This is a genomic window from Noviherbaspirillum agri (genome assembly GCF_054780595.1).
The window spans coordinates 115343-172433 of the sequence record NZ_BAAGWA010000008.1 but is presented as its reverse complement, the minus strand read 5'-3'; the positions used below and the strand labels follow the sequence as shown (position 1 = coordinate 172433).

The window sequence follows — 57091 nt, the reverse complement described above, 5'->3', positions numbered from 1 at the left end:
TCGCTGACAGTGGTATTGACCGGTGCCGGTGCCAGTGTGTTTGCTGCGGACTCTGCGGTAACCGCGATGGAATGGCTGCGCACGCTGAAGGCGGGCGCCTTGCCGGATGTGCTGATCTCCGACATCGCGATGCCGGGCGAAGACGGCTACGCCGTGCTGCGCCGGATTCGCGCCTGGAAATCCGCCGATGGCAGCACGCCGCTGCTGCGCATCCCGGCGCTTGCACTGACGGCATTTGCACAGCGCGAGGATCGCATCCGTGCGCTGACCGCCGGCTTCCAGATGCACGTGACCAAGCCGGTCGCTCCCGAAGAGCTGATCGTCGTGATTGATACGATGGTGCCGAAGGAATAAGTCAGGCCAATGGGACGGACAATGTGCTGGGCGATGGTGCCAGGACGCACCTATAGCTTCCGGCGTCCGTGCGATCGCGGCTCACAGTCTCCCGACAAGTCGTTGCGCTACAGGCGCATTTGGGACGTGCGAAGTCGTGCTGAGATGCTTGCAGGGAATGTGGATTCGGTAATGCGTGGCGCCCGCCACCAGCAGCCGCCACGCATTTCTCGTTCTTGACTCATTGAATGGCTTTGCGCTGCATCACGCCGGTGTCCAGCACACAGCAGCAAGCGAAGCCTGCCGCATCAGCAGCGGGATCAATCAGCGGCATCAAATCGGCGGGATCAATGATAGGAATCGCTGCCGTTATGCAGCGGGGTTTCATCCTTCTTCTGCCCGCCTTCATACGGCCCGTACTCCTCCAGCCGGTTATACAGTGTCTTCAGACTGATGCCGAGGATGTCTGCCGCCCGCTTCTTCACGCCGCCACACAGTTCCAGCGTCGCATAAATCAGCTTGCGATCCACATCGGCGAGCGAGGTGCCAACCGGTATGGCCAGCGTCAGGCCGACAGGCGACTGCGTCGTGATGACCGGTGCCAGTGCCGCAGCGTCGATCGTATGGTCGGAAAGAATGAAGGCGCGCTGCATGTAGTTGCGCAGCTCACGCACATTGCCCGGCCAATGGTAGTTGGAAAGGCAGGCCAGGCCGTCCGGTGACAACACCTTGTTGGTGCCATGCGCGGCATTGAGCTGCTCGAGGAAATGCTGTGCAAGCAGTTCGATATCGGAGCCCCGCTCGCGCAGCGGTGGAATGCGCAATGGGAACACATTGAGCCGATGGTAAAGATCGAGGCGCAGCTTGCCCTCTGCGACCGCTGCTTCCGGGTCACGGTTGCTTGCCGCAATCACGCGCACGTCGGTTTCGATTTCCTGGTTGCTGCCGATGCGCATGAAGGAGCCGGTCTCCAGCACGCGTAACAGCTTGACCTGCAGCTCCACCGGCATTTCGGTGATTTCATCGAGGAAGAGCGTGCCGCCGTTGGCGCGCTCGAAATAGCCCTTGTGCTGGCGATCTGCGCCGGTAAAGCTGCCCTTCTCGTGACCGAAGATTTCGCTTTCGATGAGCTGCGGCGAAATCGCACCGCAGTTCACCGGGAGGAAAGGATGCTTCTGCCGCAGGCTCAGGTCATGAATGGTCTGCGCCGCCAGTTCCTTGCCGGTGCCGCTTTCGCCCAACAGCAAGACCGTTGCCTCGGTCGGCGCGACACGGGCGATGTGGTTGTACAGCTTCTGCATGGCAGGTGCGGCGCCGAGCATCTGCCCGAAATGGCCGAGCCTGCGCAACTCGCTGCGCAGCACGCCGATTTCTTCCTTCAGGTCCACGGTACGCGGGATACGCGACAGCAGCGCCTTCAGGCGCTTGAAATTGATTGGCTTGGTCAGATAGTCGGCCGCGCCGAGGCGCAAGGCTTCGACCGCGGTCTCGACGCTTGCATGGCCGGTGATGAGAACAATTTCGGTCGTGGCACGTGACTCGATGTCGTTGAACAAATCCATGCCGCTGCCATCAGGCAGCTTCAGGTCGATCAGCACGACATCAGGCCGCTGGCGCATGATCTGTGTCTGCGCCTCGCGGATGTTGCCCGCCACCGCGGTGGTAAATCCTTCGGCCGCAGTGATTTCGACCAGCGCTTCGCGCGTGTTGACGTCGTCGTCAACGATAAGTACATGCGGCATATAAAAACTTCTCTATTGACGAAGTGTGGAAATCCGATGCGCTGCTGCCAGATACTGAGGTAACACGGTACAGCGTCTGCAACTGCTTGCCTGCCCATGCCTCATGGGCATCGGCAGGTGATTCAAATCCATACATTGAAAAACGATACTGGAAAGTCCGACCGGCCCGTCCCCGGCTCAATCAGATAGTCAGCATATGTCCTGACCGGTTATTGTCCAGTCCACGTGCATGTTCTTATTGAGCCAAAACAGGGAACGCTACTCTTGCGTCCGTCCATACAACAAACTGCCGGCGCACCAATGCGTGCACACATTGCGCAGCGAATTGGTGCACCAGCCTGCATTGCCGGGAGTACGCGGAAATAGCAGCGCCCGCACCTGAGGCACGGGCGAGGGACAAACATACGGGCTTGCGGATGAATAACTACCGTCTGACGCCATCATTTCGCTATGCGGGAAAAGATAAAACCACTGCAGGAGAGACAGTCGTTTCATCCATTGTTCCCGCCATGCACATGATGTGCGAGGCACGTTGCCGGTCAGCCCGGGTCGCCGTCAACGCCATCTGCAGCAGCGGCGCGTCGGAGGTGCCTGCAGCGCCAGCCGGTCCGGCGCTTCATGATCGCATCACGCCGACATCTATCCAACCGATGTCAAGAAGAGTGCAGCCGTCATGCGTGGCGATCATTACTCCCATGCTGCTGACTCTCCGGGCTTAACGAGAGCCTGAGCCGCCGGAGCTGGAGCCCGAACTGCCGGAGCTACCCGAGCTGCCGGAGGTACCACCGGTTGCGCCGCCCGACGATCCGGACGAACCCATTCCCGAGCTGCCGGAGGAACCGGAGCTGCCGGAGGTAGCGCCACCACCGGACTGATCTCCAGGACGATCGCAACCGACGACAGTCAGTCCAAGTGCAGCAACAACCAGCAAGACTTTCGATGCGCTCTTGATTGAAGTCATTCTTGTTCCTTTCAATTAAAAGAAGGTGATGTCTCGTACTTGACCATGGCACTTGCGATAAGTTCTTGGCTTTTTCACAAACCCGGTCACGGCCGTATCGCAGCTTCCATGCCAGAATCGCGCGCTTCCGCTGTAAAAGCGCTCTGATTGGCGGGCCTGTTTCATAAACTTGCATAGTGCACGCAGCAGCAAGGAAAAATTTTCAGGTGCGCTGTAAGCATTACAGCGGATCTTTGATGAGCGTTATCTCTCAAAGGAAACGGTGTACGTCGCGCCGATTTCCCGCGAGCACTGACAAGCATGGATGTGCAGGCCAATCGAAACCGCTGATAAACGGCATATCGATACAGCTCGGAAAGAATGCGCGGCAGCGCGCTGATACTCTCGGTTATACGCTCAGTGAACGAACACTTCGTGATCGATATCGTGTATTGTTGACCGCATGCGTCGCCATCGTTTTTGATTTACTTTCTGCGGCCCTGTGCATCCATCGCAGCTGCGCTTTCTCTTCCGACTGGCAATGCAAAAAGGCATCTCCCCCCGTGTGGCGCGACGATGCTCGTGATGTACCAAGGTTGTTTGCGTGCCGGAACTGAATTAGCGCAATAGCGTTTTCAAGCATTGATGTAACAATCATGACACCGAATCAGATTCTTCCTGCAGAACGCAATGATTGCCCGCCTCCCCCAGAAAGGGGCGACTCCCCAATGACCGTCGACAAGTTCCTCAAGCAATCCGACATCATGTATGGCACATCGCCGGTGATGGAGCGGCTCTACCAGCAGGTGGAGAAAGTCGCAGGGACGGAGGCGACCGTATTGCTTGTGGGCGAAAGCGGTACAGGCAAGGAAGTCATTGCCCATGCAATCCATCAAGCAAGTCCTCGCAGTGAGGCGCCCTTTGTGGCAGTCAACTGCGGGGCGATCCCGGCGCACCTGATCGAAGCGGCGCTGTTCGGCCATGAGAAAGGAAGCTTTACCGGAGCGGTACGACAGCACATCGGCTACTTCGAGCATGCGTCGGGCGGGACCTTGTTTCTCGATGAAATCACCGAGATGCCTGTCGAAATGCAGGTCAAGTTGCTGCGCGTGCTCGAGTCGGGAAGCTTCCTGCGCGTCGGCGGGGATGAAGAGGTAATGGTCGACGTGCGGCTGATTGCCGCGACCAACCGTGACCTCGACACGGCGGTCAAGCAAGGCAACCTGCGTGAAGACCTGATGTATCGCCTTGCCGTCTTTCCGGTGCGGATACCGCCGCTGCGCGAACGCGGTGGGGATATCGAATTGCTTGCACAACATTTCCTTCAGCTGCTCAACGAGAAGGACAAGACCAGCAAGAACTTTTCCCGCGCGTCGCTGGACGTGATCCGTTCCTATTCCTGGCCGGGCAACGTACGTGAACTCAAGAACGTCGTGCAGCGCGCATTCATCCTCGGAACGGACACGCTCAACATCGAGGACTGCATTTCCGACCTGTCTACCAAGAAGCCGACCTTGCATGAAGGCTATCTGAACTTCTTTGTCGGCACGCCGCTTGCGGATGCGCAGAAGGAAATCATCCTGGCCACGCTGAAGCATTACAGCGGCAACAAGCGCCTGACCGCGGAAGCGCTGGGCATCAGCCTGAAGACGCTCTACAACCGGTTGAAGGAATATTGAAGACGCTCTACAACCGGCTGTAGGAATGCTGAAGAAATACTGAGGGCATCAGCACTCGGGCAATGAAGATGGTGAAGGCATGCGTCGCACGATGGTGTCGCATGCCTTCGCATCAGTTGCACGTCATTGCGTCTCCACGCACTGCTTACGCGTTCACCACCTCACCACCGTTCGGATGCAGCACCTGTCCGCTCATGACCGCCGAATCGTCGGAAGCCAGGAAAATGTAGGACGGTGCAATCTCATCCGGCTGCGCCGGCCGCCCTATCGGCGCCTTTTCACCGAAATGCTCCACCTGTTCCGGCTTGAAGCTCGATGGAATCAAGGGCGTCCACACTGGCCCCGGAGCAACCGCATTCACGAGGATGCCGCGTGTAATCAACTGCTGTGACAAGGAGCGGGTGAAGGCCACGATCGCTCCCTTGGTGCTGGAATAGTCAAGCAGATGCGGACTGCCACGGTAGGCAGTGACCGACGTGCTGTTGATGATGCGCGCACCTTCCTTCAGATGGGGCAAGGCGGCTTTCACGGCAAAGAACATCGAAAAGATATTGACGCGAAAAGTCTTCAGCAGCTGCTCCTCGGTAATGTCCTCAATGCTCTCCTGCGGATACTGTTGTGCCGCATTGTTGACGAGGATATCGAGCTTGCCGAAGGAAGAGATCGTCGTCTCCACCATCTTGCTGCAGAACGCCGCGTCCCCCACGTCGCCCGCCAGGATCACGCATTCCCGCCCTTCCGCCTCGATGCAGCGTTGCGTTTCCTTCGCATCCGCATGCTCGTCGAGGTAGGCGATGACGACGTTGGCGCCTTCCTTGGCGAATCCGATTGCGGTTGCGCGGCCGATGCCGCTATCGCCGCCCGTGACCAGCGCGACCTTGCCCTTGAGCTTGCCGCTGCCCTTGTAGTTTTTCATTTCGGCCAGTGGCCTGGGCTGCATCTCTGCTTCCGAGCCGGGCTGGTGGTCCTGGTGTTGCGGGGGAATGCCGGGTTTCTGGTTTTCACCTGCCATGATTGCCCTCTCCTTTCAATACGTCCGGAAAAGTGCAGAGGGATTGCATGTTCCATGCCACCGGCACGGAGGGCAGCAAGGAAATTTGGGGGGTTAAGCAGCAAGCGGCTGCATATGCGACAGCGCTTCGAGCAGCAGGTCGGGATTGCCGGCAGCAAGTTTTCTCGAGTCCGACAAGGTCTGGCGGAATGCACGCGCACCCGGCAGGCCGGCCACCAGGCCGAGCATGTGGCGCGTGATGCTGTTCAGGCGCAAGCCGCCGCCCGGCGCGTCCTTCCTGCCATAGCGTTCGAGCTGGGCACGAACATAGGGCAGCATGGCCTGCAATACTTCGGCGCGCGATTTTACCGGCGTATCGTCGCCGTAATATCGCGCGTCGAACGACGCCATCAGGTAAGGATTGTGATACGCCTCACGTCCGATCATCACGCCATCGACCTGCGCGAGGTGCGCATCGATTTCTTCCAGTGTCTTGATGCCGCCGTTGATGATGATCTCCAGCTGCGGGAAGTCGCGCTTGAGCTGGTAGGCATACTCCGGCTTCAGCGGAGGAATCTCGCGGTTTTCCTTGGGACTCAGGCCCTTGAGGATGGCATTGCGTGCATGCACGATAAACGTCACACAACCGGCCTCCGCAATCGTGCCAACAAAGTCGCGTACAAACGCGTAGGACTCCACATTGTCGATGCCGATGCGGTGCTTCACGGTGACATCGATGCTCACTGCATCCCGCATCGCCTTCACACAGTCGGCGACCAGTTGCGGCTCCGCCATCAGGCAGGCGCCGAATGCGCCTTTCTGCACACGCTCCGACGGGCATCCGCAATTCAGATTGATCTCGTCATAGCCCCACTGTTCGCCGAGCTTCGCCGCCTTCGCAAGATCAGCCGGTTCGCTTCCGCCGAGCTGCAATGCAACGGGATGTTCTTCTTGACTGAAGTCAAGGTGACGCGGAACGTCGCCATAGAGCAATGCCCCGGTCGTGACCATTTCGGTATATAACCATGTGTGGCGCGTAATCTGCCGATGAAACATGCGGCAGTGGCGGTCCGTCCAATCCAGCATGGGTGCCACCGAAATGCGGCGTGATGGCAGGTTTGACAACGTTGCGGTGTTTTGTGTGTGACTCATGATAGGCCGGTATTTTACCGGCACGACTTCCGCTGCGGTGAGCGGACTGTATCGCGCCTTTTGACAACGGGAGACACTTGTCAACATCCCAACCATTTCTCCACAAGGGAAAAAGAACAGATGCCTAACACCATGGACACTTCGCATTTCTGGATGCCGTTTACGGCAAACCGCCAATACAAGGCCAGGCCGCGCCTGCTCGCATCGGCATCAGGCATGTACTACACCACCGACGACGGCCGCCAGGTGCTCGACGGCACCGCAGGACTGTGGTGCGTCAATGCCGGCCACTGCCACCCGAAGATCACCGCCGCGATCCAGCAGCAGGCGGCGACGATGGATTTCGCGCCGACCTTCCAGATGGGCCATCCCAAGGTTTTCGAAGCCGCAACTGCACTGGCGTCGATTGCGCCCGAAGGCCTGAACCGCGTGTTCTTCTGCAATGACGGTTCCGAGTCCGTGGACACGGCGCTGAAGATCGCCCTCGCCTACCACCGCATGCGCAAGGATGACAATGGCGGCCTGCGCACCCGCCTGATCGGCCGCGAGCGCGGTTACCATGGCGTCGGCTTCGGCGGCATCGCGGTCGGCGGCATTGCCGGCAACCGCAAGCATTTCGGCCCGACGCTTGCCGGCGTCGACCACTTGCGCCATCCGCTCGACATCGCGAAGAATGCCTTCTCGCGCGGCCTGCCGGAGCATGGCGCGGAGATCGCCGATGAACTCGAACAGCGCCTGATCGCACTGCATGACCCGGCCACCGTTGCCGCCGTCATCGTCGAGCCGCTCCAGGGCTCGACCGGCGTGATCCTGCCGCCGAAGGGCTACCTGCAAAAGCTGCGCGCCATCTGCGACAAGTACGGCATCCTGCTGATCTTCGACGAGGTCATCACCGGCTTCGGCCGCCTCGGTACCACGTTTGCCGCCGATTACTTCGGCGTCATGCCCGACATGATCACCTGCGCGAAAGGCCTGACCAACGCGGCCGTACCAATGGGTGCCGTCATCGTCCGCCAGGACATCCACGACACGTTCATGAATGCGGCGCCGGAAAACGCGATCGAGTTCTTCCACGGCTACACCTACACCGGTCATCCGCTGGCTGCTGCCGCCTGCGTCGCAACCATCGATGTGTTCAAGGAAGAAGGCCTGTGCGACCGTGCGGCCGCAATGGCACCCTATTTCGAGGAAGCCGCGCACAGTCTCAAGGGACTGCCGTTCGTGAAGGACATCCGCAACCTCGGCCTGGTCTGCGGCATCGAGCTGGAAGGCGTGCCCGGCAAGCCGACGGCACGTGCCTACGACGTGTTCCAGCGCTGCTTCTGGGAGAAAGGCGTGCTGATCCGCACCACCGGCGACATCATCGCGCTGTCGCCGCCACTGATCATCGACAAGGCACAGGTGGACCAATTGTTCGGCGCCATCGCCGACGTGTTGAAGACGCAGAAATCAACGCCACAAACGGAATCTGCAGTCGCCTGAGCGACGTCATCCCCGTCGAGCATCATCAAAATAGCCGCCGGATTGTCCCGGCGGCTTTTCTATTGCGATTGACTGAGGTTCCTGAGTGTAGCCGTACGCATTGCGGCCAGTTCATTGAATATGAGCGCTGCCATCACGATCGCACCGCCAATCAGGGTTTCACGTGCCGGCACCTCGCCTGCACCCAGCCAGGTCCACAAGGGGCCGAGCAGCACTTCCAGCAGCGCCAGCAAGGACACTTCCGGAGCACTCAAGCTCTTTGTGGCATGGACCATCAGCATGCACGGCAAGCCGAGTTGAAAGAAGCCGAGGACAGCGAGAATACCGATGTCGTGCAGCGACGACTGCAAGGGCCACGCAAACGGCAGCATCAGCACGGCAGCGAACACACTGCCGAGAAACACCGCGGGGATCAAATCGACGCCATGGCCGGCGCGCTTGATGGCAATCAGGTTGATGGCCGCGGCTACCGGTACTGCGCCGGCAATCAGCATCCCGAGCAGGTGTTGTCCGCCCAGTGCGCTCATGCTGTTGATGAACATCCACAGGATGCCGAAAACCGCAGCAATAATCGCCAGCCAAGTACGCCGCGCAACCTGCTGCTTCAGGAACAGCCACGCCAGGAATGCGGTCAGCAACGGCGATACACTCATCACGATCAAGGTGTTCGCGACCGTCGTCTTCGTCAGCGCAATCATGAAACTGACAAACATCACGCACCACATCATGCCGCTCAGGACACCGAGGCCGCCGACGGCCCGCACTGTGCCCGCAGCGGCGCGCAAACCCTGCTGCACAATCAACGCACCTGCAACAAACACTGCAGAGAAAAACCCGCGCCAGAAAGTGATCTCAAATCCGCGCGCTTCATCAAGGTGGCGTGTAAGCACCCCGGCAATGCTCCACAGTGTCGGCGCGATGATCATCAACAGAAGAGCCCGCTGATGCGTGGTTAGTAATGGCATACGTTCAATAAGCAATAAAAAACCCGGTAACCCTTGCGGGCGACCGGGCCTTGGACTCAAGGTCAGTATTGTTGCTGGCCGCCGTCGGCCGCCGCCGACGTCAGGTCCGGATGCCGCTTATGCAGCCTCGCGCGACGCCTTCTTGCGCTCGTGCTCCTTCAGGAAGCGCTTGCGCAGGCGAATGCTCTTCGGCGTGATTTCGACCAGCTCGTCATCCTCGATGAATTCCACCGCGTACTCCAGCGTCAGCTGGATCGGCGGAACCAGGCGCACTGCCTCATCGGTACCGGATGCGCGCACGTTGGTCAGCTGCTTGCCCTTGATCGGGTTCACAACGAGATCGTTGTCGCGCGAGTGGATACCGATGATCATGCCTTCGTACACCGGATCGTTGTGGCTGACGAACATGCGGCCGCGGTCCTGCAGCTTCCACAGGGCATACGCAACAGCCGCACCGTCATCCTGGGAAATCAGCACGCCGTTACGACGACCGGCGAGCTCCGGCTTGTTCATGTCGACTGGCGAATACTCGTCAAAAATATGGCTCATCAAGCCGGTACCGCGAGTCAGCGTCATGAACTCTGACTGGAAGCCAATCAGGCCACGCGCCGGGATGCGGTATTCCAGACGTACACGTCCCTTGCCGTCCGGTTCCATGTTCTGCAGGTCGCCACGGCGGCGTCCCAGCTCTTCCATTACACCGCCCTGGTGCGAATCTTCCACATCGACCGTCAGCAATTCATACGGCTCGCACTTGACGCCATCAATCTCCTTGAACACCACACGCGGACGCGACACGGCCAGTTCGTAGCCTTCGCGGCGCATGTTCTCGAGGAGAATCGTCAGATGCAGTTCACCACGGCCGGACACTTCAAACGTCGTATCGTCACCGGTGTCGGTTACGCGCAGCGCGACGTTCGACTTCAGTTCGCGATCCAGACGGTCGCGAATCTGACGGCTGGTCACAAACTTGCCTTCACGGCCAGCCAGCGGCGAATTGTTCACGAGGAAGTTCATCGTCAGCGTCGGCTCATCCACCTTCAGCATGGGCAGAGCATCCGGCGTGTCTGTGGCACAAACGGTGCTGCCGATACCGATTTCCTCGATACCGTTGATCAGTACAATGTCACCAGCCTGCGCTTCATCAACCAGCTGGCGCTCCAGGCCTTTGAACTTCAATACCTGGTTGATGCGGGCCTTGATCGGCGTCGAATCCGGACCGTTCATCACGATCACATCCTGCAATGCGCGCGCACGGCCGCGCTTGATACGGCCGATACCAATTTTGCCGACATACGAGGAATAATCGAGTGAGGAAATCTGCAGTTGCAGCGGGCCGTCCGGATCATCATCACGCACCGGGACGTTTTCCAGCACGGCATCAAACAGCGGTTTCATCGTGCCTTCGCGCACGTTCGGATCGAGGCTGGCATAACCATTCAGTGCCGATGCATACACAACCGGGAAATCCAGCTGTTCTTCGGTCGCACCCAGTTTATCGAACAGTTCGAACGTCGCATTGATCACCCAGTCAGGCCGGGCGCCCGGGCGGTCGATCTTGTTGACCACCACGATAGGCTTCAGGCCAAGACCAAGCGCCTTGCGTGTCACGAATCGCGTCTGCGGCATCGGACCTTCGACCGCATCGACCAGCAGCAGCACTGAGTCAACCATCGACAGCACGCGCTCCACCTCACCGCCGAAGTCGGCGTGGCCAGGCGTATCAACGATGTTGATATGCGTGCCCTCATATTCGACCGCGCAATTCTTCGCCAGAATCGTGATGCCGCGCTCCTTCTCCAGGTCGTTGGAGTCCATCACGCGGTTATCAACTTGCTGATTCTCGCGGAAGGTGCCGGATTGACGGAGTAATTGGTCGACCAGCGTTGTCTTGCCGTGGTCAACGTGGGCGATGATGGCGATATTGCGCAAAGCGCGTTTAGTGTTTGACATGAGCTTTCAAGCCGTGTTTCGAAGAACCGAAAATTATAGCATGCTGCGCTGCGATCAAATCCAGAAAATTCTTGTATTTCAAGGAGTTGCAGGCATGCATGGTGAGGATCGCATTACTGATCGGCCGGCGAATACCGCGCATGAACCACTTTGGATGAACGGTGTCGGCCTTGGCAACCGTATTGACCACGCTGACGTCGCTAACGGGAAAGCTCTATTGGGCCGCGCCGATGACAACCAGCCTCTCTGGCGCGAGGATATCGTACGGCATCATATGCGCGGTGCCGAGCAATTGACCATCTTCGAGGCGGTACACCCTTACCCGCCCCTCTCGACAAGGAAGGGAGACATTTTCCTTGCCTAGCGCAAGGCGTTGCCCGTGCAGGAAGCGCTTCGCAAGGGGATCCGGAAGCCGGATCGGCGGGAAGGTGCTGAGCAGAGCATCCACCGGAGCAAGCAAACGCGTGCGATCCTCGTCAGGCGTTTGCTCAAGCTCACTCAGTGTCAACGCGTGCTCAAGGGTGAGCATGCCAACTTGCGTACGTCGCAATGCCTGCAGGTGCGCACCGCATCCAAGGGCCGCACCGATGTCTTCACCCAGTACGCGAATGTAGGTGCCCTTGCTGCACGTCACGCGCAGCCGCACGTATGGTGCCGAATAGTCCAGGAGTTCCAGCGCATGGATGCAAACCTTGCGTGCTTCTCGCTCCAGCGTGATGCCTGCACGCGCATACTCGTACAGCGGCTTGCCATCGCGCTTGAGTGCCGAATGCATGGGAGGCACCTGCTCGATCTCGCCCCGGAACCGCACCAGGACTGATTCGAGCTGCGCAGAGCCGATATCGACTTCCTTTTGGCCAAGGATCTCCCCTTCGGTATCACCGGTCGAGGTAACTATGCCAAGGCGCACTACCGTTTCATACGTTTTGTCGGCATCCAGCAGGTCTTGGGAAAACTTCGTTGCCTCGCCAAAACACAGCGGCAGCAAGCCGGTGGCAAAGGGATCGAGCGTCCCTGTATGTCCGGCCTTCTGCGCGTTCAACAGGCGCTTTGCCTTGATCAGTGCGTCATTGCTGGAGTGTCCGGCAGCCTTGTCGAGCAGAAGAACACCATGAACCGGGACGCGGGGTTTCTTGGGCGGTAATTGCGCCATGTTGAATCAATGGAAAAGCCTGCGCGAAATCGCGCAGCAAGAAGGTCAGTCGTCCGAATCCTGCGCTCTTGTCGCGTTCGCTTCATCGATCAGCTTCGACAGCTGCATGCCGCGCGCAGTCGACGTATCGTGAACAAAATGCAGTTCCGGTATCGTATGAATGGTCAATCGACGGCCAAGCTGGCCCCGAACGAATCCGGCTGCCTTGCGCAAACCGGTCAAGGTATTCTGCACCGCATCCTCATTGTCGGCCAGCGTGGTAAAGAACACCTTTGCATGCGCATAATCCGGTGTCACCTGCACTTCCGTGATCGTGATCATGCCCACGCGGGGATCTTTCAGCTCATACGCGATGATCTCCGCCAGATCACGCTGAATCTGGTCGGCAACGCGTACGCCGCGCCCGGGAATGGATTTGCTGTGTTTTGCCATGATGAGAATCGGCGCTGTTCCTGTTGAAGTTTAGCGGGCGACGGCAACTTTGCAATCGCCCGCTAGACGTTCATTACAGGGTACGCGCGACTTCCTGTACCTCGAAGACTTCCAATTGATCGCCTTCCTTGATGTCGTTGAAGTTTTTCAAGGTCAAGCCGCATTCGAAGCCTGACTTTACTTCCTTCACGTCATCCTTGAAGCGCTTGAGCGAATCGAGCTCGCCAGTCCAGACGACAACATTGTTGCGCAGCAGACGCACGGAGGCGCCACGCTTGACCAAGCCGTCGAGTACATAGCAGCCTGCAATTGCGCCAACCTTGCTGACGGTAATAACCTGGCGAATCTCCACCAAGCCAAGCGCGTGCTCGCGCTTCTCCGGCGCCAACATGCCCGACATCGCTGCCTTGATCTCGTCCACCGCATCGTAAATGATGTTGTAGTAGCGAATGTCGATACCGTTAGCTTCCGCCAGCTTGCGTGCCGACGCATCCGCACGCGTGTTGAAGCCGATAATGACGGCTTTCGATGCCACTGCGAGGTTGACGTCCGATTCGCTGATACCGCCGACTGCTGCATGCACGATCTGCACGCGCACTTCTTCAGTCGACAGCTTCTGCATTGCATGCACGATCGCTTCCTGCGAACCCTGAACGTCAGTCTTGATGATCAACGGCAGGTTCTTCACTTCGCCCTCGGCCATCTGCTCGAACATATTCTCCAGCTTCGCCGCCTGCTGCTTGGCCAGCTTGACGTCGCGGAACTTACCCTGGCGGAACAACGCAATCTCACGTGCCTTGCGCTCGTCAGCCATGACCATGACTTCTTCGCCAGCAGCCGGCACTTCGGTCAAGCCTTGGATCTCGACCGGGATGGAAGGACCAGCTTCGGCCACATTCTTGCCGTTCTCGTCGAGCATCGCGCGAACACGGCCGTACGAAGAACCGGCAAGCACGATATCGCCGCGCTTGAGGGTGCCGGTCTGGACCAGCACTGTCGCCACCGGGCCGCGGCCCTTGTCGAGCTTGGCTTCGATGACGAGACCCTTTGCATGCGCGTCGACAGGCGCCTTGAGTTCCAGCACTTCAGCTTGCAGCAATACGTTTTCGAGCAAGTCGTCGATGCCTTGGCCCGTCTTTGCAGACACCGGGCAGAACGGCGCTTCACCGCCGTAGGCTTCCGGCACGACACCTTCGGCAATCAGTTCCTGCGTAACACGTTCGGGATTGGCACCCTGCTTGTCGATCTTGTTGATTGCGACAACGATCGGCACACCTGCCGCCTTCGCATGTGCAATTGCTTCCTTGGTCTGGGGCATCACGCCGTCGTCGGAGGCAACCACCAGAATCACGATGTCCGTCGCTTTGGCACCACGCGCACGCATTGCAGTGAATGCCTCGTGGCCCGGCGTGTCGAGGAAGGTAATGATGCCGCGCGGTGTTTCGACGTGGTACGCACCGATATGCTGGGTAATACCGCCGGCTTCACCAGCCGCAACCTTGGCGCGACGGATATAGTCGAGTAGCGAGGTCTTGCCATGGTCGACGTGACCCATGACGGTAACCACAGGAGCACGCGGATGCAGTTCGGCGTCCGCATGAGCGCCACCAGTTTCCTCCAGCATCGCTTCGGGGTCGTCGAGTTTGGCGGCAAACGCCTTGTGCCCCATTTCCTCGACAAGGATCATTGCAGTTTCCTGATCAAGCACCTGGTTGATGGTAACCATCTGGCCAAGCTTCATCATGTGCTTGATCACTTCGGATGCCTTCACGGCCATCTTGTGTGCGAGTTCGCCAACGGTAATCGTTTCCGGAACATGCACATCCTTGACCACGGCTTCAGTCGGCACCTGGAAGTTCGATTCGCGCTGATCGTCATGCCCATGCGAGCGTCGGCCCTTGGGCCCGCTGCGCCATGCATCGCGGCCGCCCGGTGTTGCTGGTGCGCCGCTCCCGCGCGTCTTGAGACCACCACGCTTCTTCGCAGCGTCGTCCTGCCAGGTCGAGGACACATTCGCCGACTTGATCGACTTCTTGTCGCCGCCAGCAGGTTTCTTGTCGTCCTTTTTCTCGACACCCTTCTTTTCGGCCGGCTTGTGCAGCGTTCCTTCGGCAGCTTTCGCAACTGGTGCGACTGGTGCCGGCTCCGGTGCCTTCATGACCTTGCGCGGCGCGCTCATCATGGCCTTGATCTGGGCAACTTCGTCGGCGACGGCCTTACGGGCGCGCTCGGTGGCAGCAGCACGCTCTGCAGCTTCTTTCGCTCCCTGCTCGGCAGCTTTCTTGCGTGCCTCCTCATCGGTAGCGCGCTTTTTCTCTTCTGCCGCGGACAATGCTTCCGCTTGTGCCTCTTGCGCCTTCGCCGCCGCTTTGGCCGCTTCTTCGCGCTCTGCCTGCTCCGCCGCTTCGCGCATTGCCTTTGCTTGCGCTTCTTTCTCGGCTTCCAGTTTGGCCAGGTGCTCCTGCTTTTCGCGCAGCTCCGCTTCCTGGCGCGCGATCAACTCTGCCTGACGGCGAGCCTCTTCCGCTCTGCGAGCCTGTTCCGCCTCGTCGATGATGGGCGTAGCAGCCTTCTCCGGGCTTGCCTCAATGACCGGTTCGTCGCGCTTGATGAAAGTGCGTTTCTTGCGCACTTCAACCTGGATCGTGCGGGATTTGCCCGTTGCATCCGCCTGCTTGATTTCAGTCGTTTCCTTGCGCGTCAGGGTGATCTTTTTCTTTTCTCCTTCCGCTGTGCCACCATGTGAGCGACGCAGGTGATTCAACAACTTGTCCTTGTCTTCCTTCGACAAAGGATCGGACGTCGAACTCTTTTCGACGCCGGCAGCGCGCAGTTGTGTCAGCAGCAGGTCTGCGGGCATCTTCAGTTCAGTGGCAAATTGGGCTACGTTGTTACTCGCCATTCAGTCCTCTTTTCTATGTGGCACGACGGATGTTTTTTGGGCACTGCGGGTCATTGAGCCTCGACCAGCTCGCGCGCTTTGGCTTGCAACGCCCTGGCACGATCATCGTACTTGGCGTCGATAAGCCGCATTTCCTCGTCGGTCACATCTTCAAATTCATTCTCAATCAACTGACGTGCGCGGTCGGTCGGCAATGCCAATACCGCGCCAAACTCGTCATATGCCATGCCTGCAAACTGTTCCAGCGTCTTGATGCCGCTCAGGCCCAATTTGCCTGCGGTGATGCGGTCGATGCCATCCAGGCTGACTAGAGCTTCTTCCATGCCCTCCAGGCCCTCTTCGGAAGCAATCGCTTCCGTCACCAAGGCATCCCGTGCACGGTTACGCAGCTCGTTCACCGTCTCTTCGTCGAATGCTTCGATATCGAGCATCTCCGTAATCGGCACGTAAGCGATCTCTTCGAGGCTGGCAAAGCCTTCATCCACGAGGATGTTGGCGACCTCCTCGTCCACATCCAGTTTTTCCATGAAGAGCTTGCGAGTCGCAGCCGTTTCAGCCGCTGCCTTGTCCGCCGACTCTTCCGCCGTCATGATATTGATCTGCCAGCCGGTCAGCTCGGATGCCAGGCGCACGTTCTGGCCGCCACGACCGATAGCGATAGCCAGGTTTTCCTCGTCTACCACAACGTCCATCGCGTGTTTTTCTTCATCCACAACGATCGAGGATACGTTTGCAGGTGCCAGCGCGCCGATGACGAATTGCGCCGGGTCTTCTGACCACAACACGATGTCCACGCGTTCACCACCGAGTTCGCCCGTTACCGCCTGCACACGCGAACCGCGCATGCCCACGCAAGTACCGATCGGATCGATGCGCTTGTCATTGGTGAATACGGCAATCTTTGCACGCACGCCTGGGTCGCGTGCAGCTGATTTGATTTCAAGCAGGCCCTGCTCGATCTCCGGCACCTCCAGCTCGAACAGCTTCATGATGAATTCCGGCGCCGTGCGCGACAGGATCACCTGCGGGCCGCGTGCATTGCGGTCAATGCGCAAGATGTACGCACGGACACGGTCTCCGATGCGAAGGTTCTCCTTCGGGATCATCTGGTCGCGCGGCAGGCGTGCTTCGATCTTTCCTGATTCGACAATTGCATCACCGCGCTCCATGCGCTTGATGGTGCCAGTTACGAGCGCATCCCCGCGCTCGAGGAAGTCGGCAAGGATCTGCTCGCGCTCAGCGTCGCGGATGCGTTGCAGTACAACCTGCTTGGTGTCCTGTGCAAAACGGCGACCGAAGTCCACCGATTCGATAGGCTCTTCGATGTAGTCGTCGACTTCAATATCGGCAATCTGTTCCTTTGCCTCGAAATGCAGTACTTCCTGGTCGGGCAACTGCAGGCCCGCCTCATCCGGAACCACGTGCCAACGGCGGAACGACTCAAACTCGCCGGTTTCCCTGTCAATAGAAACACGGACGTCCACATCACCTTCGTAGCGTTTCTTGGTTGCCTGCGCAAGCGCATGCTCGAGCGCCCCGAATACGATTTCTTTATCGACGTTTTTTTCTCGTGCTAGCGCATCGACCAACAACAATACTTCGCGACTCATGCTTTGCGACTCCTAAAGTCCACTTTTGGCACCAAACGTGCCTTGTCCACATCAGCGAGCGTAAATTCCAGCATCGCCGGCCCTTCTTTTCCTTCAAATTCCAGCTTCAGCGCGTCACCGACCGGCGCATGCAGCACTCCCTGGTAGGATTTGCGATTTGATGTACCAGGCAGTGGCACACGCAGCTTCACCACCGCCTCATGCCCGACAAACCTCCCATAGTCGGAGAGCTTCTTCAGCGGCCTATCCAATCCTGGCGATGAGATTTCAAGTCGCTCGTAATTGACGTTTTCGACCATCAAGACATGCGACAGCTGGTGGCTCACCTTCTCGCAATCGTCTACGGTGATACTTCCTTTTTCCGCTTCTTCAGGCAGGAAGTCGATATACACGCGCAGCAAACCATGAGCCGCCTGCTCGAGATCGACCAGTTCGTAACCCATGCCGACAACCGTTTTTTCAATCAGATCCAGCAACCGCAAAACCATTCTCCGAATGACGACCTGCGCATAAAGCGTTTAAGAAAAAAAAAATGGGCATCTGCCCATCTCTTTTTATCGCTCCGGCCCACGCACAGTGGCTCCCAACAAAATACTTTCTTGCCGGTCGATTTGTTAACTCTCTAATTATAGACAAATATTTGACCGACCGCAATGGTATCCCCCCCTCAAGCGAAGAATGAGGGGTGATGTATTCCGTAAGGAAATTTTGCGAAGTCAGCAATAAAACATCACATCCGGGAACGACGGCGCCCCAAGCCGGTAAGCGCCACGGCCGCTCCGTTACGCGGCCGCCCGCTATTGCGACGTGACTGCCCCATGTCCGGGAATCCAAGCGCAGTTTGCAAGGGATCAGGCTGGCGTGAACGCGACTGCCCCTGCCCAGCCCCTCGCCCTTGACCGCGCTTTTGCCCCTGCGCCTTTTCAAAAGGCACGCTGCCGGCGACATTGCCGTTACGCTCGACACCTTGGCGCTCGCCGCGTCCCTTGCCCTGAGCGGCAGCAGGCTTCTCCAATCCACTCAGCGTCATCAATGAGCGCACGGCATTTTCATCGAGCTCTTCCCAGCGACCCCGCTTCAGGCTACTGGGCAACGTCAGCGCTCCATACCGGGTGCGGATGAGGCGAGAAACTGTCAGACCAACAGCCTCAAACATTCGTCGCACTTCACGGTTACGCCCTTCGCCGATTGTCACGCGATACCAACGATTGACCCCCTCACCGCCGCCATCTGAAATCTTGGAGAATTGTGCCATCCCGTCTTCAAGCTCAACGCCGCTCAATAGCTTCTGGCGCATTCCCTCCTCGAGTTCACCCAGCGTCCGCACCGCATACTCCCGCTCGATTCCGTAACGCGGGTGCATCAACCGATTGGCAAGATCACCGGAGGTCGTGAACAGCAACAAGCCTTCGGTATTGAAGTCGAGCCGACCCACCGCCAGCCATTTACCCGCTTTCATGGTCGGCAGACGATCAAAAACGCAGGGACGCCCTTCCGGGTCACTATGGCTGACGATTTCACCTGCGGGCTTATGGTAAATCAGGACACGCGGAGGACGTTTTGCAACTTTGCGCTGAATCAGTTTTCCATTAATGCGAACCTGGTCTGTCGAGAGTATGCGCTGCCCGATATGCGCCGGCTCACCATTTACCGAAACACGCCCAGCGATAATCAATTCTTCCATGTCACGCCGCGAACCAAGACCGGCATCCGCCAGGACTTTATGCAACTTCGGCGCATCGTCCTCAGCCGTCAGATCACGTCGCACATTCCTGTTTTGACCACGGCGTCCGCCAGAGGCAGCATCGTCTCCAGAGTCACTATCAAAGACACCGGATGTAACAAGCGAAAAGATCTCATCCGCGTCCGCAACCTTGGCCTGCGGCTGTCGCGACTTGCTCGCAGGCTGCTTTCCGCGCGCCCTTTGCGCAGTAGCCTTTGCATTTTGCGGTTCGCCACGTTTGCGATTGCGCTGAGGCTTGTCAGCACCAGCGGTCGAACGATCTCCAACATCCCCCGCAGGGACCGACACAGTTTGCGCCACTGGGTCTGTCGCATTCGCCTGGCGCGGCGATCGGGTGCGCCGAAGGCTACGGGGGCCGCGCACACCACGCTTGCCGGACTTCTTCTGCGATGAATCATTACCACCTTCCGCGGACGCGTCGATCTGCGTCGATTCCTGATTCTCTTTGGGTTCGGAGCGGCTGGCGGACTCGGAGCTGTCGATCACGGGCGCGTCATTATGGGTTGGAAGGTTCATCATTCAATTCTGGATTGTGCTGACTTGGCTCAGCTTCTGCCGCCACCGCTGGCGCAGGCACAGCATCGGGCAAGGAAACGTTTGCTTCAGACGGTGAAGAGACAACTTGCGCGGTCTCGGGTTCGGAATTAATTTCTTGAGTCGGGGATTGGGCAATGGCACTTGACTCAACCGCTGCGGTATCCGGCAACAGTTCGACCTGTGCCGTCTGCGCTTGCAGATCTTCGGCGGCCACTGGCTCGTGAAGATTAGCTTGGATATTACTGGCGAGGGCCTCAATTTCCGGGAGCATGCTACCCGGCATCTCTTCCTTTGCCACTTGCTGAAGTGGCGGCAACTGCTCCAACGAGGTCAAGCCGAGATCGTCCAGGAACTGCTTGGTTGTAGCAAACAGCGCCGGACGCCCCGGAACATCTCGATGACCAATTGCTTCGATCCAGCCTCGATCTTCAAGGAGCTTGATAGTTTGAGAATTCACGGTCACACCGCGGATCTCTTCAATATCACCCCGAGTCACTGGCTGCCGGTAAGCGATGATCGCCAGGGTTTCCAACGTCGCACGGGAATACTTGGGAGGCTTTTCAGGATTGAGCCGATCGAGATACTTCTTCATTTCCGGACGACTCTGGAAACGCCACCCCGTTGACAGACAGACGATCTCGATACCCTTACCCGACCAGTCGTTACGCAATTCTTCGAGAAGTGACTTGATGGTATCAGCGCCGACTTCCTCAAAGCCTTCGCCACTCTCAACGTAAAGCTTCTTGAGATCGTTGATGGACAACGGCTCATGCGCACAAAGCAACGCAGTTTCGAGGACTTTTTTCGCCTCAGTCGTATTCATTTTTGCGCGTCTTGTTTTCTACTAACAATGTGCAGATTTGTTGTCAACGACAGGCACTTCGAATGCCGCCCGGTTTAGAGAACCCGTTGATGCCATTCCGGCGCCCGATTTATAGGAGGTGTAGGGAGGGCGGGAATTTGATAAGACTTAAAGACTTGGTTGCGGGGGCAGGATTTGAACCTGCGACCTTCGGGTTATGAGCCCGACGAGCTGCCAGACTGCTCCACCCCGCGTCTGAAGAATGAAAGTATATCCGGTATTGCCGAATAACGCAAACGCAATTGCCAGCCTGCCGTGCAGTGATACACTTCCATTCATTATCCTCTTAATAAGATGACCGGTGAGCGGGCACCTTTACGGCTACCTTTTCTTCGAAAAGGCTTTCTCCACTCACCCCATATTTCTATGAAATTCTGCTCTGAATGCGCGCATCCGGTGTCGCTCCTGGTCCCGCCTGACGACAACCGCCCTCGCTATGTCTGCGAACAGTGCGGCACGGTTCACTATCAGAATCCCAAGATGGTGATCGGTTCGATCCCCGTCTGGGAACGCAACGGTGAGACGCTGGTTCTCCTGTGCAGGCGTGCGATCGAGCCGCGTTATGGGTACTGGACACTGCCGGCCGGGTTCATGGAAAACGATGAAACCACCAGCGAGGCAGCTCTTCGCGAGACCCATGAAGAAGCAGGCGCGCGCATCGAACTCCACGAAATCTTCTCGCTGCTTAACGTGCCGCACGTGCATCAGGTCCACGTGTTCTACCGTGCCACGTTGCTTGACCTCGACTATCAGGCGGGGACTGAAAGCCTGGAAGTCCAGCTGTTCGCCGAGTCGGAAATTCCCTGGAACGACATCGCCTTCCCGACGGTAAACCATACCTTGAAGCTCTTTTTCTCTGACGTTGCACGCATCAAGAACGAAGGCGGCCCCTTCAAGCTTCATACAAGGGATTTCAGAAAGCCGATGCCAGCCACCGATTAAAGTCGGCGAGCGGTTCCGGCGATGGGCTTATCGGCTCAGGCTCCGGCATAGCTGGTTCGGGTGGGGGCATTATGGGTTCTGGTGGCAACCTCACCGGTTCCGGTGGCGGCAAAACCGGCTCGGGAGGTTTCTGTTCTCGCTGCACTCGCAAGAGTTTTCCGATCTGCATGACTAAATCTCCTGTACGGTATCCCGCTAGCCCCGCTCATGGAAGGCTTCAATTACATGGCATCCCGTGAAAAGTGTAGAGCCTAGATATGCCAGTGCTTCCGCAACAAATGCTCTCTTTTGCTCCTGTGAAAGGGAGATCACCCTGGATGCGTTCTCCAAAGCTCCGCTGATATTGCACAGGGGCCAACTTGCTGTACCCTTGGCCACAAACGCACAAGGCTGTCAGACTTTTGCCGCCAGGTACTCCACCAAGTCATCCAAGGTGCGCAATCGCGCGTAGTCGGCTTCGGGAATGTCCACGTTAAGCTTGCGATGCAAGCCGATCAGGAAATTGAGCCAATCCATCGAATCCAGATCGACCTGCTCGCGCAGCGCCTGGCTGGCGACGAGTTCGTTCTCATCAACCTCAGGTGCAATCGACCTGAGGGCGGAAACCACCGTAGCTGTCAGTTCCTGTCGTTCCATCGTCTGCCCTTCAGAGTTGTTCTGGGCGCTGCAGCCATTCCCGCACTTCAGACAGGAATAGCGCCCCGTAGTGCCCGTCCGACACGCGATGGTCGCCAGACAGGCTGGCAGTCGTTGCCGGCATCGCGCACAAGCCACCGTCTGCGGTGACCCACGCGACATCCCTTATCCTCCCAAAACCCACCAGGGCAACCTGTGGCGGATAGATCACGCCGAACACGCTCTCCACACCCTGCTCGCCGAGATTGGTCACGGCAATTGTCGGGTCCGACATTTCGGAGCTGCGCAGCGACCCCGCGCGCGAACGCTGCACGAGATCGGTGAGGTCACGCATCAATTGGTCCAGCGACTTCTCGGCGGCGTCGTGGATCGCCGGCGCAATGAGCCCGCCCTGGCGCAGGGAAATCGCGACGCCGACATGAATCGCCTGCGACCGCCGGCGTTCGCCGTCCTGATAGAAGCCGTTCATGTCCGGGTATTTCTCCAGGGCGAGCGCCACGGCCTTGATCTGCAGCGTCGCCATCAACAGGCGTTCGGTGATGCTGCGTCTTTCATTCGACGCAGCCAGCCACTGTTGGGCCTTGCGCATCGGGATGGACTCGCTCAGATAGTAGTGCGGGATTTCCTTCTTCGATCGGCTCATCGCCGCCGCAATTGCCTTGCGCATGCTGGCCTGTTTGTCGGCTGGCGATGCCTGTGGCGGTTGCAACTGAGGTTCGAGCCGTTGCACGTCCTGCAAGGTGACCGCGCCGTCCGGGCCGGTGCCGACGACGCTGTCGATGTCGATGCCGTGATCCTCCGCATGCTTGCGTGCGGCAGGCGAGATCCTGCGCCGTGTTGCCGATGGCGCCGGCGTCTTGGCAAGCGCGGCGACCGGCTCGAGCCTGGGTGGAGCAGGCTCCTCAATGGGAGCGGCGGGAGTGGAACGGCGCTGCGCGGTCTCGGCCGATTCGCCCGCTTCAAGCAATGTCGCCAGCACGGCGCCGACGGGCACCGTCTCGCCGGGCCGGGCCAGCAATTCGAACAGGGTGCCTTCCTGCCAGCACTCCACATCGACCGCCGCCTTGGAGGTGTCGACCACTGCCACCACCTGCCCGCGCCGGATGACGTCGCCCGGCTTGGCCTGCCACTGGAGCAGTTTTCCCTCGTCCACGTCGGCGCCGAGGAAGGGCAGCTTGAATTCAATCATCGCTTGCCCACTGTTTGTCTTGCTGCGGCGGCAATCGACTCGGCCTGCGGCAGCGCCGCTTCTTCCAGGTGCCGCGGATACGGGATCGGGACTTCGGCGCTGCACACACGCACTGGCGCCGCATCCAGGTCATAAAAGGCGTTTTCCGTAATACAGGAAACGACCTCTGCTGCAAGACTGCCGGTCTTCCAGCCCTCGTCGACCACGACTGCATGATGCGTCTTGCGCACCGACGCGAGAATCGTGGCGATATCGAGCGGACGCAGCACCCGCAGGTCGATCACCTCGGCGTCGATGCCCTCGGCGGCCAGCAGATCGGCTGCCGCCAGGGCCTTGGGCAGGCAGCCGCCATACGCATACAGGCTGACGTCGGCGCCGGCGCGCCGTACAGCCGCCGAGCGGATGTCGCAGGCACGCGGAACGATGTCGGCTTCCATGTTGTAGAGCTGCGCATGCTCGAAGATGATGACCGGGTCCGGGTCGGCCAGTGCCGGGCCCAGCATACCGCGCGCATCGACCACGGTGCCCGGCGCCAGCACCTTGATGCCGGGGATGTGGGCATACCATCCCTCAAGGCTGTGCGAATGCTGGGCCGCGACTTGACGCCCGGCGCCAGTCGCCATCCGGATGACAATCGGTACATTGAACTGGCCGCCGGACATATGGCGCAGCGTGGCTGCCGTGTTGACGATCTGGTCCAGCGCCAGCAGGCTGAAGTTCACCGTCATGACTTCCACGATCGGGCGCATGCCGCCGAGCGCCGCGCCGATGCCGGCGCCGACGAAGCCGAGTTCAGAGAGCGGCGTGTCGCGGATGCGCTCGGGGCCGAACTCCTCGAGAAATCCTTTCGACACCGCGTACGTCCCGCCGTATCGTCCGACATCCTCGCCCATCAGGAACACGCGCGGGTCGGTAGTCAGCGCTTCGCGCATGGCCTGGCGCAGTGCCTCGCGATAGCTCATCTTCATGGTCGTGGCTCCGGCGAATAGACCTCCTGCGTCAGCTGTTCGACCGGTTCCCATTGCGCGCCATCGGCAAATGCGACCGCTTCCTGCACTTCCCGCCCGGCCTGTTCGTCGAGCGCAAGAAACTCGGCTTCGGTGAGCTTGTCCTCGGCCTTCAGCCGCGCCGAGAAAGTGTGGATGGGCCCGCGCTTTTTCCATTCTTCGATTTCGGCCTTGTCGCGGTATAACTCGGGATCGAACATCGAGTGGGCACGAAAGCGGTAGGTCTGAAACTCGACGAAGACCGGCCCGTCGGCGGCGCGCACCCGCTGCGCGGCCTCGTGCGTCGTATCGTGTACCGCAATCACGTCCATGCCGTCGGCCTTCATCGTTGCCACGTTGTAGCTGGCCGCCTTGGCGCAGAGATCGGTCTGCGACTCGGAGCGCGCCAACGCGGTGCCCATCGCATAGAAGTTGTTCTCGCAGAGGAACAGTACGGGCAGCTTCCACAAGGCGGCCAGGTTCATCGATTCGTGGAACGCGCCTTCGGCCATTGCCCCTTCGCCGAAGAAGCAGGCACTCACGCGCCGGATGCCTTGCATCTTGTCCGCCAACGCGAGGCCGACCGTGAGCGGCAGGCCGCCGCCGACGATCGCATTGCCGCCAAAGAAGCGTCTGGTGCGGTCGAACAGATGCATGGAGCCGCCGCGCCCCCGCGAACAGCCGTCACGCTTGCCGAACATTTCCGCCATGATGGCCGTCATCGGCACCCCGCGCACGAGGGCATGGCCATGTTCGCGGTAGGTGGCGACGATATTGTCTTCCGGCGCAAGTGCATGTAGCGCACCGACGGCGACCGCTTCCTCGCCGATGTACAGGTGCAGGAAGCCGCGGATTTTTCCGGCCCCGTACAGCTCCGCCGACTTTTCCTCCATGCGGCGTATGCGCAGCATGTCGGCCAGCAGTGCGATGCAGGTCGCCTTGTCGTACGGCACGCTCATGACTGTCCCTCCAGCGTCGAGGTGTCGCCTTCCGGAAGCCCGAGTTCGCGCGCTTTCAACAGGCGGCGCATGATCTTGCCGCTGCGGGTTCTTGGCAGCGTAGTCAGGAAATCGATCTCCTTCGGTGCTACCGCGGCGCCCAGCCGCTTGCGCGCATGGCCCAGGAGCTCCATGCGCAGTTCCTCCGACGCCTCGACTCCGCGCTTGAGCGAGACGAAGGCCTTGACCACTTCGCCCACAGTCTCGTCCGGCTTGCCGATCACGCCGGCCTCAGCCACCGCCGGATGCTCCATCAGCGCGCTTTCGACCTCGAACGGCCCGATCAGGTGCCCTGCCGACTTGATCACGTCGTCCGCACGGCCCACGAACCAGAAATAGCCGTCCGCATCGCGCTTTGCGAGATCCCCGGTCAGGTACAGGTCGCCGAAAAAGCACTTGCGGTAGCGTTCCTCGTTGTTCAGGTAACCGCGGAACATCGACGGCCAGCCGCGCCTGAGCGCCAGTTCGCCTTCGGTGTCGGGGGTATCGACGACCTGAACCTGCCCTTGCTCATTGCGGGAAACAATGAACGCTTCGACGCCCGGCAAGGGCCGTCCCATCGAGCCGGGCTTGATATCGAAGGCCGGCGTGTTGGCGATCATGATGCCGCCGGTCTCGGTCTGCCACCAGTTGTCGTGGATCGGCAGGCCCAGCACTTCCTTGCCCCACCACACCGCTTCCGGGTTGAGCGGCTCGCCGACGCTCGCAATGAAGCGCAGCTTCGGAAACCGGTACTTCCTGGCGATGTCCTCGCCAGCTTTCATCAACATCCGGATCGCCGTCGGCGCGGTGTACCAGACGCTGACCTGCTGCTCCTGCAGGATGCGGTACCAGCGCTCGGCGTCGAACTCGGCTTCATCGACGATCGAGGTCACACCGTGCAGCAGCGGCGCGATGATGCCGTACGACGTACCGGTGACCCAGCCCGGGTCGGCCGTGCACCAGTAGATGTCGTCGGGATGCAGGTCGAGCGCATAGGTGCCGGTAGCCCGATGCGTGACTGCGGCTTCATGCACGTGTACCGCCCCTTTCGGCGTGCCGGTCGTACCGCTGGTGAAATGCAGCAAGGCCATGTCCCCGGCCTGCGTCGCCACCGTATCGAAATCATCGCTTGCTTCGCGCATCATCCGGTCCATGTCGATGGTGCCGGGAATGCCGCTCGCCGGTTCACCGTTGTCGCGAACCAGCAGCACATACTGCAGCTGCGGCAGGCGGTCGCGGATCTTTTCAATCTTGCGGCGGTAGAGCGGCGCGGTCGTCACGAGCACTTTCGCATTTCCCAGGCTCAGGCGCGTGGCGATCGGTTCCGGGCCGAAGGCAGAGAAAAGCGGGCAGGCGACGGTGCCGTTCTTCAGGCTGCCTAGCACGGAAATGTAGAGCTCCGGTATGCGACCGGCGAGGACGAACAGCCGGTCGCCCTTGTCCACGCCCAGCTTGTCCAGCACATTCGCAAAGCGGTTGGTAAGGCTGGAGAGTTCACGGTAGCTGATGGTGTGCTCCCCGTCCATGCCCAGGAAACGGAAGGCGACACGTTCCCGAGCGGTGTCCTGCAAATGCCGTTCGACCGCTTCATAGGCGATGTTGACACCACCGCCGGGCAGATCCGCCAGCTCCTTCTTTGCCTTTTCCCAAGAGAATTCGGCCCTGGTTTCCTCGTAGTCGACCCAGTTCGGTGGCACAAGGAAATCCGTTGCGGCCTTGCGGATGATCGAAGAGCGCGGCATGGCGGTCCTTTCTCTTCAGCGTGTTACCGAACCATTGTGAGCCGCGCTGGCCGGGTCCTCTCTTGATCCCCATCAAATGCTGTATCACCGCGCACGCAGGAGATGCGTCGCTGTTACGGCTGAAATGTTTCCATCCAGGCATTCGTCGAAGCGGCAAAATCGACTAAGATTTTGACCAATAGGCGGACGTGGTTTTCCTTGTCCACAGTGCCATGCGCGAGAAACGCAAAGCCGGCGCACATGGCAAGGATCAGGATGGCGTCGAGCAACGCAAAAATGCATCGGCAACCTCTTTGATTCGTCGCTGAAACACCTCCCGCAATATGCGGAGCTTTATTGAGGCGCTACAAGAGAGCAAAATCGTTCTGCTCCGGAACATTTCGCCAACATGTTGATGTCGACACAGAAAATGCAGGAAAGATGAACAACTGGATGTCCCTTCCACGGCTGGCATGTATCCGCTCGAACGACGTTGAGGAGCGCCGATGATCTCGTGGCTCGGGCCGGAGACGCCCTTCCCCGATCTTTCGAAGGCTCTGAAGGAGGAAGATGGTGCGCCCGGATTGCTGGCAGCAGGCGGAGATTTATCCGCAGCACGCCTGCTGGAGGCGTACCGACAGGGCATCTTCCCATGGTTTTCCGAAGGCCAGCCGATCCTGTGGTGGAGCACCGATCCACGCATGGTCCTGTTTACTGAACGCTTTACCATCTCTCACAGTCTGAAAAAGACATTGAAGAAGGTTCATCGCAGCATGCATGGTGACGGTCATTGGCAAGTCCGTTTCGATACGGCGTTCGAGGAAGTCATGCGTGCCTGCGCTGCACCGCGCAAGAGCGGTGCGGGGACCTGGATATCGGAGGACATCGTTCGTGGTTATACCGACTTGCATCGTCAGGGATATGCGCATTCCAGTGAAGTGTGGCTTGACGGCCACCTCGTTGGCGGAGCCTATGGCGTTTGCATAGGTCGCATGTTTTACGGGGAGTCGATGTTTGCACGTGTGAGCGATGCATCGAAGATTGCACTGGCCTACCTCGTGCAATTCCTTCGCCAAAACGGCGTCGCATTAATCGACTGTCAACAGGAGACCTCCCACCTGGCGTCGCTGGGCGCAACGCCGATTTCGCGCCAGGAGTTTATTGCCCATCTTCAGATTGCAATCAATCAGCCGAAAATCGAACTATGGAAGCCAGTAGACATCTTCTGACCATGCGCCGGTCGCCTTCGAGCCACTTTGTGCGCCCCCTGTAAAGTATCATTGTCAGCACCGCAGCCAGCAGGACGACCATGACGCATCTAAAGGAACTGCCTTTTTCCACCCTGCAGTTTTATGCCACCGCTCCCTATCCATGCAGTTACCTGGAAGGGAAGCAGGCTCGATCGCAGGTTGCGACACCTTCGCACCTGATCAACGCCGACGTCTACTCCGAACTGGTCAAGAACGGTTTTCGCCGCAGCGGCATTTTCACCTACCGCCCCTATTGCGACGGCTGCCATGCGTGCATCCCCGTCCGCGTGAAAGTCGGTGACTTTTCGCCAAACCGCAGCCAGCGCCGTGCGTGGGCCCGGCACCAAGAACTCGGTACCTGGGTAACGACCCTTGCGTATGCGCCCGAACACTATGAACTGTACTTGCGGTACCAGGCGGCGCGGCATTCCGGTGGCGGGATGGACCAGGACAGCCGGGACCAGTACGCCCAGTTTCTGCTTCAAAGCAGAGTAAACACCCGCCTGGTGGAATTTCGCGAAAGCGACGGAACACTTCGCATGATCAGCATTATCGACGTGCTCAACGACGGCCTCTCCTCCGTCTATACGTTCTACGATCCCGACGTGCCGGCAGCCTCGTTCGGCACCTACAATGTTCTCTGGCAGATCGAGCAGGCGCGACGCCTGGATATGCCGTACGTTTATCTCGGATACTGGATCAAGGATAGCCCGAAGATGGCGTACAAAATCAATTTCAAGCCGCTGGAAGCACTCCAGCTCGGCAAATGGGAAGAGTGGCGGCCAAGCGACTGATGCAGCCGCATTGACATACTGCAAGAGTAAAATAGCGCCTTCGCGTGCCGCACCGTGCGCCAGACGGTGTACTCCAGACGGTTTAACTCTTGCCTCTTATGTCCGAAAAGATCCTCTTCTCCCTTGCCCGCCCGTTTCTCTTCTCGCTTGACCCGGAAACCGCGCACAACCTGACTCTTCCATCACTCAAACGCGCAGCGGCATGCGGCCTGACCAAGCTGATTGCCCGCCCTGCAGCGGATCCCCGCCAGGTAATGGGTTTAACCTTCCCCAATCCGGTAGGATTGGCGGCTGGCCTCGACAAAGACGGCGCCTATATTGATGGACTTGCGGCACTTGGCTTCGGCTTTATCGAAGTCGGCACTGTCACTCCCCGCCCGCAGCCCGGCAATCCGTTGCCGCGCATTTTCCGGCTTCCTCAGGCAAATGCAGTCATCAACCGGATGGGATTCAACAATGGTGGCGTCGATGCTTTCGTCGCCAATGTACAAGCATCCCGTTTCTACCAGAACAAGGAAGGCGTCCTGGGCCTGAACATCGGCAAGAATGCGGATACGCCGATTGAGCGTGCGGCCGACGACTATTTGCATTGTCTGGAGAAGGTATACCCCTACGCCAGCTACGTAACCGTCAACATCTCCTCGCCAAATACCAAGAACCTCCGCCAGCTACAAGGCGCATCGGAACTCGATGGGCTGCTGTCAAGCTTGAAAGACGCACAGCAACGCCTCGCCGACAAGTACAAGCGATATGTACCGATTGCATTAAAGATCGCGCCGGATATCGACAGCGAACAGATCAAGAGCATCGCGTCAGCGCTTGTCCGCCACAAGATGGATGCAGTGATCGCAACGAACACGACGATCACGCGGGATGCAGTGAAAGGTCTTCCGCATGCCGAGGAAACCGGCGGATTGTCAGGCGCCCCTGTATTTGAACTCTCCAACACAGTCATCCGCGCATTAAAGGCCGAAGTAGGAGAGGCACTCCCGATCATCGGGGTTGGCGGCATCCTGTCCGGGAAAGACGCGAAGACAAAAATTGAGGCCGGGGCATCGCTGGTCCAGCTTTATACAGGCCTGATTTATCGCGGGCCGGGTCTGATCAAGGAATGTACTGCGGCACTGCGAAAGTAAGATTTTCACTGCAAGGCCACCAAAATAAAAAGCCCGAATCGCTTTCGACGATTCGGGCTTTTTCGCTTTTAACGTATTGCTTACGTTGCTTACTCGACTTCCAGCGTCTCCTCAGGCGCAGGCGGTGGCGATGTATCCCCTTCAGGGAATTCGAGCTTGATTTGCTCTTTCTCGTCCAGGTCCACCGTCACCCGACCACCGGAAACAAGCCGACCAAACAACAGCTCGTCCGCCAGCGCCTTGCGGATCATGTCCTGGATCAGGCGAGACATCGGCCGGGCCCCCATGAGTGGATCGAAGCCCTTCTTCGCCAGGAACTTGCGCAAGTTCTCGCTAAAGATCGCATCGACCTTCTTCTCGTGCAGCTGCTCTTCCAGTTGCATCAGGAACTTGTCGACCACGCGCAGGATGATCTCCTCGTCCAGCGCCTTGAAGCTGATGATGGCATCAAGTCGATTGCGGAATTCCGGCGTAAACATACGCTTGATATCCGCCATCTCGTCGCCCGCTTCCTTCTTGTCGGTGAAGCCGATCGAACGTTTCTGCAAGCTCTCTGCCCCGGCATTCGTGGTCATGATGATGATCACGTTGCGGAAGTCCGCCTTGCGACCGTTGTTGTCGGTCAGCGTGCCGTGATCCATCACCTGCAGCAGGATATTGAAGATATCCGGATGCGCCTTCTCGATTTCATCGAGCAGCAATACCGCGTGCGGCTTCTTGGTGATCGCCTCGGTCAACAGACCGCCCTGGTCAAATCCGACATAGCCCGGAGGCGCGCCGATCAAGCGGCTTACTGCATGGCGCTCCATGTACTCCGACATGTCGAACCGGATAAGCTCGATGCCAAGAATGAAGGCCAGCTGCTTCGCCACCTCGGTCTTGCCCACACCGGTCGGGCCGGAGAACAGGAACGAGCCAATCGGCTTATCTGTCTTGCCCAAGCCGGCACGCGCCATCTTGATGGCGGCGCCCAATGCCTCGATTGCAGGATCCTGGCCAAACACGACGTTCTTCAAATCGCGGTCGATCGTCTGCAGTTTTGCACGATCGTCCTGGTTGACGGACTGCGGTGGGATACGTGCAATCTTCGAGATGATGTCTTCGATCTCGGATTTGCCGATGGTTTTCTTCTGCTTCGACTTCGGCAGGATACGTTGGGCTGCACCCGCCTCGTCGATAACGTCGATCGCCTTGTCAGGCAAGTGGCGGTCATTGATGAACCGCGCAGCAAGCTCTGCTGCAGACGTCAATGCCGATGCCGAGTACTTCACGCCGTGATGCTCTTCAAAACGCGACTTGAGGCCACGCAGGATCTGCACAGTTTGCTCAACCGTCGGCTCGTTGACGTCGATCTTCTGGAAGCGGCGTGACAATGCATGGTCTTTCTCGAAAACGCCACGGAATTCCGTATACGTCGTCGCACCAATGCACTTCAACTGACCGCTCGAGAGCGCCGGCTTCAACAGATTCGACGCGTCCAGCGTTCCGCCGGAGGCCGAACCCGCGCCGATAATCGTGTGGATCTCGTCGATGAACAGGATACCGTGTGGGTTGTCGCGCAGCTGCTTCAGCACTGCCTTCAGGCGTTGCTCAAAGTCACCTCGATATTTGGTTCCGGCCAGAAGCGCTCCCATGTCGAGGGAATAGACGACGGCGTTCTGCAGCACCTCCGGTACATCGCCCTGCGTCACGCGCCATGCCAATCCTTCGGCAATTGCCGTCTTGCCGACACCTGCCTCACCAACCAGCAACGGGTTGTTCTTGCGACGGCGGCATAAAGTCTGAATCACCCGCTCGACCTCGGCTTCGCGACCGATCAGCGGGTCAATCTTGCCTTCCGCGGCCAGCTTGTTCAGGTTTTGTGTGAACTGATCAAGCGGGCTCTCCTTCTGCTGGCCTTCCGCCTGGGCTTCCTCAGCTCCCTCGGAGGTCTTCTGCGAATCGATTTGCTGATCCTTGCGTACACCGTGCGAGATGAAGTTCACCACGTCGAGCCGGGTAACACCCTGCTGATGCAGGTAATACACGGCGTGTGAATCCTTTTCACCAAATATCGCGACAAGGACATTAGCGCCGGTAACTTCTTTCTTTCCATTCGATGCGGACTGTACGTGCATGATTGCACGCTGGATCACACGTTGGAATCCAAGCGTCGGTTGCGTATCGACTTCGCTTGTCCCGGGAACGGTCGGCGTATTGTCGCTGATGAAATTCGTCAGCGTCTTGCGCAGATCCTCGATATTGACTGCGCATGCGCGCAGCACTTCGGCTGCTGACGGATTGTCCAGCAGCGCGAGCAAAAGATGCTCGACTGTGATGAACTCATGACGAGCCTGGCGGGCTTCGACAAAAGCCATGTGCAAACTTACTTCCAGTTCCTGCGCAATCATGCTTCCTCCATCACGCATTGCAGGGGATGTCCTGCTTTTCGAGCGTGGGTTAAAACTAATTCTACTTTAGTCGACGCGATGTCTTTCGGATAGACGCCGCACATACCTTTTCCGTCCCGATGTACCTTGAGCATAATCGCGGTCGCGGTTTCTCGGTCTTTGTTAAAGTACTCCTGAATAATCGCAACGACAAACTCCATAGGAGTGTAGTCGTCATTTAAAAGCAGAACCTGATACATCGGCGGCGGTTTGAGCTTCTGCTCTTGTCTAGCAATTACCGTACCGTTTTCATGCTGAGTTGCCATGCGTCTATTCTAGAGCGTTCAATTTCCGCATGATGCGAAAAAGTAAAGGATATTCCGTCGGTATATTTGATATTACGCCCTTTCTGCGTAATTCGCAGGTGTAGCTCAAACCGGATAATTCAAGAATTCCGATGCGCAATTAGGTTGTAAAAAGTCAAAACACGCAGGGAAACCGCCTTGACTTTTATAATTTTTGCAGGAACAATGGAATCGATTGACAACTACGGGGTTGTGGTATTGTCAATACGGAGTGAGCAGGTGATAAGAGGGGGCAGCGTGTCGCGAGGCTTCTTGCTTTTACGGCTCGTGTGATTAGTTATTATTTGAAAGACGCTTTTATGGCAACAGGTACCGTCAAGTGGTTCAACGATTCCAAAGGCTTCGGATTTATCACTCCGGATGACGGCGGTGAAGATTTGTTCGCCCACTTTTCCGCAATTCAGATGCAAGGCTTTAAGACCCTGAAAGAAGGTCAAAAAGTGCAATTCGAAGTCACGCAAGGCCCGAAAGGCAAGCAAGCTTCCAATATTCAAGCCCCCTAATCACATCGATTAGCAAGAGCAAAAGAGCCCCGCCCTCGCGGGGTTTTTTTTGCTCTTGCGATGCGTAGGAACTCTTTACACACTTCGTGTATTACTCTCACTACCGTCGCTGTACACATCGGTGCAGCGACGCGTGCCGCCACCCAAGCGACATCATGAGACGGAAACAAAAAAGGCCGGACATGAGTCCGGCCTTTTCGTAGCTCGTAGCAAAGCAATCGCGTTACATATTTGCGATCATTACCTCGCCGAAGCCGGAGCAAGAAACCTGCGTTGCCCCCTCCATCAGGCGCGCGAAGTCGTACGTCACCTTCTTCGACGTAATGGATTTCTCCATCGAGCTGATAATCAGGTCGGCCGCTTCAGTCCAGCCCATGTGGCGCAGCATCATTTCTGCGGACAGGATGAGCGAACCCGGATTCACGTAGTCCTTGCCAGCATATTTCGGTGCAGTGCCGTGGGTTGCTTCGAACATGGCAACTGAATCGGACAGGTTGGCACCTGGGGCGATACCGATACCGCCGACTTGCGCTGCCAGCGCGTCGGAGATGTAGTCGCCGTTCAGGTTCAGCGTTGCAATGACGCTGTACTCGTTCGGGCGCAGAAGAATCTGCTGCAGGAATGCATCGGCGATCGAATCTTTGATGGTGATTTCCTTACCCGTCTTCGGATTCTTGAACTTGCACCACGGGCCGCCGTCGATCAGCTCGGCGCCGAATTCACGTTGAGCCAGTGCATAGCCCCAGTCACGGAAGCCACCTTCCGTGTACTTCATGATGTTGCCCTTGTGAACCAAGGTTACCGACGGCTTGTCATTGTCGATCGCATACTGGATTGCCTTACGCACAAGACGCTCAGTACCTTCACGCGAAACCGGCTTGATACCGATGCCCGAGGACTCCGGGAAGCGGATCTTCTTGACCCCCATCTCCTTGATCAGGAAATCGATAACTTTCTTCGCCCCATCGGAACCCTCGGCCCATTCGATACCGGCATAGATGTCTTCGGAGTTTTCACGGAAGATGACCATGTCGGTCTTCTCCGGCTCACGCACCGGCGAAGGCACACCCTTGAAGTAACGCACCGGACGGAGGCAGACGTACAGGTCGAGTTCCTGACGCAATGCGACGTTCAGGGAACGGATGCCGCCACCGACCGGAGTGGTCAACGGTCCCTTGATGGACACAACATAGTCTTTCAGTACCTGCAAGGTTTCTTCCGGCAGCCAAACATCCGGGCCGTAGACCTTGGTCGACTTTTCGCCAGCGTAGATTTCCATCCAGCTGATCTTGCGCTTGCCACCGTAGGCCTTCGCAACAGCAGCATCAACCACCTTGATCATCACCGGGCTGATATCCACGCCGGTACCATCGCCTTCAAGGTAAGGAATGATCGGGTTGTCAGGTACATTCAACGAGAAGTCGGCATTGACGGTTATTTTTTTGCCGTCGGCAGGCACTTTGATATGTTGATACATCATATGCTCCGGGGGGTTGAGGAGGAAAAGAGAGGACCGTTATTTACTTCAAATTTTTGTTTTAAAGCGAACTCGGTCTTATATAAGACATAAGACTGCGTTTCGTATTATGCACGAGTATTTTACTGTATGCCATATTTTTTAAATCTACTTCTGGCCCGCCAACTCATCGACGGCGAAGTCTTACTTCGGAAGCAACCAGACCTCTTACAGAGTTAACAGACTAGTCACTAAAGTCCGACATTCAAAGCGTAAAATTGCGCCCTTGGGCGCGCTTGTATGAAGTACATATATCTATAGCGCATATCACCGTTGCCGTAAGCCCCATACCGGGTCAGTTATCCCAGCCCTTGCCATCATTCATCGCATGTCACTCATACTTCTTAACAAGCCATTCCAAGTGATGTGCCAGTTCTCTCCGCATCCGACGCGCCCGACACTTGCCGACTTTGTCCCTGTTCCCGACATCTATCCGGCCGGCCGGCTCGATGCGGACAGCGAGGGATTGGTACTTCTCACGGATGATGGCAAGCTCCAGCACAAGATAAGCCACCCCGCGAGTAAGCAGTCCAAGACCTACCTGGTACAGGTGGAAGGTGTACCGGATGCGAATGCGCTGCAAAAACTGCAGCAGCCGATTGATCTTGGGGACTTTGTGACACAAGGATGCGAGGCGAAACTGGTACAGACGCCGGAATGGCTCTGGGAAAGGAACCCACCAATTCGAAGCAGGGCAAATTCTCCCACCAGCTGGCTGTCGATTATCCTGTCGGAAGGGAAGAACCGTCAGGTTCGCCGGATGACAGCGGCAGTCGGGCTGCCGACATTACGCTTGATCAGGATTGCGATTGGCCCTTTTTCGTTAGCGAAGTATCCTCTTTGGCCGGGGGAGTGGCGCGAAGTGTCAGTCCGTAAACTTGGCTGACCTCATTGAACATATATCGGTTAAGCTCTTCGCCAAATTCTTTTAACCAAAGCTCACATGACCAACCTTACATGACCAACCATTCAGTTTTTTCCACTTCTGCTTTCTTTGCACTGGCGTTAGCACTTGTTGCAACACCAGCCAGCAGTCAACAGACTGCAAGGTTCCCGATTATGTCCTTGACCGCCGGAATTCACGTCATCAAGGCTGAAGTTGCGGCGCGGGAGGCTGAACGTCAGCAAGGACTGATGTATCGAGAAAAAATGGGACCCAATGAGGGAATGCTGTTTCTTTTTCCTGCCCCGGCAAGTGTCTGCATGTGGATGAAGAACACTTTCATCCCTTTATCAGTGGCTTTTATCGACGACAGCGGAAAGATCGTCAATATTGAAGACATGGAGCCGCAAACGACCGATTCTCACTGCGCGAAGAAACCAGTCCGTTATGCACTGGAGATGAACCGCGGATGGTTCAAGCAGAAAAACATCAAGCCGGGAAGTGCAATTGAAGGCTTACCACGGTAGGAAGCATCAGAGCAGGAAATGACGGGGGTCTAACAGCGAATCTTTTCCCCCTTCTACCAGCCGCACTGCACCACAAGACCAAACGACAAAACCCGCACGACATGATATCGCGCGGGTCTTTTGTTTTTTACCATCTCCTGAGGACAACATCCTGCAGGAGATGAAGCAATATGATTAGGCCAGTGCTTTCAGGGCTGCTGCCAGACGGCTCTTATGACGTGCAGCCTTGTTCTTGTGGATGATCTTCTTGTCCGCGATACGGTCGATCGTCGAAATGGAAGATTGGAACACTTGCGATGCTGCAGCCTTGTCGCCCGCCTCAATCGCTTTGCGCACAGCCTTGATTGCCGTACGCAGCGTGGAACGCTGGCTGGAATTATGAGCGTTTTGCTTGACTGCTTGACGAGCACGTTTGCGCGCTTGTGCGGTATTTGCCATGAATATTTCCTAAGACGAAATCGGTTTGCGTTCGCAGTTGCGAGGCAGAATTCTGTAAAGCTGCGGATTATAACGTTTTTTTGGGAAATGAGCAATCCGCTATAATCGCCCTCCATGAATCTGCATAAAACCCTTCTCACTGTCTCGGGGATGACCATGCTCTCCCGCGTGACGGGACTGCTGCGCGAACTGCTGATTGCGCGTGCATTCGGAGCATCTGCCTTTACGGATGCCTTCTTCGTGGCCTTCCGTATCCCGAACTTGTTGCGTCGGCTTTTCGCCGAAGGGGCATTTTCCCAAGCCTTCGTCCCCATTCTCGCCGAGTACAAGAACCAGAAAGGCGAAGCTGCTACCAAGGATCTTGTCGATCATGTTGCAACGGCTTTGGTCTGGGCGGTCCTGCTGACGTGCGTAATTGGCGTGGCGGCCGCACCGATGGTCGTCTATTTCATCGCGACAGGCTTGAAGTCCGAGCCAGAAGCATTCGCCGCGTCGGTGCTGATGACCCGCATCATGTTCCCTTATATTGCTTTCATGGCGTTTGTTGCCTTGGCGGGGGGCATCCTCAACACTTGGCGGCAATTTCGCGTTCCCGCCTTTACTCCTGTTTTGCTCAATTTGTCGTTCATCGCTGCATCACTGCTGGTGGCGCCCTACATGAAACAGCCTGTCTATGCGCTTGCATTGGCTGTAGTTGTGGGCGGAATTCTGCAGATGGCAATCCAGGTTCCGGCGTTATACAAGATTGGCATGTTGCCGCGCATTGGCCTCAATCCCACGTCCCCACTGCACGATCCGGGCGTGCGTCGCGTATTAAAGCAGATGGGTCCCGCGATCTTTGCAGTGTCCGTTGCTCAGATCAGCCTGATCATCAACACCAATATTGCGTCACGATTGGAAAACGGCAGCGTTTCCTGGCTGTCTTACGCCGATCGGCTGATGGAATTCCCGACCGCGTTGTTGGGTGTTGCTCTTGGGACGATTCTTCTGCCCAGTCTCTCGAAGGCGCATGCTACCGGCGACCAGGCTGAGTATTCCTCGTTACTGGACTGGGGGCTACGCCTTACCTTCCTCATCGCGTTACCTTCTGCAGTCGGCTTGGCGACGCTCTCCGAGCCGCTGACGACAACCTTGTTTCACTATGGGAAGTTCGACACGCAGGCAGTGGCAATGACGGGACGTGCGTTGATAGCGTATGGCGTCGGGCTGATCGGGCTGATCCTGGTGAAGATTCTGGCGCCGGGTTTTTACGCAAAGCAGGACATTCGAACTCCGGTCAAGATCGCTGTCGGGGTACTCATCGCCACACAGCTAATGAATCTGGTATTCGTCCCCTGGATCGCCCATGCCGGCCTTGCGCTCTCCATTGGTTTAGGCGCCTGCCTGAATGCTGCATTCCTCTATTGGGGCTTGCGGCGACGTGGGATCTACAGCGCACACCGCGGCTGGGGACTGTTCCTGCTCAAGATAACCGGTGCACTCTTCCTTTTGGCTGGCGTGGCGCTCTGGACTGCAGGGCACTTTAACTGGATTACCTTGCAGGCACACCCCCTCCAGCGCGTTGGCGCGTTGGCCGTCGTCATGCTTGCGTGCGGCATTACGTATTTCGGCGCTCTGTTCGCCATGGGATTTCGCTTTCAGGACTTCAAGCGTGTATCCGTTTAATTGATCTCCATGTAGCCGACCTTGCCGTGCCGCCCTTTATTTGGTGCGGCCATGGTTTATGATGGTTACTGTATGGAGATCACCGCCCTCGATTACTTCGCTTCACTGGTTCAACAGGATGACTCCATCCCGCTGTTTGAAGCCGCGTTGGCAATTGCGCAAGACGTCGACCCGCAACTTGACTTGGCCGCAACGCAACTGGAAGTCGATCTGCTTGCAGCGAAACTGCAGCGACGGCTTGCGCCCGATGCATCCAATGTGCAGAAACTGCGCCTGCTGAATCACTTCTTCTACCGCGAGCTCGGCTTCGCCGGCAATGTGAATGACTATTACGACCCGGACAATAGCTATCTGCACCGGGTCATCAGCACGCGACGGGGCATCCCGATTTCGCTAGCGGTGCTTTATATGGAACTGGCCCAGCAAATTGGTCTCAACGTGAAAGGAATTTCCTTTCCCGGCCATTTCCTGATGAAGCTGTCCATCCAGTCCGGCGATATCGTCCTGGATCCGTTCAATGGCGCGAGTCTGTCACGTGAAGAGCTAGAAGAGCGTCTTGAGCCGTATTTCGAGCAGCACAGCTACCCCGGCGCGATCCCGCTCTCGTATTACCTCCACGCCGCTCATCCGCGCGAAATCCTGGTGCGGATGCTGCGGAACCTGAAGACCCTATTCCTGGAACATACGCGGTGGCAACGTGTGCTGGGCGTGCAACAGCGCCTTCTCATTCTTCTGCCGGATGAAATCACCGAGCGCCGTGATCGCGGACTCGTCTTTGCAAATCTCGAATGCCCGCAGGCCGCTCTCGAGGATCTTGAGGCCTATCTTGCGGAACGCCCCTACGCGCCGGATGCAGAGGTATTGCGCAGCAAGTTGCCAGAACTGCGCGCAGCGACGCGACGGCTGAACTGAAGCCGGTCTACTCTGAGGCTCAGCCCTTGACCTTGGCCTCGATGGCTTCCCACTTTTCCAGGTTTTCCATCAGGAGTTCATCGATTTCCGCGAAGCGCTGATTCAGCCGCTGCACTTCATCAGGCTGCTGGCGATACAAGTCCGGGTCAGCCAGGCGCTCGGAAATCGCGTTCTGCTCCTCTTCCAGCTGCGCAATCAGCCCGGGCAGGCTTTCAAGTTCCCGCTGATCCTTGTAACTGAGTTTCTTGGTCTTGGCCGGCGCTGTGCCGGCATCCTTGGGCGCTGGCTTGTTTTCACTTTTTGGCGCTGGTTTTGCAACGGGCTGCGATGTGGTGTCACGCACGCGCTCCCAATCGGAATAGCCGCCGATATATTCGCGCCACAACCCATTGCCTTCAGCAACGATGACCTGGGTAACGACGTTGTCGAGAAACATGCGATCGTGGCTGACAAGGAACACGGTGCCGGCGTAGTCCTCGAGCAGCTCTTCCAGCAACTCCAGCGTGTCGATATCGAGGTCGTTGGTTGGCTCGTCCAGTACCAGCACATTCGCCGGTTTGGCAAACAGACGGGCGAGCAACAGGCGGTTACGTTCCCCCCCGGAGAGCGATTTGACGGGCGAACGTGCCCGCTCAGGTGCGAACAGGAAGTCAGCAAGATAAGTCATCACATGCTTGCGCTGCCCGTTGATTTCCACCCAGTCGCTGCCGGGAGAAATGGTATCGGCCAGGCTCGCCTCCTCGTTCAACTGGGCGCGCATCTGGTCAAAGTAGGCGACCTGCAGCCGAGCGCCCTGCTTCACACTACCAGCGTCCGGCGTTTCTTCGCCGAGGATCAGTTTCAGCAGTGTCGTCTTGCCGGCGCCGTTCGGCCCGATCAGGCCAACCTTGTCGCCGCGCATGATCGTAGCGCTGAAGTCGCGCACAATCACCTTGTCGCCAAATCGTTTTTCGACATGGAGCAACTCGGCGACGATCTTGCCGGAGCGCTCGCCGGCCGATACCTCAAGCTTGACCTGACCCTGTTGGTCGCGCCGTGCACTGCGCGCCCGCCTCAATTCCTCCAGACGACGGACCCGGCCCTCATTGCGTGTGCGTCGCGCCTCGACGCCTTTGCGGATCCACACTTCTTCCTGCGCGAGGAACTTGTCAAACTTTGCATTCTCGATTGCTTCGATTTCCAGCTGCTCGGCCTTGCGCGTCTGGTAGGCGCTGAAATTTCCGGGGAAAGACAGCAGGCGACCACGGTCGAGCTCGACAATACGCGTCGCAACGTTATCGAGAAACGAGCGGTCATGCGTAATGAACAGGATGCTTCCCTTAAAGTCGCGCAGGAGCGCTTCAAGCCAGAGGATCGACGTAAAGTCGAGATGATTGGTCGGCTCGTCCAGAAGCAGCACGTCGGGAGCCCCAACGAGTGCGCGCGCCAATGCAACACGTTTTTGCGTGCCGCCGGAAAGCGTGCTGATCAATGCACTCTTATCCAGGTTCAGGCGAGCAAGAATCGTCTCAACACGATTCGTCAGGTTCCATGCATCTGCCGCGTCAAGCTTGGCCTGGATTGTGTGCATGCGCTCCATGATTGCCTCGTCGTCGCCGCTACCCAATCGGGCGGTGAGCGACTCGTACTCCGACAGTAGTTCTTTTGTCTCACCAATGCCGGAAGCAACTGCGTCAAAAACCGTCATGCCACCGCCGAATTGCGGCTCCTGCTCGACATAAGCGATCTTGATACCTTGCTGCATCACGAGCAGTCCGTCGTCGAGCTTGGCAATCCCGGCAATAATCTTCAGCAAGGAAGACTTCCCGGTACCGTTGCGGCCGATCAGGCCGACGCGCTCTCCCGGGTCCAGGGAAAATTCGGCATGATCGAGCAGCGCGACATGCCCGAACGCGAGCTGTGCATTAGTGAGGGAGATGAGTGCCATAGCTGGAAAAGCTGCCCGTTCTACGCCGGCAGCGTGCAGGAAGATGAAGACGAAGCACGCATTGTACCGACAGTGTTCTGAAGACAGTGAATTCCCGCCATTGTCTCGGCTATAATCTCGGGCGTGACGCGGTATTACCGCGTTCACTCCAGCGTCTCGCCGTAGTTCAATGGATAGAACGAGTGCCTCCTAAGCGCTAGATACAGGTTCGATTCCTGTCGGCGGGACCAATTCCCATCGTCCTTGCATGAAACCGACTTGGCTCGACAGCCCTCCTCGAGCTTCCGCCTCTCATGCTTCCACACCCCCTTCCGCCAGCTTAAGCCGTGGATGAGCAATCTCAATGGTTACAGGCGACGTCGTAGTACGATGGGGTCTTACTATTACCGAAAGAGTGACAGATGTCGACAATGGGTAATGAGTCTGCCAAGCCACTTGATCAGGATGCCTCCGCATCGCTGCCAATTGATGAGTCCTTGATCGACCCGGATCCGGACTCCGCGGAGATAAGCGCGGATCTTCCGCCGCCTTCGGAAGTTAAACAACGAATCGAGCTTTTGGGCAAGCTCATCATTCCTCGTTCTGCACCATGATCGCCACGCTTGGGAATGTGTGAACCGTCACTTCACGTTTCCACAATTGCCCACATAAACTGTGGCCAAGTCTGTGGATAACCGGCCTATACCACGCATAGGTGCATGATCCGTAAGGAAGTTTTTCCACTGATCAAAATCAAGGCGAGAAGTACCTATCGTCGATTACGGTCAGCAGTTGAAGACCTTCCTGCAGCAAACGGTGTCGCGGAATGCGCGAAGAAGGATTGTGACGAATCTCCGGCGGAAACCAAAACGGAGGAGCGTTTCGCTTTTCGTACTGCAAAGATTCTGAACCGTCGTTTCTGGCTGACGCATACCATTTATTCCGCATCCGGCTGGTTAGCAGGCGACGCCTTGGCAAAGGCGTCCAGTGCGAGGCACGCGTCGCTGATCCGCAGGAGCGTCGGCATCGCTGACAAGTCACAATTAAAGCGCTGCGCATTCGCAATTTGCGGAATGAGGCAGCAATCGGCCAGCGTGGGCGAATCGCCAAAACAGAAAATCCCAACCCGCCGATCCTTTGCCAGCACCGCTTCAAGCGATGCCAGTCCCTGTTCGCACCAGTGCCGATACCAGGCAGTCTTGGCGTCTTCGTCGATACGGAGCGCACGAACCAGGTAGCGAAGGACGCGCAGGTTGTTCAAGGGATGAATGTCGCATGCGATGGACAAAGCAATGCTGCGTACGTATGCCCTGTCCACGGCGCCCCGGGGCAACAAAGGCGGGGTCGGATGCGCCTCTTCAAGATATTCGATGATGGCGAGCGACTGAGTCAGTACAGCGGCCACGCCTTCGACATCGTCGACGAGTGCGGGCACCAGTGCATCCGGATTCAATGTTTTGTATTCAGAGCTGAATTGCTGCCCGCCATCCTTCAACAAATGCACGGGCACGGTCTCATATGGCAGCCCTTTGAGATTGAGTGCAATGCGCACCCGATAAGACGCTGAACTCCGGAAATAGCTGTAGAGCTTCATGCCGCCCCCCTTCGCAAAAGAACAGTCGCCGTCAGTGACACGAACTGCCTGAACCCGAAATTGATGCCTTTACTGGCTAAACAATCTTGACGCGCAGTGCGCCGAGCCCATCGATGGCACCTTCCAGCAGATCGCCTTGCTTGACCGCACCCACGCCTTCCGGCGTACCGGTGAAGATGAGGTCGCCAGGCTGGAGCGCGTAGTATTTGGAGAGATGCTCGATGGTTTCCGACACGTTCCAGATCAGTTTGTCGATCGTGCTTTTCTGCCGTGGCGACCCATTGACGTTCAAGCGGATTTCGCCGCTGCTAATGATGCTGGTCTCCGCAAGCGGGTGAATCGGACCAATAGGAGCCGAATGATCGAAAGCCTTGCCGGTGCACCACGGACGGCCCAGCTTCTTGGCCTCGCCCTGCAAGTCACGACGCGTCATATCAAGCCCGATGGCATAGCCCCAGACATGTTGCATCGCCTCAGATGCCGGAATGTCCTTTCCGCCCTTGCCTATCGCAACGACCAACTCGATTTCATGATGCAGGTCGCTGGTCAGGCTGGGATAAGGCATCTGGCCCGTGGTTCCGTGTGGAACAGGCAATACCGCATCGGCCGGCTTCATGAAGAAGAATGGCGCTTCCCTACCGGTGCCACCCATTTCCTTTGCATGCTCGACATAGTTGCGGCCGACGCAGTAAATCCGATGCACCGGAAACAAGGCGTCGCTACCGGCGACGGGCACGGCGGCAACGGCCTGCGGGGGGAAAACAAATTGCATGACGAAGCTCCTTTGTTCAACAGATTATGACATCGCCGCCTTGTGCATGAAGTGGACGACAGCCGGCCCAAAAAACAAAAACCGCCTTGTCGAACAAGCGAACAAGGCGGTTCTGCATACAGGGCCGCAGCCGGTGATCAGCCTTCGCCGAGATAAGCTGCCTTCACCTTCGGATCGTCCAGCATGTCTTTGGCGTTGCCGCTCATCGTGATCAGGCCGGAATCCATCACATAGCCGCGATGTGCCGCCTGCAGCGCCAGCTTGGCGTTCTGCTCGACAAGCAGGATCGTCACGCCTTGTGCGGACACGTTGCGCACGACTTCGAAGATCTTTTCCACCATGATCGGCGACAGGCCCATCGACGGCTCATCCAGCAGCAGCAGCTTCGGATGGCTCATCAGCGCGCGTGCCATGGCCAGCATCTGCTGTTCGCCACCGGACAAGGTGCCGGCAAGCTGCGCGGAGCGTTCCTTCAAACGCGGGAATACGCTAAACCACTTGTCGACATCCGCGTTGACGCCGCCCTTGTCGTTGCGGATGTATGCCCCCATCAAGAGGTTTTCCAGGATCGTCATGCGGGTAAAGACGCCGCGGCCTTCCGGCACCATCGCCAGATTGCGCTTGACCAGCTCGAACGAGTTGATGCTCCGGATGGATTGGCCGACGTACTGGATGTCGCCTTCCACCTTGCAGCCTGGCAGCGTGCTGGTGATCGCCTTGAGCGTCGTGGTCTTGCCCGCACCGTTGGCACCGATCAGCGTGACCAGCTCACCCTTGTTCACCTCGAGGTCGATACCCTTGACGGCCTGGATGCCGCCGTACGCGATTTTCAGGCCGCTAATCTTCAGAATGTTTTCGCTCATTAGTGGCCACCTCCCAAGTACGCCTCAATCACAGCCGGGTTGCTTTGCACTTCGGCCGGCACGCCTTCCGCAATCGGCTTGCCGTAGTCCAGAACCGTCAGGCGGTCGCACAGGCCCATCATCAGTTTCACGTCATGTTCGATCAGCAGGATGGTCTTGCCTTCCGCCTTGATCTTGACCAGCAGTTCGCGCAGGGCGAGCTTTTCGGTGGCATTCATGCCGGCTGCCGGCTCGTCGAGCGCCAGCAGTTGCGGCTCGGTCGCGAGCGCACGCGCGATCTCGAGGCGACGCTGGTCGCCGTAGGACAGGTGACGGGAGGTACGGTGCGCGAACTGTGCAATGCCGACGAAGTCGAGCAATTCCATCGCGCGGCGGCGGATTGCCGCCTCTTCCTCGCGCGCGGCCTTGTGGTGGAAAACCGCACCTAACACACCCTGCTTGGTACGCACATGGCGGCCGACCATCACATTCTCCAATGCAGACATCTCGCCGAACAGGCGGATGTTCTGGAAGGTACGGGCAATGCCTGCCTTCGCGACTTCATGCGGTGCAGACGGCGAATACGGTTTGCCCGCCAGTTCGAAGTTGCCGGTATCCGGCTGGTACAGCCCGGTGATGACGTTAAAGAACGTGGTCTTGCCGGCACCGTTCGGACCGATCAGGCCATAAATCTGGCCGCGCAGGATCTTGATGCTGACATCCGACAAAGCCTGCAGGCCGCCGAAGCGCTTGTTGACCCCTGAGATATTGAGAATGACTTGTTCGCTCATGGATTTTCCTTATGCAGCCAGCGCAGTGGGCTCTTTTTCATCGTGACGCTTCTTGGCGTTTGCATCCATCCGATCTTCATGCTTGGGCGACGGCCACAAGCCGGCAGGACGGTACAGCATGATCATCACCATCGCCAGGCCGTACAGCAATTGACGCAGGACTTCAGCATCGATCAGGACGGTACCGAACAGGCTGCGCTGCACTGGTTCAACCACATGACGCAGAACTTCCGGCAACGCTGCAAGAATGACGCCGCCAAGGATCACACCAGGAATATGGCCGATACCACCGAGTACCACCATGGCAAGGACAGCGATCGACTCCATCAGCGAGAACGACTCCGGCGAGACAAAGCCCTGGAACGATGCAAACATTGCACCGGCCACTCCGCCGAAAGATGCGCCCATGGCAAATGCAAGCAACTTGATGTTGCGCGTATTGATGCCCATTGCCTTTGCCGCGATTTCGTCTTCACGAATCGCTACCCAGGCACGACCGAGGCGGGAATGTTGCAGGCGTACGGAAATGACAATAATCGCGGCGCACAGTGACAGGAACAGGAAGTAGTAGGCATTCACCGAGGGCATCGAAAAACCCAGGAACTGCACGGTCGCATTCGAGCCCGGCTCACCGGCGAGTGATACGCCGAAGATCCGGATTGGATCGATCATGTTGATGCCTTGCGGGCCGTTGGTGATATTGACCGGCGCGTTCAGGTTGTTCATGAAGATGCGGATGATCTCGCCGAAGCCGAGCGTCACGATCGCCAGATAGTCACCACGCAGTTTAAGTGTCGGCGCGCCCAGCAATGCGCCAAAAAAGGCGGCTAGCGCAGCACCCAGCGGCACGATGAGCCAGACGGACAGGTGGATGCCGTCCCGCGCCGCTTCTTCTCCCACTATCCAGATGAGGGCTTCACCGACGGCCGGATAGGTGTTGACGAAGGACTCGAGGACCGCTGCAAATTGCGGCGACGCCAGCAGGCCAGCCATATAGGCACCGACAGCATAGAACGCGATATAGCCAAGGTCCAACAGACCGGCCATGCCGACCACGATGTTCAGGCCCAGCGCCAGCATGATGTACAGCAGCGCCAGATCCATGATGCGCACCCAGGAGTTGCCGTAATTGGATGCGATGAACGGGAAGGCGATCAGGATGATGCCGAGGATCGCAAAGCTGATGTAGGCCTTGCGCGGATTGTGTTTAACGTCGAATAGTGTAGACATGAAGCTCTCCTCTTCCGCTTAGGCACGATCCGCAACACGCTCACCCATGATGCCGGATGGACGCAGTGTGAGTACGATGATAAGCACGACAAATGCAAAAATGTCCTGGTAATGGCTGCCAAGGAAGCCGCCCGTCAGGTCGCCGATATAGCCGGCGCCAAGACTCTCAATGAGGCCGAGCAGAATGCCGCCGACCATCGCACCGTAAATATTGCCGATACCACCCAATACTGCGGCGGAGAACGCCTTCAGGCCGGGCACGAACCCCATCGCGAACTGCGCAGACGAGTAGTTTGCCCCCCACATTACGCCGGCCACTGCGGCAAGCGCAGCACCGATCGCAAAAGTCAGCACGATCACTTTGTTAGAGTCCACGCCCATCAGGCCGGCCACGCGCGGATTCTCTGCGGTGGCACGCATCGCGCGTCCCATCTTTGTTTTTTCAACCAGCAGGACCAAGGCGACCATCGCCAACGTGGCAAGCACCAGCAGCATGATCTGGGTCTGGGAAATCAGTGCGCCCATGAACTCGATCGGCTCCGTCGGCATCACTTGCGGGAAGGGAATCGGACTACGGCCCCAGATCATCATCGCAAAAGTCTGCAGCAGGATCGACACGCCGATCGCAGTAATCAACGGTGCCAGGCGCGGCGCATTGCGCAGGCGACGGTATGCGACACGCTCGATGATGATATTGACGAGCACGCACACCGGGATTGCGCCAAGAATGGCAATCGCGAGCTTGACGATGCCGGGAAGGTCGGGTGCGACGTTTTGCACGATCTTGAGGATGGTGACGCCGACCATGGCTCCGATCATCAGCACATCGCCATGGGCGAAGTTGATGAGATTCAGAACGCCGTACACCATCGTGTAGCCAAGCGCGACCAGCGCATACATGCTGCCCAGCACCAGTCCATTGATGATTTGTTGGATAAATGTATCCATATTTGCCTACTCTCTAAAAAGATCGTTCAAATCGTTTCACTACTTCGCTGCGATCTCTCATGTGCGACTGCAGCAAAATCAGTTCAGATAACAAAAACGGCACCCGGGTGCATTGCCACGGGGTGCCGTCTGACTTAAACGCTAGTTATCTGAAAAAACTGGGTGCTGCCATGCAAACTGCGGGGGCGAAAATGATGCACATGATCGTGTCTCCTGTTGCCGTTTTTGGTAAAAAACTTTTGTGTTGTTTGGTATTGCCTTTTGGGCCCCCGGAACCGCGCGGCATTATACCGAACCTGTTCCCTTATGAAACCATTTTGCGGTTGTGCACATGCAGATTTTCATGCCTGCATGGGGCGCCTTTCAGCCCTGCTACCTGCATTGCATACCCGATTTCCATGTCCGATTGCAGACCTGTGGAAACCACTTACCTGATTGGCAGTGAAACAATCGCTTTCACGGATGGAGCACGACTATTTACTTTATATTCAAAATAGAAAAAATCACTTGAATATTTTTCCGCTTTTTCGCCGCGAACCGCTGTGTCGATTGCCGTTCCGCACACAATCTTTGCAGGGTGCAATCATAACGATTTAAGCGAAAAACAATTAATGGAATATCGCAGCATGACCAGAATTAAATTCTGGATATTGCAGTTTTGCTTTGATCTTCAGGCTGTACGAGGCGCTAAGCCCTTCGGCATGGGGAATGTGACGTTTTCTTCAACGCCCGGCAACGGCCGCACGCTTCTTGCACCGAGCTCCTTGAGGCGGTCGATGACCGCTTGCACCAGCACTTCGGGTGCCGACGCTCCGGCGGTCACACCGATGCGCTCCTTGCCTACGAGCCATGCGGGATCGATCAGTGATGCGTTATCCACCATATAGGCGGTCGTGCCCTTCTTCTCGGCGACTTCGCGCAGGCGGTTGGAATTGGAGCTGTTCGGGCTGCCGACCACCACGACGAGGTCAACTTGCGGCGCCATGAACTTGACGGCTTCCTGGCGATTTGTCGTCGCGTAGCAGATATCACCCTTTTTCGGCTCTGAGATCTCGGGATACTTGCGCTTCAGTGCAGCGATGATATCGGCCGTATCGTCAACCGACAGCGTGGTCTGCGAGACATACGCAAGCATGTCCGGATTGCGAACTTGCAGTGCGTCGACATCCTCCACAGTCTCGACCAGGTACATGCCTTCATCCGACTGCCCCATCGTGCCTTCCACCTCCGGATGGCCCTGATGCCCGATCATGATGATCTCGCGTCCCTCGCGACGCATCTTGGCGACCTCGACGTGCACCTTGGTGACCAACGGGCATGTGGCATCGAAAACGCGCAAACCACGCGCCGCCGCCTCAGCTTGGACCGCCCTGGATACGCCATGTGCGGAGAAGATGACGGTATTACCCGCGGGCACGTCATCGAGCTCTTCGATGAATACGGCACCCTTGCTGCGCAAATCGTTCACAACGTAGGCGTTATGCACGATTTCGTGCCGAACATAGATTGGCGCGCCGAATTCCTCCAGTGCGCGCTCAACGATCTCGATCGCCCGATCCACACCGGCACAAAAACCGCGCGGTTGCGCGAGAAGAATTTCCTTGTCCATCCTTGATCCTTAATCGGCGAGCCGCAGCGTCAGAGAATACCGATGATCTTGACTTCGAACTTCACCTGCTGTCCGGCCAAGGGATGATTAAAGTCGAACAATGCGCTTTCAGTGTCGATTGCGCGCAGGATGCCCGCAAATCGACCGCCGCTGGGTGCCGCAAATTCGACCAGGTCGCCAATGACATATTCCTGCCCCTTCTTCGAATTCTGATCGAGCGTGGCACGCGAAACCCACTGCACCAGATCCGGATTGCGCGGACCGAAGGCCTGTTCGGGCTGGAGCTCAAAAGTTGTATGCGTACCTTCCGACAGCCCCATCAGGCAAGCCTCCAGTGACGGAGAAAGCTGACCGGTGCCAAGCTGAAGTGTGGCAGGTCCTTCCTGAAACGTGCTGACAATATCAGTGCCGTCCATCGCAGCGAGGCGGTAATGCAAAGTCAGGTAAGCCGAAGGAGTAACAACAGGTGCGGTGGAGGTCGACATGAGATTTCAGCGTAATGCTAAGAAAAGAAATAAGGCGATATTGTAAGTCACGTTGAAGACCGGAACGTGCATGTAATACGGGTGAAGCCACATGCCGGGCGACACCGCTTCATTACATTTATAACAATATTGTTCCTTTATAATTACCGCCCCAGCCCTTCCATCGCTCTTTCAACGACGCACATCCACCATATGGCAATCAATGAATGGCCCGAAGATCAACGACCGCGCGAGCGCCTCATCAAGCACGGCGCGCAGGTTCTGTCCGATGCCGAACTGTTAGCAGTCTTCCTGCGCGTTGGTGTCAGCGGAAAGAGTGCAGTCGACCTCGGTCGGGACATGATCGGCCATTTCGGTTCGCTTAACGGGCTGTTTTGCGCCTCCCTCTCGGAGTTCGCCAAGATCAATGGCTTGGGTCCGGCGAAGTATGCGCAATTGCAGGCCGTGATTGAACTGGCTCGGCGCTCTCTGTCGGAAGAACTGAAAGCCCGCGAGGCACTCAGCTCGCCGCTCGCGGTTAAGCAATATCTGCAATTGTTATTGGCGAAGAAACCGTATGAGTCTTTCGCCGTCCTGTTTCTCGACGTAAAAAACCGTCTGATCACCGCGGAAGAGCTCTTTCGCGGAACGCTGACGCACGCCAGCGTCTATCCACGTGAAGTGGTCAAAGCAGCGCTGGCCCATAACGCAGCGAGCATCATCCTTGCGCATAACCACCCGTCCGGCACGACGGAACCCAGCAACGCCGACCGGACACTTACCAGCGCACTGCAGCACGCACTGGCATTGGTGGACATCCGGGTTCTTGATCATTTCATCGTCGCGGGACGTGAAGTCTACTCATTTGCAGAGCACGGCGAACTGTAAACAGGGCGCATCGCAGATTGTTAAATCTAGACATATTTTGAAGACACACTAATTATTCGCAAGTCGTTGAAATGCTTGGCTTTTTTAGATATACTCTCGGTTTTTCCAAATTCCGAATCTTTTTAAGGAGTTAACCATGGCACGTGTTTGCCAAGTCACCGGGAAGGGGCCGATGGTCGGCAACAACGTTTCCCATGCCAACAACAAGACCAAGCGTCGCTTTTTGCCGAACCTGCAAAACCGCCGCATCTTCGTTGAATCCGAAAACCGCTGGGTCTCCCTGCGCATCTCCAACGCTGGCCTGCGCGTGATCGACAAGATCGGCATCGACGCAGTGCTCGCCGACATGCGCGCACGTGGCGAGAAAATCTAAGCGGAATCTTTTAGGAAAATATCATGGCGAAATCTAACCGCGACAAAATCAAGCTGGAATCGACCGCCGGTACCGGTCACTTCTACACCACCACGAAGAACAAGCGCACCATGCCGGAAAAAATGTCGATCATGAAGTTCGACCCGAAGGCACGCAAGCACGTGGAATACAAGGAAACGAAGATCAAGTAATGGTTTTCGCATTCTTTGCTTAGTGAAAAGCCGTTCCAACTGGAGCGGCTTTTTTTATTGTTCAACACTTAGCACATGTCAAAATCCATCATCATCGTCGAAGATGAAGTCGCGATCGCAGACAACCTGACGTATGCGCTGCGCACGGAAGGTTTCGTGCCGCACCATTTTCAGCTTGGCGAAGGCGCATTGAACGCACTGCGCACGCAAAGCATCACACCCGCACCGTCGCTGATGGTATTGGACGTCGGTCTGCCGGATATCAATGGCTTTGAAGTCTGTCGCCGAGCGCGTCAGTTTTCCGACTTGCCGATCATCTTTCTGACCGCGCGCAGCGATGAGATCGATCGTGTAGTGGGCCTCGAGATTGGTGCCGACGACTATGTGACCAAACCGTTTTCTCCGCGTGAGTTAGTGGCACGCATCCGGGTCATTCTGCGTCGCCTTCCTCCGGCGACGACGGACAAAGCCATAACCCAACCATGCTTTCAATTGCGTGCGCAGGAAGCCCGGATTCTGTTCGGTGGCCAAGCCCTGGATTTGACGCGTTACGAGTATCTTTTGTTGAAAACCCTGCTCGAACATCCGGGCCATGTACTGTCGCGCGCCCAACTGATGGACTATGTTTGGCATGACGCTCCGGATACACTGGAACGTACCGTCGATGCCCATATCAAGTCACTGCGGGCCAAGCTGCGCCTGATCGACGACAGCAGCGATCCAATCCAAACGCATCGCGGCATGGGCTACAGTATCTCCACCTCATGAAAATCGGCCTGCGTATCCTGCTGGGTTACTTCCTTGTGATCGGTCTTGCGGCGTGGTTCGTGCTGAATGTCTTCATGGAAGAGGTAAAGCCTGGCGTCCGCGCCACACAGGAAGACACGCTGGTCGCTACCGCGCAATTGCTGGCTGAATTGGTCGCCGACGACATGAATGCGGGGAGTTTAAAGGACTCCGCCCTGTTGCGGCGGATGCAAACATTTGCACAGCGCAACGTCCGTGCGACCATTAGCGGCATAGCGAAGGAAACTCTCGATTATCGCGTCTACATCACAGACAACCGCGGGATTGTGGTCTTCGACTCCACCGGCAAGGACGTCGGCAAGGATTATTCGCGATGGAACGATGTATACCTTACCTTGCGCGGCAAGTACGGTGCGCGCAGTACGCGGGACAATCCCGCCAACGATGCGTCCTCAGTCATGTATGTCGCCGCCCCGATTCTGGACGGGGACCACATCGTCGGTGTGCTGACCGTAGCCAAACCGAATGCTTCCGTTCAACCCTTTATCGAACGCAGTCAGGACAAAATCTTGCAGCGTAGCGCCATTCTCCTGGCCGGCTCGCTTCTGATAGGTTTGGCATTCACGTTCTGGCTGACGCGCGCACTGCACGCCTTGCAGCGGTATGCGGTCGACGTCGAATCAGGCAAGAAGGCAAGGCTGCCCCAGTTCGGCGACAACGAGATCGGCACCTTGAGCCGCGCCCTGGAAGCGATGCGGATCAAGCTCGAAGGAAAGGAATATGCCGAGGAATTGATGCATACACTGGCGCATGAAATGAAAAGCCCGATCGCCGCGATCCAGGGCTCCGCCGAACTGCTGCAGGAGGACATGCCATCGGCAGACCGCCAGCAATTCCTTGCCAACATCCTCGAGCAAAACCAACGGCAAAAGCGGCTCATTGACAGGTTGCTCGCCCTCGTCAAGCTAGAAAAGCAGCAGCAACTGACAAGCTCGGAATCCATCCATGCCGCCGCATTGATCGGCCAGGTGGAATCCGACTGCGCCACTAGACTTGCATCGCGCCGGATCAGACTCCACGTTCACTGCGAGAACATCACCATGCAAGGCGATATGCTGCTGCTCAGACAGGCGGTAGGCAACTTGGTGGACAATGCAATCGACTTCACTCCGGTTGGCGGCGAAATCGTCCTTGCCGCCGAACAGCGCGCTCACATAACATCAATCTCTGTCCTGGATAATGGTCCCGGCATGCCCGAATATGCGCTTGACAGGATATTCGACCGCTTCTATTCGCTGCCGCGCCCCGACGGCGTGAAGAGCACCGGGCTAGGCCTGCCCTTCGTGAAGGAAGTCGCATTACTGCATGGCGGCTCGGTCTCCGTAGTCAACCAGCCGAAAGGCGGCGCCCGCGCGTGCATTGAAATTCCGGTTCGCTGAATTCACACAGAACGCATCAAGGTTTCACAGTCGGTTTCTACACTGGCGGCTCCAAAACAAAGGGAGCCACCATGCAAAGAACCTTGCTTACCAAAACGCTGATAGTGATCGGGCTTACGCTCGTCATCTATCTACCGCTGCAAATGATCCAGTCCGTCATTTCGGAACGCATGCACTTTCGATACGAAGCCGTACGCAGCATTGCAACTGATTCGGTCAATGAGCAGAGTGTCATCGGCCCGATCCTGATCATTCCGTATACCGATGAGTTCGAGGAAACGGAAAGCACTCCAGACAAGCCGCCCAAAACGCGCATCATGCCGCACAAGCTGTCCAAGCGCCTGATTATTTACCCGAATGATCTGTCCATCAAAAGCAATATCAACACCGACCATCGTTACCGAGGCATTCACAAGGTACTGACCTATAGCGGGCAGCACACGATATCCGGAGACTTCACGTTGCCGGACCATACCGTACTGGCAGCGGAGAAACCGGAATCGAAACTGACCCTGGGCACACCGTATATTGCTTTGTCGATCGATGATGTAAGGGGCATTCGTAACATCCCGGCAATCACATCGAACGGCAAACAAACTGAGTTCCGCCAAGGCAGTCGCCTGAGCGCTTTCCCCAACGGCTTGCATGCACTCCTCGATCCGGTCGATCTGAAGCAACCGGCAACGGTCAAATTCTCATTTGAACTCGGCCTGGACGGCATCGAACGCATACGCTTTGCCCCGATTGGCAAGAACAATCGCGTCACCCTCACTTCAGAATGGCCGCATCCACAGTTCGGCGGGCGCTTCCTGCCGTCGCCAAAAAACAGGACGATAACCGCAAACGGATTCTCCGCGAGCTGGGACATATCGGCACTTGCGAGCAACGCACAACAGCAGCTGACAGCACTTGAAAACAGGCATCTTGAAAATGCAAGTTTGGCATCGCCGGAAGCGCTTGACTACTTCAGCGTCAGCTTCATCGAACCAGTCAACATCTATTCCCAGGCTGACCGTGCGATCAAGTATGGCCTGCTCTTCGTCACGCTGACGTTTGCTGCGTTCTTCCTGTTCGAACTCTTGAAACGCCTGCCGATTCATCCGGTGCAATACACGCTGGTCGGTCTGGCGCTCGCATTGTTCTTCCTGCTGCTGGTCAGTTTGTCCGAACACCTGAGCTTCATCATCGCGTATCTACTGGCCAGTGGAGCATGCATTCTCCTGCTCGGCTTCTATCTGACCTACGTCCTGAGAAGTTTCAAGCGCGGGCTCGGCTTCGGCTGCGCGCTCACCCTTTTGTATAGCGTGCTGTACGGCCTGCTGCGCTCCGAAAATAATGCGCTGGTGATGGGAAGCGTCCTCCTGTTCGCTGTGCTGTCGGCTGTCATGGTGGCGACCCGGAAGATCGACTGGTACCAGATCGGCAAATCCGAACCTCACTTGGAATGATGTCGCTGTCGGCGGACGCATAAACAAAAACGCGGCCGGGAAACCCGTGCCGCGTTTTGTTTCCTTTGCGCCGGCGATGATTGGTAAGGCCGGGCTGCCAGTCGTTAGGCATAGCTGCGCAAGCGCAGCGAAAACTCCTGCAGTGCCTTGATGCCCGATGTCTCTGCACGAGCACACCAGTCCTGCAATTGCTGCAGCAACTGTTCGCGGCTCGCGGTCGAGCGCTCCCAGATGGCACCAAGTTCGACGCGCATTTCATGCATGGTCTTCAGTGCCTTGCTATGCGCGAACAACTCCATCAGCTGCTGCCGTTGCGGCGCCTCGAGCTTTGCCGGTTCGCGCTGCAACAGCTTGCGAGACGACTTCAGGAATTGGGCTTCAAGCTTGGCCTTCCCTGCCAAATGCTCGATCTCGTCACGCCATGCGCGTTTGACCGACTTGGCGTACTTTGCCATTACGTCATAGCGGTTCGCAATCACTGACTGCAGCGTGTCGAAGTCCGCCACGCTCTTTTCGGGGTTGAACTTTGGCGCAGGCGCAACCTTCTTCACTTTCGCGAGACCGAGGATCTCCATGATGCGGATATAGCCCCAGCCGATATCGAACTCATACCACTTGGTTGAGAATTTGGCGGAGGTACCGAAAGTATGGTGATTATTGTGAAGCTCTTCGCCGCCGATCCAGATACCGATCGGGAAAACGTTAGTGGAAGCATCGGCGCAATCAAAGTTGCGATATCCCCAATAGTGGCCAATACCATTGATGATGCCGGCAGCGTGAATCGGAATCCAGAGCATTTGCACCGCCCACACCGTCAGCCCGATCACGCCAAACAGCAGCACGTTGATAATCAACATCAACGCAACACCCTGCCAACTATACCTGGTGTAGAGATTACGTTCGATCCAGTCATCCGGCGTGCCGTGCCCGTACTTCTGCATCGTCTCGCGATTCTTCGATTCGGCGCGATACAGCTCCGCCCCTTCAAGCAGCACCTTGCGTATGCCGCGGGTTACCGGGCTGTGCGGGTCTTCCTCGGTTTCACATTTTGCGTGGTGCTTGCGATGAATCGCAGCCCATTCCTTGGTTACCATGCCAGTCGTCAGCCAGAGCCAGAAGCGGAAGAAGTGGCTGGGAATCGCGTGCAGTTCGAGCGCACGGTGCGCCTGGCAGCGGTGCAGGAAAATCGTGACGCTGACGATCGTGATGTGCGTAACGATCAGCGTGTATGCAAGTACCTCCCAGCCGCTGGCGCCGGAAAGTCCATTGGATAAAAAGTTCAGTACAGTATCAAGCAAGGTGTTTTCAATCATTAATGCTCCGGAATTGGATGAACGGCAAAACGCCGCGCGTCAGACTCTTTCGGTCAACAGGCATAGCTAGAGGGCCTGCATTTTTTGCGCAGATTGTACGCGTTTTAGGCAGCTTCAGCTGAGCGTGGATTTTATGTTGCAAGAATGTCTTGCAGGATTGGAAAGTTCAAAAACCTGACTTCTCGCTGGAGACTGCGAACCTTGATTCGTCTTGCTGCAAATGCATTCCACATCGCCCGATTCATCTCGGACAAGCCATTTGAGCTTCCGTTCTCGGAACGCCGTTTTAGAAATCCATCGCCAGTTCAAAGCAGCCTGCATCAAAGCACGTCAGCAGCGCCCGCGAACTACCAGCAAGAATGCACTGTGTTGACCAATTGACTGCGTTAACAGCCGTACAAGCCAACAGAAGAAGGAAGACAAAGCCAAGGGCGATACGCCCAGTGGCTTATTTTTTACGCTCGAATACTGCAGCGAAGAAGCCATCCGTTTGATGGATGTGCGAAACCAGCTTCAGGTAATCCTGCATGTCGAGCGGGACTTTTTGCTCCGCTAGCACATCTTTCATCGGGACCAGGCAGAAATCCGGGTGCTTTTCCAGAAACTGCGTCGCTATCGCCTCGTTTTCCTCATCGAGCAAGCTGCAGGTTGCGTACACCAACCGTCCGCCCGGCTTCACCAGTCGTGCTGCACTGGCGAGGATCGCACTTTGCTTCTCATTCAGTTCAGTCACCGACGCCGGCGTCTGCCGCCACTTCATGTCGGGATTTCGACGCAACGTACCGAGACCGCTGCAAGGCGCATCGACCAGCACGCGATCAATCTTTGCGACCAGTCGTTTAACCTTCGCATCGTTTTCATGTGCGATGACGACGGGATGCACGTTTGACAATCCGCTACGTGCGATGCGCGGCTTGAGCTTGGAAAGGCGCTTCTCTGACACATCGAATGCATAGAGCCGGCCGGTATTGCGCATGGCTGCACCAAGAGCGAGCGTCTTTCCTCCGGCGCCAGCGCAGAAGTCCACCACCATTTCGCCGCGTTTCGCTCCCACGATCTGGGCGAGGAGCTGACTGCCCTCGTCCTGCACTTCGATGACGCCGTCCTTGAACAAAGGCAGGTTCTGCAGCGCAGGCTTCTTCTTCACCCGGATGCCAAGCGGCGCAAACGGCGTTGGTTCGCACTGTATCGGCGCCTTGGCCAGTTCGGCGATCACGTCGTCCCGCTTGGCCTTGAGCGCATTGACC

At 57.3% G+C, this 57091-nt stretch carries 52 protein-coding genes, 2 tRNA genes and 1 pseudogene (2 of these 55 cut by a window edge); 20 read left to right on the top strand and 35 right to left on the bottom strand.

Features of this window, described 5'->3' with window-relative positions:
* On the top strand, positions 1–354 hold the 3' portion of the coding sequence (locus ACYVIA_RS15255) for a hybrid sensor histidine kinase/response regulator (protein ID WP_460842204.1). The gene continues 1731 nt to the left of window position 1, outside the view; 354 of the gene's 2085 nt are visible here — the last part of the coding sequence; its start codon lies off the left edge, out of view; it ends in the stop codon at positions 352–354.
* 326 nt (positions 355–680) lie between these two features.
* Here the strand turns inward: ACYVIA_RS15255 and ACYVIA_RS15250 are convergent, their stop codons facing one another.
* Both ACYVIA_RS15250 and ACYVIA_RS15245 read right to left on the bottom strand, forming a co-directional pair.
* A complete protein-coding gene (locus ACYVIA_RS15250; RefSeq protein ID WP_460842202.1) occupies positions 681–2075 on the bottom strand; it encodes a sigma-54-dependent transcriptional regulator in 1395 nt (464 codons plus the stop codon).
* A gap of 715 nt (positions 2076–2790) precedes the next feature.
* Entirely contained in the window at positions 2791–3036 is a 246-nt protein-coding gene (locus ACYVIA_RS15245) for a hypothetical protein (RefSeq protein WP_460842200.1), read from the bottom strand.
* Between the two features lie 707 nt (positions 3037–3743).
* Here ACYVIA_RS15245 and ACYVIA_RS15240 point away from each other — a divergent pair.
* Positions 3744–4694 (top strand): sigma-54 interaction domain-containing protein, encoded by a 951-nt coding sequence (locus tag ACYVIA_RS15240; RefSeq protein ID WP_460842198.1) that lies wholly within the window; start codon positions 3744–3746, stop codon positions 4692–4694.
* Between the two features lie 145 nt (positions 4695–4839).
* Here the strand turns inward: ACYVIA_RS15240 and ACYVIA_RS15235 are convergent, their stop codons facing one another.
* Positions 4840–5706, bottom strand: coding sequence for an SDR family oxidoreductase (locus ACYVIA_RS15235; protein WP_460842196.1), 867 nt, complete (start codon positions 5704–5706; stop codon positions 4840–4842).
* Between the two features lie 93 nt (positions 5707–5799).
* Positions 5800–6837 (bottom strand): tRNA dihydrouridine(20/20a) synthase DusA, encoded by a 1038-nt coding sequence (gene dusA / locus ACYVIA_RS15230; RefSeq protein ID WP_460842194.1) that lies wholly within the window; start codon positions 6835–6837, stop codon positions 5800–5802.
* A 120-nt stretch (positions 6838–6957) separates the two neighbouring features.
* Between dusA and aptA the strand changes: the two genes are divergently transcribed.
* Positions 6958–8319: an omega-aminotransferase AptA gene (aptA, locus tag ACYVIA_RS15225; protein WP_460842193.1), complete on the top strand. Its 1362-nt coding sequence runs from the start codon at positions 6958–6960 to the stop codon at positions 8317–8319.
* A gap of 59 nt (positions 8320–8378) precedes the next feature.
* On the opposite strand, the gene ACYVIA_RS15220 is transcribed toward aptA, so the two are convergent.
* The 10 genes from ACYVIA_RS15220 to ACYVIA_RS15175 form a co-directional block, all read right to left on the bottom strand.
* Entirely contained in the window at positions 8379–9284 is a 906-nt protein-coding gene (locus ACYVIA_RS15220; RefSeq protein WP_460842191.1) for a DMT family transporter, read from the bottom strand.
* Between the two features lie 117 nt (positions 9285–9401).
* The gene (gene typA / locus ACYVIA_RS15215) at positions 9402–11237 is read right to left on the bottom strand and encodes a translational GTPase TypA (RefSeq protein WP_460842189.1); all 1836 of its coding nucleotides are present in this window, start codon (positions 11235–11237) and stop codon (positions 9402–9404) included.
* Positions 11238–11451: 214 nt separating this feature from the next.
* Positions 11452–12390, bottom strand: coding sequence for a tRNA pseudouridine(55) synthase TruB (gene truB / locus ACYVIA_RS15210; RefSeq protein WP_460842187.1), 939 nt, complete (start codon positions 12388–12390; stop codon positions 11452–11454).
* A gap of 45 nt (positions 12391–12435) precedes the next feature.
* On the bottom strand, positions 12436–12822 hold the full coding sequence (gene rbfA / locus ACYVIA_RS15205) for a 30S ribosome-binding factor RbfA (protein ID WP_460842186.1): 387 nt from the start codon (positions 12820–12822) through the stop codon (positions 12436–12438).
* 73 nt (positions 12823–12895) lie between these two features.
* Entirely contained in the window at positions 12896–15724 is a 2829-nt protein-coding gene (gene infB / locus ACYVIA_RS15200; RefSeq protein ID WP_460842185.1) for a translation initiation factor IF-2, read from the bottom strand.
* A gap of 50 nt (positions 15725–15774) precedes the next feature.
* On the bottom strand, positions 15775–17334 hold the full coding sequence (nusA, locus tag ACYVIA_RS15195; RefSeq protein ID WP_460842183.1) for a transcription termination factor NusA: 1560 nt from the start codon (positions 17332–17334) through the stop codon (positions 15775–15777).
* On the bottom strand, positions 17331–17816 hold the full coding sequence (gene rimP / locus ACYVIA_RS15190; RefSeq protein WP_460842181.1) for a ribosome maturation factor RimP: 486 nt from the start codon (positions 17814–17816) through the stop codon (positions 17331–17333). The genes nusA and rimP overlap by 4 nt, the downstream gene beginning before the upstream one ends.
* Positions 17817–18064: 248 nt before the next feature.
* Positions 18065–19594 (bottom strand): 23S rRNA pseudouridine(2605) synthase RluB, encoded by a 1530-nt coding sequence (rluB, locus tag ACYVIA_RS15185; RefSeq protein WP_460842255.1) that lies wholly within the window; start codon positions 19592–19594, stop codon positions 18065–18067.
* Complete coding sequence (scpB, locus tag ACYVIA_RS15180; protein WP_460842179.1) at positions 19575–20438, bottom strand: SMC-Scp complex subunit ScpB; 864 nt, start codon at positions 20436–20438, stop codon at positions 19575–19577. The genes rluB and scpB overlap by 20 nt, the downstream gene beginning before the upstream one ends.
* A 156-nt stretch (positions 20439–20594) precedes the next feature.
* Positions 20595–20671: transfer RNA gene (locus ACYVIA_RS15175), tRNA-Met, on the bottom strand.
* Between the two features lie 172 nt (positions 20672–20843).
* Between ACYVIA_RS15175 and ACYVIA_RS15170 the strand changes: the two genes are divergently transcribed.
* On the top strand, positions 20844–21419 hold the full coding sequence (locus ACYVIA_RS15170; protein WP_460842178.1) for an NUDIX hydrolase: 576 nt from the start codon (positions 20844–20846) through the stop codon (positions 21417–21419).
* A 393-nt stretch (positions 21420–21812) separates the two neighbouring features.
* Here the strand turns inward: ACYVIA_RS15170 and ACYVIA_RS15165 are convergent, their stop codons facing one another.
* The 6 genes and pseudogenes from ACYVIA_RS15165 to ACYVIA_RS15140 all read right to left on the bottom strand — a co-directional run.
* The gene (locus ACYVIA_RS15165; protein WP_460842176.1) at positions 21813–22055 is read right to left on the bottom strand and encodes an acyl carrier protein; all 243 of its coding nucleotides are present in this window, start codon (positions 22053–22055) and stop codon (positions 21813–21815) included.
* A gap of 10 nt (positions 22056–22065) precedes the next feature.
* A complete protein-coding gene (locus ACYVIA_RS15160; protein WP_460842174.1) occupies positions 22066–23244 on the bottom strand; it encodes a dihydrolipoamide acetyltransferase family protein in 1179 nt (392 codons plus the stop codon).
* The gene (locus ACYVIA_RS15155; RefSeq protein ID WP_460842172.1) at positions 23241–24212 is read right to left on the bottom strand and encodes an alpha-ketoacid dehydrogenase subunit beta; all 972 of its coding nucleotides are present in this window, start codon (positions 24210–24212) and stop codon (positions 23241–23243) included. The genes ACYVIA_RS15160 and ACYVIA_RS15155 overlap by 4 nt, the downstream gene beginning before the upstream one ends.
* Positions 24209–25189: a pyruvate dehydrogenase (acetyl-transferring) E1 component subunit alpha gene (pdhA, locus tag ACYVIA_RS15150; RefSeq protein ID WP_460842170.1), complete on the bottom strand. Its 981-nt coding sequence runs from the start codon at positions 25187–25189 to the stop codon at positions 24209–24211. Before pdhA ends, ACYVIA_RS15155 begins: the two co-directional genes overlap by 4 nt.
* The gene (acsA, locus tag ACYVIA_RS15145) at positions 25186–26952 is read right to left on the bottom strand and encodes an acetate--CoA ligase (protein WP_460842168.1); all 1767 of its coding nucleotides are present in this window, start codon (positions 26950–26952) and stop codon (positions 25186–25188) included. The genes pdhA and acsA overlap by 4 nt, the downstream gene beginning before the upstream one ends.
* Before the next feature lie 134 nt (positions 26953–27086).
* Positions 27087–27230: pseudogene (locus tag ACYVIA_RS15140) on the bottom strand (ammonium transporter); the annotation flags it as partial.
* A 207-nt stretch (positions 27231–27437) separates the two neighbouring features.
* Between ACYVIA_RS15140 and aat the strand changes: the two are divergent.
* From aat to ACYVIA_RS15125, 3 genes are all read left to right on the top strand, one after another.
* Positions 27438–28160 carry a leucyl/phenylalanyl-tRNA--protein transferase gene (aat, locus tag ACYVIA_RS15135; RefSeq protein WP_460842166.1) on the top strand — a complete coding sequence of 241 codons (723 nt, stop codon included), beginning with the start codon at positions 27438–27440 and terminating at the stop codon, positions 28158–28160.
* An 80-nt stretch (positions 28161–28240) separates the two neighbouring features.
* Complete coding sequence (locus tag ACYVIA_RS15130) at positions 28241–28975, top strand: arginyltransferase (RefSeq protein ID WP_460842165.1); 735 nt, start codon at positions 28241–28243, stop codon at positions 28973–28975.
* Between the two features lie 98 nt (positions 28976–29073).
* The gene (locus ACYVIA_RS15125) at positions 29074–30111 is read left to right on the top strand and encodes a quinone-dependent dihydroorotate dehydrogenase (protein ID WP_460842162.1); all 1038 of its coding nucleotides are present in this window, start codon (positions 29074–29076) and stop codon (positions 30109–30111) included.
* Positions 30112–30200: 89 nt separating this feature from the next.
* On the opposite strand, the gene clpA is transcribed toward ACYVIA_RS15125, so the two are convergent.
* Both clpA and clpS read right to left on the bottom strand, forming a co-directional pair.
* Complete coding sequence (clpA, locus tag ACYVIA_RS15120) at positions 30201–32501, bottom strand: ATP-dependent Clp protease ATP-binding subunit ClpA (RefSeq protein WP_460842159.1); 2301 nt, start codon at positions 32499–32501, stop codon at positions 30201–30203.
* A complete protein-coding gene (gene clpS, locus ACYVIA_RS15115) occupies positions 32498–32806 on the bottom strand; it encodes an ATP-dependent Clp protease adapter ClpS (protein WP_460842156.1) in 309 nt (102 codons plus the stop codon). The genes clpA and clpS overlap by 4 nt, the downstream gene beginning before the upstream one ends.
* Positions 32807–33144: 338 nt before the next feature.
* Between clpS and cspE the strand changes: the two genes are divergently transcribed.
* On the top strand, positions 33145–33348 hold the full coding sequence (cspE, locus tag ACYVIA_RS15110) for a transcription antiterminator/RNA stability regulator CspE (RefSeq protein ID WP_460842154.1): 204 nt from the start codon (positions 33145–33147) through the stop codon (positions 33346–33348).
* Between the two features lie 223 nt (positions 33349–33571).
* On the opposite strand, the gene icd is transcribed toward cspE, so the two are convergent.
* Positions 33572–34825, bottom strand: a complete 1254-nt coding sequence (gene icd, locus ACYVIA_RS15105; protein ID WP_460842253.1) for an NADP-dependent isocitrate dehydrogenase — start codon at positions 34823–34825, stop codon at positions 33572–33574.
* Positions 34826–35192: 367 nt separating this feature from the next.
* Here icd and ACYVIA_RS15100 point away from each other — a divergent pair, with 367 nt between their 5' ends.
* Together ACYVIA_RS15100 and ACYVIA_RS15095 are read left to right on the top strand one after the other, a co-directional pair.
* Positions 35193–35750 (top strand): pseudouridine synthase, encoded by a 558-nt coding sequence (locus tag ACYVIA_RS15100; protein ID WP_460842153.1) that lies wholly within the window; start codon positions 35193–35195, stop codon positions 35748–35750.
* 71 nt (positions 35751–35821) lie between these two features.
* Entirely contained in the window at positions 35822–36274 is a 453-nt protein-coding gene (locus tag ACYVIA_RS15095) for a DUF192 domain-containing protein (RefSeq protein WP_460842151.1), read from the top strand.
* 174 nt (positions 36275–36448) lie between these two features.
* Here ACYVIA_RS15095 and rpsT read toward each other — a convergent pair whose 3' ends face one another.
* On the bottom strand, positions 36449–36712 hold the full coding sequence (rpsT, locus tag ACYVIA_RS15090) for a 30S ribosomal protein S20 (protein WP_460842150.1): 264 nt from the start codon (positions 36710–36712) through the stop codon (positions 36449–36451).
* A gap of 114 nt (positions 36713–36826) precedes the next feature.
* On the opposite strand from rpsT, the gene murJ reads away from it, so the two are divergent.
* On the top strand, positions 36827–38377 hold the full coding sequence (murJ, locus tag ACYVIA_RS15085; protein WP_460842148.1) for a murein biosynthesis integral membrane protein MurJ: 1551 nt from the start codon (positions 36827–36829) through the stop codon (positions 38375–38377).
* Positions 38378–38449: 72 nt separating this feature from the next.
* On the top strand, positions 38450–39289 hold the full coding sequence (locus tag ACYVIA_RS15080; RefSeq protein ID WP_460842146.1) for a SirB1 family protein: 840 nt from the start codon (positions 38450–38452) through the stop codon (positions 39287–39289).
* A 19-nt stretch (positions 39290–39308) separates the two neighbouring features.
* Here ACYVIA_RS15080 and ACYVIA_RS15075 read toward each other — a convergent pair whose 3' ends face one another.
* Entirely contained in the window at positions 39309–41216 is a 1908-nt protein-coding gene (locus ACYVIA_RS15075; RefSeq protein ID WP_460842144.1) for an ATP-binding cassette domain-containing protein, read from the bottom strand.
* A 155-nt stretch (positions 41217–41371) separates the two neighbouring features.
* On the opposite strand from ACYVIA_RS15075, the gene ACYVIA_RS15070 reads away from it, so the two are divergent.
* Positions 41372–41446: transfer RNA gene (locus ACYVIA_RS15070), tRNA-Arg, on the top strand.
* 171 nt (positions 41447–41617) lie between these two features.
* Complete coding sequence (locus tag ACYVIA_RS15065; RefSeq protein ID WP_460842142.1) at positions 41618–41809, top strand: hypothetical protein; 192 nt, start codon at positions 41618–41620, stop codon at positions 41807–41809.
* Positions 41810–42132: 323 nt separating this feature from the next.
* Here ACYVIA_RS15065 and maiA read toward each other — a convergent pair whose 3' ends face one another.
* The 8 genes from maiA to ACYVIA_RS15025 all read right to left on the bottom strand — a co-directional run bounded on the left by maiA (position 42133) and on the right by ACYVIA_RS15025 (position 49466).
* On the bottom strand, positions 42133–42789 hold the full coding sequence (gene maiA / locus ACYVIA_RS15060) for a maleylacetoacetate isomerase (protein ID WP_460842139.1): 657 nt from the start codon (positions 42787–42789) through the stop codon (positions 42133–42135).
* Between the two features lie 76 nt (positions 42790–42865).
* The gene (locus tag ACYVIA_RS15055; protein ID WP_460842137.1) at positions 42866–43561 is read right to left on the bottom strand and encodes a fumarylacetoacetate hydrolase family protein; all 696 of its coding nucleotides are present in this window, start codon (positions 43559–43561) and stop codon (positions 42866–42868) included.
* Positions 43562–43698: 137 nt separating this feature from the next.
* Entirely contained in the window at positions 43699–44424 is a 726-nt protein-coding gene (locus ACYVIA_RS15050) for an ABC transporter ATP-binding protein (RefSeq protein WP_460842135.1), read from the bottom strand.
* Entirely contained in the window at positions 44424–45194 is a 771-nt protein-coding gene (locus tag ACYVIA_RS15045) for an ABC transporter ATP-binding protein (protein WP_460842132.1), read from the bottom strand. Before ACYVIA_RS15045 ends, ACYVIA_RS15050 begins: the two co-directional genes overlap by 1 nt.
* Before the next feature lie 9 nt (positions 45195–45203).
* Positions 45204–46424 carry an ABC transporter permease subunit gene (locus tag ACYVIA_RS15040; RefSeq protein WP_460842130.1) on the bottom strand — a complete coding sequence of 407 codons (1221 nt, stop codon included), beginning with the start codon at positions 46422–46424 and terminating at the stop codon, positions 45204–45206.
* 18 nt (positions 46425–46442) lie between these two features.
* Positions 46443–47372 carry a branched-chain amino acid ABC transporter permease gene (locus tag ACYVIA_RS15035; RefSeq protein WP_460842128.1) on the bottom strand — a complete coding sequence of 310 codons (930 nt, stop codon included), beginning with the start codon at positions 47370–47372 and terminating at the stop codon, positions 46443–46445.
* A gap of 670 nt (positions 47373–48042) precedes the next feature.
* On the bottom strand, positions 48043–48981 hold the full coding sequence (gene ispH / locus ACYVIA_RS15030; protein ID WP_460842126.1) for a 4-hydroxy-3-methylbut-2-enyl diphosphate reductase: 939 nt from the start codon (positions 48979–48981) through the stop codon (positions 48043–48045).
* Between the two features lie 29 nt (positions 48982–49010).
* A complete protein-coding gene (locus ACYVIA_RS15025; RefSeq protein WP_460842124.1) occupies positions 49011–49466 on the bottom strand; it encodes an FKBP-type peptidyl-prolyl cis-trans isomerase in 456 nt (151 codons plus the stop codon).
* Positions 49467–49658: 192 nt separating this feature from the next.
* Between ACYVIA_RS15025 and radC the strand changes: the two genes are divergently transcribed.
* The 6 genes from radC (at position 49659) to creD (ending at position 54531) form a co-directional block, all read left to right on the top strand.
* Positions 49659–50333 (top strand): RadC family protein, encoded by a 675-nt coding sequence (gene radC / locus ACYVIA_RS15020; protein WP_460842251.1) that lies wholly within the window; start codon positions 49659–49661, stop codon positions 50331–50333.
* A 136-nt stretch (positions 50334–50469) separates the two neighbouring features.
* Positions 50470–50706 carry a 50S ribosomal protein L28 gene (gene rpmB, locus ACYVIA_RS15015; RefSeq protein ID WP_324898181.1) on the top strand — a complete coding sequence of 79 codons (237 nt, stop codon included), beginning with the start codon at positions 50470–50472 and terminating at the stop codon, positions 50704–50706.
* 23 nt (positions 50707–50729) lie between these two features.
* Positions 50730–50897 carry a 50S ribosomal protein L33 gene (gene rpmG / locus ACYVIA_RS15010; protein ID WP_088708878.1) on the top strand — a complete coding sequence of 56 codons (168 nt, stop codon included), beginning with the start codon at positions 50730–50732 and terminating at the stop codon, positions 50895–50897.
* A gap of 75 nt (positions 50898–50972) precedes the next feature.
* The gene (gene creB / locus ACYVIA_RS15005) at positions 50973–51665 is read left to right on the top strand and encodes a two-component system response regulator CreB (protein ID WP_460842121.1); all 693 of its coding nucleotides are present in this window, start codon (positions 50973–50975) and stop codon (positions 51663–51665) included.
* Positions 51662–53083 (top strand): two-component system sensor histidine kinase CreC, encoded by a 1422-nt coding sequence (creC, locus tag ACYVIA_RS15000; RefSeq protein ID WP_460842120.1) that lies wholly within the window; start codon positions 51662–51664, stop codon positions 53081–53083. Before creB ends, creC begins: the two co-directional genes overlap by 4 nt.
* A gap of 71 nt (positions 53084–53154) precedes the next feature.
* A complete protein-coding gene (creD, locus tag ACYVIA_RS14995) occupies positions 53155–54531 on the top strand; it encodes a cell envelope integrity protein CreD (RefSeq protein WP_460842118.1) in 1377 nt (458 codons plus the stop codon).
* A 104-nt stretch (positions 54532–54635) separates the two neighbouring features.
* Here the strand turns inward: creD and ACYVIA_RS14990 are convergent, their stop codons facing one another.
* Both ACYVIA_RS14990 and ACYVIA_RS14985 read right to left on the bottom strand, forming a co-directional pair.
* Positions 54636–55844, bottom strand: a complete 1209-nt coding sequence (locus tag ACYVIA_RS14990) for a DesA family fatty acid desaturase (RefSeq protein WP_460842116.1) — start codon at positions 55842–55844, stop codon at positions 54636–54638.
* Positions 55845–56292: 448 nt separating this feature from the next.
* On the bottom strand, positions 56293–57091 hold the 3' portion of the coding sequence (locus ACYVIA_RS14985) for an RsmB/NOP family class I SAM-dependent RNA methyltransferase (protein WP_460842114.1). 458 nt of this gene lie beyond the right edge of the window; only the last 799 of its 1257 coding nucleotides appear in the window; its start codon lies off the right edge, out of view; the stop codon is at positions 56293–56295.

What these genes read in the sequence shown, in the direction of transcription:
- rluB (WP_460842255.1), bottom strand. Translation starts at nt 19,594, where the DNA reads ATGAACCTTCCAACCCATAATGACGCGCCCGTGATCGACAGCTCCGAG.
- ACYVIA_RS15235 (WP_460842196.1), bottom strand. Translation starts at nt 5,706, where the DNA reads ATGGCAGGTGAAAACCAGAAACCCGGCATTCCCCCGCAACACCAGGAC.
- ACYVIA_RS15170 (WP_460842178.1), top strand. Translation starts at nt 20,844, where the DNA reads ATGAAATTCTGCTCTGAATGCGCGCATCCGGTGTCGCTCCTGGTCCCG.
- rpmB (WP_324898181.1), top strand. Translation starts at nt 50,470, where the DNA reads ATGGCACGTGTTTGCCAAGTCACCGGGAAGGGGCCGATGGTCGGCAAC.
- clpS (WP_460842156.1), bottom strand. Translation starts at nt 32,806, where the DNA reads ATGGCAACTCAGCATGAAAACGGTACGGTAATTGCTAGACAAGAGCAG.
- infB (WP_460842185.1), bottom strand. Translation starts at nt 15,724, where the DNA reads ATGGCGAGTAACAACGTAGCCCAATTTGCCACTGAACTGAAGATGCCC.
- icd (WP_460842253.1), bottom strand. Translation starts at nt 34,825, where the DNA reads ATGTATCAACATATCAAAGTGCCTGCCGACGGCAAAAAAATAACCGTC.
- ACYVIA_RS15220 (WP_460842191.1), bottom strand. Translation starts at nt 9,284, where the DNA reads ATGCCATTACTAACCACGCATCAGCGGGCTCTTCTGTTGATGATCATC.
- ACYVIA_RS15095 (WP_460842151.1), top strand. Translation starts at nt 35,822, where the DNA reads ATGACCAACCATTCAGTTTTTTCCACTTCTGCTTTCTTTGCACTGGCG.
- ACYVIA_RS15240 (WP_460842198.1), top strand. Translation starts at nt 3,744, where the DNA reads ATGACCGTCGACAAGTTCCTCAAGCAATCCGACATCATGTATGGCACA.
- murJ (WP_460842148.1), top strand. Translation starts at nt 36,827, where the DNA reads ATGAATCTGCATAAAACCCTTCTCACTGTCTCGGGGATGACCATGCTC.
- ACYVIA_RS15025 (WP_460842124.1), bottom strand. Translation starts at nt 49,466, where the DNA reads ATGTCGACCTCCACCGCACCTGTTGTTACTCCTTCGGCTTACCTGACT.
- creB (WP_460842121.1), top strand. Translation starts at nt 50,973, where the DNA reads ATGTCAAAATCCATCATCATCGTCGAAGATGAAGTCGCGATCGCAGAC.
- clpA (WP_460842159.1), bottom strand. Translation starts at nt 32,501, where the DNA reads ATGATTGCGCAGGAACTGGAAGTAAGTTTGCACATGGCTTTTGTCGAA.
- cspE (WP_460842154.1), top strand. Translation starts at nt 33,145, where the DNA reads ATGGCAACAGGTACCGTCAAGTGGTTCAACGATTCCAAAGGCTTCGGA.
- ACYVIA_RS15245 (WP_460842200.1), bottom strand. Translation starts at nt 3,036, where the DNA reads ATGACTTCAATCAAGAGCGCATCGAAAGTCTTGCTGGTTGTTGCTGCA.
- aat (WP_460842166.1), top strand. Translation starts at nt 27,438, where the DNA reads ATGATCTCGTGGCTCGGGCCGGAGACGCCCTTCCCCGATCTTTCGAAG.
- creD (WP_460842118.1), top strand. Translation starts at nt 53,155, where the DNA reads ATGCAAAGAACCTTGCTTACCAAAACGCTGATAGTGATCGGGCTTACG.
- ACYVIA_RS15035 (WP_460842128.1), bottom strand. Translation starts at nt 47,372, where the DNA reads ATGGATACATTTATCCAACAAATCATCAATGGACTGGTGCTGGGCAGC.
- truB (WP_460842187.1), bottom strand. Translation starts at nt 12,390, where the DNA reads ATGGCGCAATTACCGCCCAAGAAACCCCGCGTCCCGGTTCATGGTGTT.
- ACYVIA_RS15250 (WP_460842202.1), bottom strand. Translation starts at nt 2,075, where the DNA reads ATGCCGCATGTACTTATCGTTGACGACGACGTCAACACGCGCGAAGCG.
- rpsT (WP_460842150.1), bottom strand. Translation starts at nt 36,712, where the DNA reads ATGGCAAATACCGCACAAGCGCGCAAACGTGCTCGTCAAGCAGTCAAG.
- ACYVIA_RS15050 (WP_460842135.1), bottom strand. Translation starts at nt 44,424, where the DNA reads ATGAGCGAAAACATTCTGAAGATTAGCGGCCTGAAAATCGCGTACGGC.
- ACYVIA_RS15155 (WP_460842172.1), bottom strand. Translation starts at nt 24,212, where the DNA reads ATGAAGATGAGCTATCGCGAGGCACTGCGCCAGGCCATGCGCGAAGCG.
- ACYVIA_RS15165 (WP_460842176.1), bottom strand. Translation starts at nt 22,055, where the DNA reads ATGGAACGACAGGAACTGACAGCTACGGTGGTTTCCGCCCTCAGGTCG.
- rpmG (WP_088708878.1), top strand. Translation starts at nt 50,730, where the DNA reads ATGGCGAAATCTAACCGCGACAAAATCAAGCTGGAATCGACCGCCGGT.
- nusA (WP_460842183.1), bottom strand. Translation starts at nt 17,334, where the DNA reads ATGAGTCGCGAAGTATTGTTGTTGGTCGATGCGCTAGCACGAGAAAAA.
- typA (WP_460842189.1), bottom strand. Translation starts at nt 11,237, where the DNA reads ATGTCAAACACTAAACGCGCTTTGCGCAATATCGCCATCATCGCCCAC.
- aptA (WP_460842193.1), top strand. Translation starts at nt 6,958, where the DNA reads ATGCCTAACACCATGGACACTTCGCATTTCTGGATGCCGTTTACGGCA.
- ACYVIA_RS15040 (WP_460842130.1), bottom strand. Translation starts at nt 46,424, where the DNA reads ATGTCTACACTATTCGACGTTAAACACAATCCGCGCAAGGCCTACATC.
- rbfA (WP_460842186.1), bottom strand. Translation starts at nt 12,822, where the DNA reads ATGGCAAAACACAGCAAATCCATTCCCGGGCGCGGCGTACGCGTTGCC.
- ACYVIA_RS15075 (WP_460842144.1), bottom strand. Translation starts at nt 41,216, where the DNA reads ATGGCACTCATCTCCCTCACTAATGCACAGCTCGCGTTCGGGCATGTC.
- radC (WP_460842251.1), top strand. Translation starts at nt 49,659, where the DNA reads ATGGCAATCAATGAATGGCCCGAAGATCAACGACCGCGCGAGCGCCTC.
- maiA (WP_460842139.1), bottom strand. Translation starts at nt 42,789, where the DNA reads ATGAAGCTCTACAGCTATTTCCGGAGTTCAGCGTCTTATCGGGTGCGC.
- ACYVIA_RS15130 (WP_460842165.1), top strand. Translation starts at nt 28,241, where the DNA reads ATGACGCATCTAAAGGAACTGCCTTTTTCCACCCTGCAGTTTTATGCC.
- ACYVIA_RS15125 (WP_460842162.1), top strand. Translation starts at nt 29,074, where the DNA reads ATGTCCGAAAAGATCCTCTTCTCCCTTGCCCGCCCGTTTCTCTTCTCG.
- ACYVIA_RS15055 (WP_460842137.1), bottom strand. Translation starts at nt 43,561, where the DNA reads ATGCAATTTGTTTTCCCCCCGCAGGCCGTTGCCGCCGTGCCCGTCGCC.
- creC (WP_460842120.1), top strand. Translation starts at nt 51,662, where the DNA reads ATGAAAATCGGCCTGCGTATCCTGCTGGGTTACTTCCTTGTGATCGGT.
- ACYVIA_RS15065 (WP_460842142.1), top strand. Translation starts at nt 41,618, where the DNA reads ATGTCGACAATGGGTAATGAGTCTGCCAAGCCACTTGATCAGGATGCC.
- ACYVIA_RS15160 (WP_460842174.1), bottom strand. Translation starts at nt 23,244, where the DNA reads ATGATTGAATTCAAGCTGCCCTTCCTCGGCGCCGACGTGGACGAGGGA.
- pdhA (WP_460842170.1), bottom strand. Translation starts at nt 25,189, where the DNA reads ATGAGCGTGCCGTACGACAAGGCGACCTGCATCGCACTGCTGGCCGAC.
- ACYVIA_RS15045 (WP_460842132.1), bottom strand. Translation starts at nt 45,194, where the DNA reads ATGAGCGAACAAGTCATTCTCAATATCTCAGGGGTCAACAAGCGCTTC.
- scpB (WP_460842179.1), bottom strand. Translation starts at nt 20,438, where the DNA reads ATGAATACGACTGAGGCGAAAAAAGTCCTCGAAACTGCGTTGCTTTGT.
- ACYVIA_RS15100 (WP_460842153.1), top strand. Translation starts at nt 35,193, where the DNA reads ATGTCACTCATACTTCTTAACAAGCCATTCCAAGTGATGTGCCAGTTC.
- dusA (WP_460842194.1), bottom strand. Translation starts at nt 6,837, where the DNA reads ATGAGTCACACACAAAACACCGCAACGTTGTCAAACCTGCCATCACGC.
- ACYVIA_RS15080 (WP_460842146.1), top strand. Translation starts at nt 38,450, where the DNA reads ATGGAGATCACCGCCCTCGATTACTTCGCTTCACTGGTTCAACAGGAT.
- ACYVIA_RS14990 (WP_460842116.1), bottom strand. Translation starts at nt 55,844, where the DNA reads ATGATTGAAAACACCTTGCTTGATACTGTACTGAACTTTTTATCCAAT.
- acsA (WP_460842168.1), bottom strand. Translation starts at nt 26,952, where the DNA reads ATGCCGCGCTCTTCGATCATCCGCAAGGCCGCAACGGATTTCCTTGTG.
- ispH (WP_460842126.1), bottom strand. Translation starts at nt 48,981, where the DNA reads ATGGACAAGGAAATTCTTCTCGCGCAACCGCGCGGTTTTTGTGCCGGT.